The organism is Neisseria sp. P0020.S003, assembly GCF_051957095.1.
GTDB lineage: Bacteria > Pseudomonadota > Gammaproteobacteria > Burkholderiales > Neisseriaceae > Neisseria > Neisseria subflava.
This window is the reverse complement of the sequence record NZ_JBQCWU010000010.1, coordinates 1-56,168: the sequence shown is the minus strand read 5'-3', so window position 1 is coordinate 56,168 and position 56,168 is coordinate 1. Positions and strand designations below refer to the sequence as shown.

Annotated in this window: 61 protein-coding genes (1 of these 61 running past the window's edge); 40 read left to right on the top strand and 21 right to left on the bottom strand. The window is 48.9% G+C overall.

Going from position 1 to position 56,168, the window contains the following annotated elements:
- On the bottom strand, positions 1-255 hold the beginning of the coding sequence (gene ruvB / locus ACTHTQ_RS07110; RefSeq protein ID WP_440363524.1) for a Holliday junction branch migration DNA helicase RuvB. The gene continues 777 nt to the left of window position 1, outside the view; 255 of the gene's 1,032 nt are visible here — the first part of the coding sequence; it begins with the start codon at positions 253-255; its stop codon lies beyond the left edge, outside the window.
- Positions 256-471: 216 nt separating this feature from the next.
- On the opposite strand from ruvB, the gene cmk reads away from it, so the two are divergent.
- The 10 genes from cmk to ACTHTQ_RS07060 all read left to right on the top strand — a co-directional run bounded on the left by cmk (position 472) and on the right by ACTHTQ_RS07060 (position 10,265).
- Entirely contained in the window at positions 472-1,131 is a 660-nt protein-coding gene (gene cmk / locus ACTHTQ_RS07105) for a (d)CMP kinase (RefSeq protein ID WP_440363523.1), read from the top strand.
- Between the two features lie 154 nt (positions 1,132-1,285).
- Positions 1,286-2,971 carry a 30S ribosomal protein S1 gene (rpsA, locus tag ACTHTQ_RS07100; RefSeq protein ID WP_311457990.1) on the top strand — a complete coding sequence of 562 codons (1,686 nt, stop codon included), beginning with the start codon at positions 1,286-1,288 and terminating at the stop codon, positions 2,969-2,971.
- 10 nt (positions 2,972-2,981) lie between these two features.
- A complete protein-coding gene (locus ACTHTQ_RS07095) occupies positions 2,982-3,296 on the top strand; it encodes an integration host factor subunit beta (protein WP_003678992.1) in 315 nt (104 codons plus the stop codon).
- 260 nt (positions 3,297-3,556) lie between these two features.
- Positions 3,557-4,693 carry a cell division protein ZapE gene (zapE, locus tag ACTHTQ_RS07090; protein ID WP_440363522.1) on the top strand — a complete coding sequence of 379 codons (1,137 nt, stop codon included), beginning with the start codon at positions 3,557-3,559 and terminating at the stop codon, positions 4,691-4,693.
- Between the two features lie 94 nt (positions 4,694-4,787).
- Positions 4,788-5,213 carry a nucleoside-diphosphate kinase gene (gene ndk / locus ACTHTQ_RS07085; protein WP_004519785.1) on the top strand — a complete coding sequence of 142 codons (426 nt, stop codon included), beginning with the start codon at positions 4,788-4,790 and terminating at the stop codon, positions 5,211-5,213.
- A 168-nt stretch (positions 5,214-5,381) separates the two neighbouring features.
- The gene (rlmN, locus tag ACTHTQ_RS07080) at positions 5,382-6,470 is read left to right on the top strand and encodes a 23S rRNA (adenine(2503)-C(2))-methyltransferase RlmN (RefSeq protein ID WP_314053534.1); all 1,089 of its coding nucleotides are present in this window, start codon (positions 5,382-5,384) and stop codon (positions 6,468-6,470) included.
- A gap of 8 nt (positions 6,471-6,478) precedes the next feature.
- Positions 6,479-7,234: a type IV pilus biogenesis/stability protein PilW gene (gene pilW / locus ACTHTQ_RS07075; RefSeq protein ID WP_063075505.1), complete on the top strand. Its 756-nt coding sequence runs from the start codon at positions 6,479-6,481 to the stop codon at positions 7,232-7,234.
- Positions 7,235-8,119 carry a helix-turn-helix domain-containing protein gene (locus ACTHTQ_RS07070; RefSeq protein ID WP_440363521.1) on the top strand — a complete coding sequence of 295 codons (885 nt, stop codon included), beginning with the start codon at positions 7,235-7,237 and terminating at the stop codon, positions 8,117-8,119.
- Between the two features lies 1 nt (position 8,120).
- Positions 8,121-9,386, top strand: a complete 1,266-nt coding sequence (gene ispG / locus ACTHTQ_RS07065; protein ID WP_440363520.1) for a flavodoxin-dependent (E)-4-hydroxy-3-methylbut-2-enyl-diphosphate synthase — start codon at positions 8,121-8,123, stop codon at positions 9,384-9,386.
- 33 nt (positions 9,387-9,419) lie between these two features.
- Complete coding sequence (locus tag ACTHTQ_RS07060; RefSeq protein WP_070734801.1) at positions 9,420-10,265, top strand: DUF817 domain-containing protein; 846 nt, start codon at positions 9,420-9,422, stop codon at positions 10,263-10,265.
- 58 nt (positions 10,266-10,323) lie between these two features.
- Here the strand turns inward: ACTHTQ_RS07060 and ACTHTQ_RS07055 are convergent, their stop codons facing one another.
- Positions 10,324-11,865, bottom strand: coding sequence for an L-lactate MFS transporter (locus ACTHTQ_RS07055; RefSeq protein ID WP_440363519.1), 1,542 nt, complete (start codon positions 11,863-11,865; stop codon positions 10,324-10,326).
- Between the two features lie 224 nt (positions 11,866-12,089).
- A complete protein-coding gene (locus ACTHTQ_RS07050) occupies positions 12,090-12,671 on the bottom strand; it encodes a superoxide dismutase (RefSeq protein WP_003683473.1) in 582 nt (193 codons plus the stop codon).
- Positions 12,672-12,825: 154 nt separating this feature from the next.
- Between ACTHTQ_RS07050 and dnaB the strand changes: the two genes are divergently transcribed.
- The 6 genes from dnaB to ACTHTQ_RS07020 all read left to right on the top strand — a co-directional run bounded on the left by dnaB (position 12,826) and on the right by ACTHTQ_RS07020 (position 17,673).
- Positions 12,826-14,232, top strand: a complete 1,407-nt coding sequence (gene dnaB / locus ACTHTQ_RS07045; protein WP_063075500.1) for a replicative DNA helicase — start codon at positions 12,826-12,828, stop codon at positions 14,230-14,232.
- 157 nt (positions 14,233-14,389) lie between these two features.
- Positions 14,390-15,055: a pilus assembly FimT family protein gene (locus tag ACTHTQ_RS07040; RefSeq protein WP_440363518.1), complete on the top strand. Its 666-nt coding sequence runs from the start codon at positions 14,390-14,392 to the stop codon at positions 15,053-15,055.
- A gap of 15 nt (positions 15,056-15,070) precedes the next feature.
- Positions 15,071-15,718: a type IV pilus modification protein PilV gene (gene pilV, locus ACTHTQ_RS07035; RefSeq protein WP_191620672.1), complete on the top strand. Its 648-nt coding sequence runs from the start codon at positions 15,071-15,073 to the stop codon at positions 15,716-15,718.
- Between the two features lie 2 nt (positions 15,719-15,720).
- Positions 15,721-16,656, top strand: coding sequence for a PilW family protein (locus ACTHTQ_RS07030; protein ID WP_154954377.1), 936 nt, complete (start codon positions 15,721-15,723; stop codon positions 16,654-16,656).
- Positions 16,635-17,180 (top strand): pilus assembly PilX family protein, encoded by a 546-nt coding sequence (locus tag ACTHTQ_RS07025; RefSeq protein WP_440363517.1) that lies wholly within the window; start codon positions 16,635-16,637, stop codon positions 17,178-17,180. The genes ACTHTQ_RS07030 and ACTHTQ_RS07025 overlap by 22 nt, the downstream gene beginning before the upstream one ends.
- A 4-nt stretch (positions 17,181-17,184) precedes the next feature.
- Entirely contained in the window at positions 17,185-17,673 is a 489-nt protein-coding gene (locus ACTHTQ_RS07020; protein WP_049329653.1) for a PilX family type IV pilin, read from the top strand.
- Between the two features lie 53 nt (positions 17,674-17,726).
- Here the strand turns inward: ACTHTQ_RS07020 and ACTHTQ_RS07015 are convergent, their stop codons facing one another.
- On the bottom strand, positions 17,727-18,347 hold the full coding sequence (locus tag ACTHTQ_RS07015; RefSeq protein ID WP_308903904.1) for a Smr/MutS family protein: 621 nt from the start codon (positions 18,345-18,347) through the stop codon (positions 17,727-17,729).
- A 136-nt stretch (positions 18,348-18,483) separates the two neighbouring features.
- Between ACTHTQ_RS07015 and ACTHTQ_RS07010 the strand changes: the two genes are divergently transcribed.
- The 10 genes from ACTHTQ_RS07010 (at position 18,484) to mutL (ending at position 27,995) form a co-directional block, all read left to right on the top strand.
- Positions 18,484-18,861: a hypothetical protein gene (locus tag ACTHTQ_RS07010; RefSeq protein ID WP_308903903.1), complete on the top strand. Its 378-nt coding sequence runs from the start codon at positions 18,484-18,486 to the stop codon at positions 18,859-18,861.
- A gap of 135 nt (positions 18,862-18,996) precedes the next feature.
- Positions 18,997-20,472: an anthranilate synthase component I gene (gene trpE / locus ACTHTQ_RS07005; protein WP_308903902.1), complete on the top strand. Its 1,476-nt coding sequence runs from the start codon at positions 18,997-18,999 to the stop codon at positions 20,470-20,472.
- A 65-nt stretch (positions 20,473-20,537) separates the two neighbouring features.
- Positions 20,538-21,161 (top strand): hypothetical protein, encoded by a 624-nt coding sequence (locus ACTHTQ_RS07000; protein ID WP_308903901.1) that lies wholly within the window; start codon positions 20,538-20,540, stop codon positions 21,159-21,161.
- 3 nt (positions 21,162-21,164) lie between these two features.
- Positions 21,165-21,488: a hypothetical protein gene (locus ACTHTQ_RS06995; protein ID WP_295863059.1), complete on the top strand. Its 324-nt coding sequence runs from the start codon at positions 21,165-21,167 to the stop codon at positions 21,486-21,488.
- 9 nt (positions 21,489-21,497) lie between these two features.
- On the top strand, positions 21,498-22,124 hold the full coding sequence (locus ACTHTQ_RS06990) for a hypothetical protein (protein WP_440363516.1): 627 nt from the start codon (positions 21,498-21,500) through the stop codon (positions 22,122-22,124).
- 3 nt (positions 22,125-22,127) lie between these two features.
- A complete protein-coding gene (locus ACTHTQ_RS06985; RefSeq protein WP_308903900.1) occupies positions 22,128-23,540 on the top strand; it encodes a hypothetical protein in 1,413 nt (470 codons plus the stop codon).
- A 98-nt stretch (positions 23,541-23,638) separates the two neighbouring features.
- Entirely contained in the window at positions 23,639-24,208 is a 570-nt protein-coding gene (locus ACTHTQ_RS06980) for an RNA 2'-phosphotransferase (RefSeq protein WP_308903899.1), read from the top strand.
- 83 nt (positions 24,209-24,291) lie between these two features.
- Positions 24,292-25,428 (top strand): 5-(carboxyamino)imidazole ribonucleotide synthase, encoded by a 1,137-nt coding sequence (locus ACTHTQ_RS06975; RefSeq protein ID WP_440363515.1) that lies wholly within the window; start codon positions 24,292-24,294, stop codon positions 25,426-25,428.
- Positions 25,429-25,499: 71 nt separating this feature from the next.
- Complete coding sequence (locus tag ACTHTQ_RS06970) at positions 25,500-25,982, top strand: GNAT family N-acetyltransferase (RefSeq protein ID WP_003683615.1); 483 nt, start codon at positions 25,500-25,502, stop codon at positions 25,980-25,982.
- Between the two features lie 36 nt (positions 25,983-26,018).
- Positions 26,019-27,995, top strand: coding sequence for a DNA mismatch repair endonuclease MutL (gene mutL / locus ACTHTQ_RS06965; protein WP_440363514.1), 1,977 nt, complete (start codon positions 26,019-26,021; stop codon positions 27,993-27,995).
- A gap of 56 nt (positions 27,996-28,051) precedes the next feature.
- Here the strand turns inward: mutL and kdsA are convergent, their stop codons facing one another.
- The 3 genes from kdsA to ACTHTQ_RS06950 all read right to left on the bottom strand — a co-directional run bounded on the left by kdsA (position 28,052) and on the right by ACTHTQ_RS06950 (position 30,972).
- Positions 28,052-28,894, bottom strand: coding sequence for a 3-deoxy-8-phosphooctulonate synthase (kdsA, locus tag ACTHTQ_RS06960; protein WP_003747068.1), 843 nt, complete (start codon positions 28,892-28,894; stop codon positions 28,052-28,054).
- 74 nt (positions 28,895-28,968) lie between these two features.
- The gene (gene panD, locus ACTHTQ_RS06955) at positions 28,969-29,352 is read right to left on the bottom strand and encodes an aspartate 1-decarboxylase (RefSeq protein ID WP_003678944.1); all 384 of its coding nucleotides are present in this window, start codon (positions 29,350-29,352) and stop codon (positions 28,969-28,971) included.
- A gap of 78 nt (positions 29,353-29,430) precedes the next feature.
- Positions 29,431-30,972 carry a YdgA family protein gene (locus ACTHTQ_RS06950; RefSeq protein WP_440363513.1) on the bottom strand — a complete coding sequence of 514 codons (1,542 nt, stop codon included), beginning with the start codon at positions 30,970-30,972 and terminating at the stop codon, positions 29,431-29,433.
- Between the two features lie 175 nt (positions 30,973-31,147).
- Here ACTHTQ_RS06950 and ACTHTQ_RS06945 point away from each other — a divergent pair, with 175 nt between their 5' ends.
- Complete coding sequence (locus tag ACTHTQ_RS06945; protein WP_440363512.1) at positions 31,148-31,738, top strand: aminodeoxychorismate/anthranilate synthase component II; 591 nt, start codon at positions 31,148-31,150, stop codon at positions 31,736-31,738.
- Between the two features lie 88 nt (positions 31,739-31,826).
- A complete protein-coding gene (trpD, locus tag ACTHTQ_RS06940; protein WP_440363511.1) occupies positions 31,827-32,855 on the top strand; it encodes an anthranilate phosphoribosyltransferase in 1,029 nt (342 codons plus the stop codon).
- Between the two features lie 64 nt (positions 32,856-32,919).
- Here trpD and ACTHTQ_RS06935 read toward each other — a convergent pair whose 3' ends face one another.
- The 6 genes from ACTHTQ_RS06935 to ACTHTQ_RS06910 all read right to left on the bottom strand — a co-directional run bounded on the left by ACTHTQ_RS06935 (position 32,920) and on the right by ACTHTQ_RS06910 (position 37,326).
- Positions 32,920-33,168 (bottom strand): CsbD family protein, encoded by a 249-nt coding sequence (locus ACTHTQ_RS06935; protein ID WP_440363510.1) that lies wholly within the window; start codon positions 33,166-33,168, stop codon positions 32,920-32,922.
- A gap of 121 nt (positions 33,169-33,289) precedes the next feature.
- A complete protein-coding gene (locus ACTHTQ_RS06930; RefSeq protein WP_440363509.1) occupies positions 33,290-33,856 on the bottom strand; it encodes an SGNH/GDSL hydrolase family protein in 567 nt (188 codons plus the stop codon).
- Between the two features lie 122 nt (positions 33,857-33,978).
- Positions 33,979-34,236, bottom strand: a complete 258-nt coding sequence (locus tag ACTHTQ_RS06925) for a hypothetical protein (protein WP_440345815.1) — start codon at positions 34,234-34,236, stop codon at positions 33,979-33,981.
- A gap of 94 nt (positions 34,237-34,330) precedes the next feature.
- Entirely contained in the window at positions 34,331-34,840 is a 510-nt protein-coding gene (locus ACTHTQ_RS06920) for an SMI1/KNR4 family protein (protein WP_137040887.1), read from the bottom strand.
- A gap of 14 nt (positions 34,841-34,854) precedes the next feature.
- On the bottom strand, positions 34,855-37,017 hold the full coding sequence (locus tag ACTHTQ_RS06915; RefSeq protein ID WP_440363508.1) for a heavy metal translocating P-type ATPase: 2,163 nt from the start codon (positions 37,015-37,017) through the stop codon (positions 34,855-34,857).
- Positions 37,018-37,116: 99 nt separating this feature from the next.
- The gene (locus ACTHTQ_RS06910; protein ID WP_003674677.1) at positions 37,117-37,326 is read right to left on the bottom strand and encodes a heavy-metal-associated domain-containing protein; all 210 of its coding nucleotides are present in this window, start codon (positions 37,324-37,326) and stop codon (positions 37,117-37,119) included.
- 147 nt (positions 37,327-37,473) lie between these two features.
- On the opposite strand from ACTHTQ_RS06910, the gene cueR reads away from it, so the two are divergent.
- A complete protein-coding gene (gene cueR, locus ACTHTQ_RS06905) occupies positions 37,474-37,866 on the top strand; it encodes a Cu(I)-responsive transcriptional regulator (protein WP_049336562.1) in 393 nt (130 codons plus the stop codon).
- A gap of 250 nt (positions 37,867-38,116) precedes the next feature.
- Here the strand turns inward: cueR and ACTHTQ_RS06900 are convergent, their stop codons facing one another.
- The gene (locus tag ACTHTQ_RS06900; RefSeq protein ID WP_049344680.1) at positions 38,117-38,326 is read right to left on the bottom strand and encodes a heavy-metal-associated domain-containing protein; all 210 of its coding nucleotides are present in this window, start codon (positions 38,324-38,326) and stop codon (positions 38,117-38,119) included.
- Positions 38,327-38,471: 145 nt separating this feature from the next.
- Between ACTHTQ_RS06900 and ACTHTQ_RS06895 the strand changes: the two genes are divergently transcribed.
- The 3 genes from ACTHTQ_RS06895 to ACTHTQ_RS06885 all read left to right on the top strand — a co-directional run bounded on the left by ACTHTQ_RS06895 (position 38,472) and on the right by ACTHTQ_RS06885 (position 41,953).
- Positions 38,472-39,644, top strand: a complete 1,173-nt coding sequence (locus ACTHTQ_RS06895; protein WP_440363507.1) for a sugar transporter — start codon at positions 38,472-38,474, stop codon at positions 39,642-39,644.
- Positions 39,645-39,909: 265 nt separating this feature from the next.
- On the top strand, positions 39,910-41,325 hold the full coding sequence (locus ACTHTQ_RS06890) for an SLC13 family permease (protein WP_440363506.1): 1,416 nt from the start codon (positions 39,910-39,912) through the stop codon (positions 41,323-41,325).
- A 118-nt stretch (positions 41,326-41,443) separates the two neighbouring features.
- Positions 41,444-41,953, top strand: a complete 510-nt coding sequence (locus ACTHTQ_RS06885; protein ID WP_070632836.1) for a peptidylprolyl isomerase — start codon at positions 41,444-41,446, stop codon at positions 41,951-41,953.
- 76 nt (positions 41,954-42,029) lie between these two features.
- Here ACTHTQ_RS06885 and ACTHTQ_RS06880 read toward each other — a convergent pair whose 3' ends face one another.
- Entirely contained in the window at positions 42,030-42,527 is a 498-nt protein-coding gene (locus ACTHTQ_RS06880) for a YbhB/YbcL family Raf kinase inhibitor-like protein (protein WP_070749591.1), read from the bottom strand.
- 186 nt (positions 42,528-42,713) lie between these two features.
- Between ACTHTQ_RS06880 and ypfJ the strand changes: the two genes are divergently transcribed.
- Positions 42,714-43,556, top strand: coding sequence for a KPN_02809 family neutral zinc metallopeptidase (gene ypfJ, locus ACTHTQ_RS06875; protein WP_137040892.1), 843 nt, complete (start codon positions 42,714-42,716; stop codon positions 43,554-43,556).
- 121 nt (positions 43,557-43,677) lie between these two features.
- Positions 43,678-45,060: a phosphomannomutase/phosphoglucomutase gene (locus ACTHTQ_RS06870; protein ID WP_440363505.1), complete on the top strand. Its 1,383-nt coding sequence runs from the start codon at positions 43,678-43,680 to the stop codon at positions 45,058-45,060.
- 104 nt (positions 45,061-45,164) lie between these two features.
- Here ACTHTQ_RS06870 and rpe read toward each other — a convergent pair whose 3' ends face one another.
- Positions 45,165-45,845, bottom strand: coding sequence for a ribulose-phosphate 3-epimerase (rpe, locus tag ACTHTQ_RS06865; protein ID WP_440363504.1), 681 nt, complete (start codon positions 45,843-45,845; stop codon positions 45,165-45,167).
- Positions 45,846-46,122: 277 nt separating this feature from the next.
- Between rpe and ACTHTQ_RS06860 the strand changes: the two genes are divergently transcribed.
- The gene (locus tag ACTHTQ_RS06860; protein ID WP_440363503.1) at positions 46,123-46,551 is read left to right on the top strand and encodes a Spy/CpxP family protein refolding chaperone; all 429 of its coding nucleotides are present in this window, start codon (positions 46,123-46,125) and stop codon (positions 46,549-46,551) included.
- A 65-nt stretch (positions 46,552-46,616) separates the two neighbouring features.
- Here the strand turns inward: ACTHTQ_RS06860 and ACTHTQ_RS06855 are convergent, their stop codons facing one another.
- Positions 46,617-47,483, bottom strand: a complete 867-nt coding sequence (locus tag ACTHTQ_RS06855; RefSeq protein WP_440363502.1) for an ATP-binding protein — start codon at positions 47,481-47,483, stop codon at positions 46,617-46,619.
- Positions 47,484-47,498: 15 nt separating this feature from the next.
- On the bottom strand, positions 47,499-48,113 hold the full coding sequence (locus tag ACTHTQ_RS06850) for a riboflavin synthase (RefSeq protein WP_003683409.1): 615 nt from the start codon (positions 48,111-48,113) through the stop codon (positions 47,499-47,501).
- Positions 48,114-48,238: 125 nt separating this feature from the next.
- Between ACTHTQ_RS06850 and ACTHTQ_RS06845 the strand changes: the two genes are divergently transcribed.
- From ACTHTQ_RS06845 to ACTHTQ_RS06835, 3 genes are all read left to right on the top strand, one after another.
- Entirely contained in the window at positions 48,239-49,084 is an 846-nt protein-coding gene (locus tag ACTHTQ_RS06845) for a 23S rRNA (adenine(2030)-N(6))-methyltransferase RlmJ (protein ID WP_440363501.1), read from the top strand.
- Positions 49,085-49,214: 130 nt separating this feature from the next.
- Positions 49,215-49,568: a hypothetical protein gene (locus ACTHTQ_RS06840; RefSeq protein ID WP_070583373.1), complete on the top strand. Its 354-nt coding sequence runs from the start codon at positions 49,215-49,217 to the stop codon at positions 49,566-49,568.
- A 67-nt stretch (positions 49,569-49,635) separates the two neighbouring features.
- Entirely contained in the window at positions 49,636-50,610 is a 975-nt protein-coding gene (locus ACTHTQ_RS06835; RefSeq protein WP_440363500.1) for a class 1 fructose-bisphosphatase, read from the top strand.
- A 142-nt stretch (positions 50,611-50,752) separates the two neighbouring features.
- Here the strand turns inward: ACTHTQ_RS06835 and waaF are convergent, their stop codons facing one another.
- Positions 50,753-51,772: a lipopolysaccharide heptosyltransferase II gene (gene waaF / locus ACTHTQ_RS06830; protein ID WP_440363499.1), complete on the bottom strand. Its 1,020-nt coding sequence runs from the start codon at positions 51,770-51,772 to the stop codon at positions 50,753-50,755.
- A gap of 273 nt (positions 51,773-52,045) precedes the next feature.
- Complete coding sequence (guaB, locus tag ACTHTQ_RS06825; protein ID WP_003678893.1) at positions 52,046-53,509, bottom strand: IMP dehydrogenase; 1,464 nt, start codon at positions 53,507-53,509, stop codon at positions 52,046-52,048.
- A 189-nt stretch (positions 53,510-53,698) separates the two neighbouring features.
- Between guaB and ACTHTQ_RS06820 the strand changes: the two genes are divergently transcribed.
- Positions 53,699-54,124, top strand: coding sequence for a DUF4124 domain-containing protein (locus ACTHTQ_RS06820; protein ID WP_049322303.1), 426 nt, complete (start codon positions 53,699-53,701; stop codon positions 54,122-54,124).
- Between the two features lie 69 nt (positions 54,125-54,193).
- Here the strand turns inward: ACTHTQ_RS06820 and ACTHTQ_RS06815 are convergent, their stop codons facing one another.
- Complete coding sequence (locus tag ACTHTQ_RS06815) at positions 54,194-55,522, bottom strand: anaerobic C4-dicarboxylate transporter family protein (RefSeq protein WP_440363539.1); 1,329 nt, start codon at positions 55,520-55,522, stop codon at positions 54,194-54,196.
- Between the two features lie 243 nt (positions 55,523-55,765).
- Here ACTHTQ_RS06815 and ACTHTQ_RS06810 point away from each other — a divergent pair, with 243 nt between their 5' ends.
- Positions 55,766-56,116: a helix-turn-helix domain-containing protein gene (locus tag ACTHTQ_RS06810; RefSeq protein ID WP_039406616.1), complete on the top strand. Its 351-nt coding sequence runs from the start codon at positions 55,766-55,768 to the stop codon at positions 56,114-56,116.
- Positions 56,117-56,168: the final 52 nt, after the last annotated feature.

Here is a 56,168-nt window from a genome sequence, read left to right as displayed (position 1 = left end):
GGCGATAATATGCGCCAAAGTAGTTTTGCCCAAACCCGGAGGGCCAAACAACAAAGTGTGGTCAAGCGCTTCGCCACGTTTTTTCGCCGCCTGAATAAAAATGGCCAACTGCTCTTTTGCCTTATCCTGCCCGATATAGTCGTCTAAAGTTTTCGGACGTAAAGCGCGTTCAAGCAATTCTTCCTGAGCTGAAATATTTTGAGCAGTGATAATACGCTGAGGTTGTGCAGAAGTAAGATTATCGGTTTGTAACATAATGTTTCTAAATTCTAAGACCGTTCCCGACCCGTTGTTTCAGACGGCCCGAACAATCAGACAAAGCGGTTAAATTATGATTTTGGCCATTATACCCGATAAGGCCGAGCCACTTTTCCCTCAAATCTAAATCACACAAAAATTTTCGCTTTCAGACGGCCAAAGCAACGTATAATAAACGGTTAATTCAAATACCTATCGCATTCAGGAGAACACATGAGCCTCAAGCAAAAAGTCATCGCCATCGACGGCCCCAGCGCATCCGGCAAAGGGACGGTTGCCTCACGCGTAGCCGAAGCCTTGGGTTTTCTTTACCTAGACTCCGGTGCGCTTTACCGCCTGACCGCACTTTACGCACAAAAACACAATGTTGCCTGGTCAGATGAAGACACCGTCAGCACACTGGCAGAAACTTTGCCCGCACAATTTGAAGGCAGCGTCGTATTATTAAACGGCGAAGATGTGTCCGAGCAAATCCGTACCGAAGCGATCGGCATGGGCGCATCTGCCGTTGCGCAGTTGCCTAAAGTGCGTGCCGCCCTTTTACAACGCCAACGCGACTTCCTAACCGAAAAAGGTTTGGTCGCCGACGGCCGCGATATCGGTTCGGTTATTTTCCCTGATGCCGCATTAAAAATTTTCCTGACCGCAAGTGCCAATGTCCGCGCCCAACGTCGTGCCAAACAACTCGGTATCCCATGCGAAGGCGTTGCATTCGAGCGTATTTTGTCGGACATTGAAGCGCGCGACGAAGCAGACCGCCGCCGCCCTGTTGCTCCGTTGAAACAGCTGCCCGACGCCCTGCTTTTAGATACTGATAACCTTTCTATCGAAGAAGCTGTAAAAAAAGTGCTTGATTGGTATCATAAAGTTTAAAATTTGGAGTATAATCGCAAAGTTTTCATTTCAGACGGCCTGTTAACCCTATAACAAGGCCGTCTGAAAACATTTCCCAACCTGCCGCGCCAAGGACGGCAGGTCATTTCAAACCTAACCCGCACCCCTTGGCGGTGTACCGAAAAGAGTATATATGACTATGGAAAATTTTGCCCAGCTGCTGGAAGAAAGCTTTACCCTGCAAGAGATGAACCCAGGTGAAGTGATTACTGCCGAAGTAGTCGGCATCGATCAAAACTTCGTTACCGTTAACGCAGGTCTGAAATCAGAATCTCTGATTGATGTTGCTGAATTCAAAAACGCTCAGGGCGAGATTGAAGTTAAAGTTGGCGATTTCGTTACCGTTACCATCGAATCTGTTGAAAACGGCTTCGGCGAAACCAAACTGTCCCGCGAAAAAGCCAAACGTGCTGCCGACTGGATCGCTTTGGAAGAAGCTATGGAAAACGGCGACATCCTGTCCGGCGTTATCAATGGCAAAGTCAAAGGCGGTCTGACCGTTATGATCAACAGCATCCGCGCATTCCTGCCGGGTTCTTTGGTTGACGTACGTCCTGTAAAAGACACTTCTCACTTCGAAGGCAAAGAAATTGAATTCAAAGTGATCAAACTGGACAAAAAACGCAACAACGTTGTTGTGTCCCGCCGCGCTGTTCTGGAAGCTACTTTGGGCGAAGAACGCAAAGCCTTGCTGGAAAACCTGCAAGAAGGTTCAGTTATCAAAGGTATCGTTAAAAACATCACCGATTACGGTGCATTCGTTGACTTGGGCGGCATCGACGGTCTGTTGCACATCACCGACTTGGCATGGCGCCGTGTGAAACACCCAAGCGAAGTTTTGGAAGTCGGTCAAGAAGTTGAAGCTAAAGTCCTGAAATTCGACCAAGACAAACAACGCGTTTCTCTAGGTATGAAACAATTGGGCGAAGATCCTTGGAGCGGCCTGACCCGTCGTTACCCACAAGGTACCCGCCTGTTCGGTAAAGTATCCAACCTGACTGATTACGGTGCGTTCGTTGAAATCGAACAAGGCATCGAAGGTTTGGTACACGTTTCCGAAATGGATTGGACCAACAAAAACGTACATCCAAGCAAAGTTGTTCAACTGGGTGACGAAGTTGAAGTAATGATCCTGGAAATCGACGAAGACCGCCGCCGTATCTCTTTGGGTATGAAACAATGCCAAGCCAATCCTTGGGAAGAATTTGCCGCCAACCACAATAAAGGCGACAAAATCTCCGGTGCGGTTAAATCCATCACTGACTTCGGCGTATTCGTAGGTCTGCCTGGCGGCATTGACGGTCTGGTTCACCTGTCTGACCTGTCTTGGACTGAAGCCGGCGAAGAAGCTGTACGCAAATACAAAAAAGGCGAGGAAGTTGAAGCCGTTGTATTGGCAATCGACGTTGACAAAGAGCGCATCTCTTTGGGTATCAAACAACTGGAAGGTGATCCATTCGGCAACTTCATCAGCGTAAATGACAAAGGTTCTTTGGTTAAAGGTTCTGTGAAATCTGTTGACGCCAAAGGTGCTGTAGTTGCTCTGTCTGAAGAAGTTGAAGGCTACCTGCCTGCTTCTGAATTCGCTGCCGACCGCGTTGAAGACCTGACCACCAAACTGAAAGAAGGCGACGAAGTTGAAGCCGTTATCGTTACCGTTGACCGCAAAAACCGCAGCATCCGTCTGTCTGTTAAAGCGAAAGACGCTAAAGAAAACCGCGAAGCGCTGAATTCAGTTAACGCCGCTGCAACTGCCAATGCCGGTACTACCAGCCTGGGCGACTTGCTGAAAGCCAAACTGTCCGGCGACCAAGAATAAGGTTGCAGACATGACGAAGTCTGAATTGATGGTTCGCCTCGCAGAAGTGTTTGCCGAGAAAAATGGCAACCAACTGCTGGCTAAAGATGTCGAATACAGTGTAAAAGTCTTGGTTGATACCATGACCCGCTCACTGGCTCGTGGACAACGTATCGAAATCCGCGGCTTCGGCAGCTTCGATTTGAACCACCGCCCTGCCCGTATCGGGCGCAACCCAAAAACCGGCGAACGCGTGGAAGTGCCAGAAAAGCATGTTCCTCACTTCAAACCGGGTAAAGAGTTGCGTGAGCGTGTAGACTTGGCATTGCAAGAAAGTGCTCATTAATACTTAGTAGCAAAACGCCGCAGAAATGCGGCGTTTTTTTGTTTTCTCAAGAAATACCAAAGCCGGCTCTTTTCACGCATACCTTAATCGCACACTCTTTCAACTATATTTACTACAATGCTTTTGCAAAAAACGCAGGCCGTCTGAAATCATTTATAATAGACCGACTATTCTGTAATGAAAACATCATTCCAACTGCTGTCCAAACTATTGCGGATGATGTTTCAACTATCGCCAGCAAAACATAATAAAGGTTACACATGAGCAATAGAGACCAACTATTCACACCACCTCCATTTGAAAACCACAGCCCATTGACTTGGTATCAAGCTGCAGCCGAACAGCCTAACTTTATTCGCGACGAAGCCCAAGCGCGAGCCATTGAATATTTGGATCGTTTGTGGACCGAGCTGATGATGTTCAAACGCAAACGCAACCGTTTTCTTGGCCGTAGCTTGCGTTCCCCCCAAGTACCTAAAGGACTCTATTTTTATGGTGGCGTAGGGCGCGGTAAAAGTTTTTTGATGGATGCTTTTTTCGGCTGCCTCCCTTATCGCCGCAAGCGTCGCGTGCATTTCCATGCCTTCATGGCCGAAATCCATCAACGCCTTAAAGTTTTGAAAAGCGAAGCCAACCCCTTAAAAGCTGTTGCAACAGAAATTGCCAAAGAAACACGCGTATTATGCTTTGACGAGTTCCACGTCAGTGATATTGCCGATGCCATGATTTTGGGCCGTTTGCTGGAAAACCTGTTGAGTGAAGGTGTCGTCTTGGTAGCTACTTCCAACTATGCTCCATCCGAACTCTATCCTCAAGGCCAAAACCGCAGCAGCTTTCTGCCAACCATCGCCCTTATCGAGTCCAACCTGACCGTTTTAAATGTAGATGGTGGCGAAGATTACCGCTTGCGTACGTTGCGTCCTGCTGAAATTTTCTTTGTTCCCAATAATGAAGAAAACGAGCAAAAACTCGCTGCTTTATTTAAGGAAATGAGCGGAATCTCTGAATTAAACCCAGGTATCAGCATTATTCATGGACGGGAAATTCCTCATAAAGCCCAGTCAGAACGCGCCATCTGGTTTGATTTCCGCGCATTATGTTTTGGCCCGCGCTCTCAAGCTGACTATTTGTATTTAGCCGAACATTACGAGATGGTTTTCCTTTCAGGGTTAGAACGCCTAACCCCGCAAGAAAAAGCAGAAGCACGCCGTCTGACATGGTTAATTGACGTTTTATACGATTTCCGTGTGAAGCTGTGCGCTACCAGCGCAGTTGGCGTAAACGATATTTACGTCGAAGGCGATTTTGCAGAAGAATTTACCCGTACGGCCAGCCGTATGATCGAAATGCAATCTGAAGTCTACTTGAAACAACTGCACCTGACTTTAAGCAAATAATGCCTTTCCCAAAAAGGGGCGAAATTTGGTAGAATACACTTCCCTCGCCTCTTGGCTACGACAACTTACCTTTCAATAAAAACAAGGACATAACATGGCCATAGAACGTACGATTTCCATCATCAAACCCGATGCAGTAGAAAAAAACGTCATCGGCAAGATTTACAGCCGCTTTGAAGAAAACGGCTTGCGCATTATTGCGGCAAAAATGAAACATCTCTCTGAGCGTGAAGCAAAAGAATTTTATGCCGTACACAAAGACCGCCCTTTTTATGAAGACTTGGTTAAATTCATGACTCGCAATCCTGTCATGATTCAAGTATTAGAAGGTGAAAACGCCGTTGCCAAAAATCGTGAACTGATGGGCGCAACCAATCCAGCCGATGCAGCTCCTGGCACAATCCGTGCCGACTTTGCAGAATCTGTCAGTGTTAATGCTGTACATGGTTCTGACAGCGTTGAAAATGCTGCAATTGAAATTGCTTACTTCTTCAGCCAAAGCGAAATCTGCCCACGCTAAGAATAAAAGCCTGTAGCCGCTTTACGGCCGTCCGATTCATATCGGACGGCAAAACTGCTTTGTATGTCCTACAAATTAAAGGCCGTCTGAAAATCCAAAGGCTATTAAAGCAAAGCTGCCCAATAAGCCCCTTTGCTTTAAAAGCTTTACTGAGAAACATAAAAATACATGAAAACCAATCTACTGAATTATGATTTAAACGGACTGACGCAACACTTTGCCGAAATGGGCGAAAAGCCTTTTCGTGCCAAGCAGGTAATGCGTTGGATACATCAAGCCGGTGCACAAAATTTTGAAGAAATGACTGATTTGGCCAAATCATTGCGCGCCAAGCTGAATGAACAAGCCACAATCGAAGTGCCTAAATTAATGATGGCACAAGAATCTACGGATGGTACTCGCAAATGGTTGCTGGATGTCGGCACTGGCAACGGTGTAGAAACCGTTTTCATTCCCGAGGCTGAACGCGGTACTTTGTGCATCTCTTCCCAAGTTGGTTGTGCATTGGAATGCACCTTCTGCTCTACCGGACGACAAGGTTTCAATCGTAACCTGACTACCGCTGAAATCATCGGTCAGCTTTGGTGGGCCAATAAAGCCATGGGTGTTACCCCAAAAAACGAACGCGTTATCTCCAACGTGGTGATGATGGGCATGGGCGAACCCATGGCAAACTTTGACAATGTTGTTACCGCTTTGAGCATTATGCTGGATGATCACGGCTACGGCTTAAGCCGCCGCCGCGTGACTGTTTCCACTTCAGGCATGGTTCCACAAATGGACAGACTGCGTGACGCAATGCCTGTTGCTTTGGCTGTGTCTTTACACGCATCCAACGATGAAGTGCGCGATCAGATTGTTCCCCTCAACAAAAAATACCCGCTTAAAGAATTGATGGCGGCCTGTCAACGTTATTTGGTCAAAGCACCCCGTGACTTTATTACCTTTGAATACGTTATGCTCGACGGCATCAACGATAAAGCGCAACATGCGCGCGAATTGATTGAGTTGGTTAAAGACGTACCATGCAAATTCAATCTGATTCCGTTCAATCCTTTCCCAAATTCCGGCTACGAACGTTCTACCAATGAAAATATCCGTGTCTTCCGCGATATTCTGCAACAAGCCGGCTTTGTCGTTACTGTCCGCAAAACCCGCGGCGACGATATCGATGCAGCTTGCGGACAATTGGCCGGACAAGTACAAGATAAAACACGTCGCCAACAAAAATGGCAACAGATTTTGGTCGAACAATAAGGTTAATTATGAAAATTAAGTTCGGATTCGCTTTACTTACCGCACTGACTCTTTCTGCCTGCGCTTCCTCTTCCGGCCCAAGCCCTAAAGAACGTGCCATTCAAGTTTCTAATATCAAAACCCAACTGGCTGTGGAATATATGCGCGGCCAAAACTACCGCCAAGCTACTGAAAGTATCGAAGAGGCGCTTAAGTCCAATTCAAAAAATGACCTTGCTTGGTTGGTACGCGCCGAGATTTATCAGTATTTGAAGGTCAAAGATAAAGCTCAGGAAAGCTTTCTTAAAGCATTGTCTTTAAAACCTGATAGCGCGGAAGTCAACAACAACTACGGTTGGTTCTTGTGCAATCAAATGAATGCACCGGCCGAATCTTTGGCTTACTTTGACAAAGCACTGGCCGACCCAACCTACCCAAGCCCCTTTATTGCCAATATGAATAAAGGCATTTGCAGTGCAAGGTTAGGCCAATACTCCTTAGCCCAAGCCTATTTGGAAAGGTCTTTAGCAGCGAATCCACAATTCTTCCCTGCTTTCAAAGAACTTGCCCGAACCAAAATGATGGCAGGCAATCTGAACGATGCCGACTATTATTTCCGCCAATACCAAAGCAAAGTTGATGTCCTTCAGGCTGACGATTTGCTTTTAGGCTGGCGTTTGGCTACCGCCTTGGGCAATAAACACGCCGCATACGAATACGAAGCCCAACTTAGGGCAAACTTCCCTTATTCAGACGAACTACAAACCGTCACAACAGGCCACTAAATGGAAAATAACGATAAAATCAACTACGACACACAAGCCGCCAAAACATTGGGGGATGAATTACGCAAACACAGAACTGATGCCAAAATCGATATTCAAGATGTCGCTTCACGTTTGAAACTGTCTGCCGAACAAATTGATGCTTTGGAAAAAGGGGAATATTCAGGCTTTCCCGGTTTAGTCTTTGTTTCAGGCTATCTGCGTTCATATGCACGATTTCTGAAAATCGACGAACAAACCATCGCCAAACATTTGCTCTCCATTACTCCGCAACTTGAAGACCATGTATACGCGGTAACACGCAGTGCCAACGCCGGCTTAAGCTACCAAGACACTGAAAAGCAAGGTTTCCCAAAATGGATATTGGGGATAGCCGCACTGGCTTTGGCTGTAGGCGGCGTTTACTTTTGGCAAAGCAAATCCAGTTTTGAAAATGAGCAGGCAAATATTCAAAACAGCAAAGATGTTGCTGATACGATGAAAACGCCTGCCTTAAAAACGAATAATGTTGCCGTTAGCGAAATGACGGAAGACGGCAAAAAAGAAATTACCAATAAGCCTGAAGTGACTAATGATCAAGTTGCCTCAGCAGCTTCCGCCGTCGTACAAGAAGAGAAGCCTGCCGTCAAGGTTGAGAAAGACGAACTTTGGATTAAAGTTCAATACCGAAGCAATCTGATCATTACGGACAAAGATGGAAAAGTAGTATTCAGCCGTATCGTTCCGGCCGGAAGCGAACAACGTCTGAGAGGCGGTGCGCCTTACAATGTTTGGATCGGTATTGCAGCCGGTTCGGAAGCCAATTACGGCGGCACACCTATCGAACCTTTGAAATACCGTGTTGCCGGTGAAAAATCCTCCTCTTTTGTTGCAGGAAAAAACTAAAATGACCACACCTAAACGCCGTCAGACACATCAAGTCAAAATTGACCACCTCATCATCGGCTCCGATGCGCCCGTTCTTGTGCAATCCATGACCAATACGGATACGGCAGATGCCGCAGCAACTGCCCGACAGGTTAAAGAATTGAGCGATGCCGGCTCGGAAATGGTTCGTATCACAGTCAATACTCCTGAAGCGGCTTCCAAAGTAGCCGAAATCCGCAGCCGCTTAGACGATATGGGCTACACCACCCCCCTGATTGGTGATTTCCATTTTAATGGCGAACGCTTATTGGCTGAATTTCCTGAGTGCGGCAAGGCCTTGGCCAAATATCGGATTAACCCGGGCAATGTCGGCAAAGGTGCAAAAGGCGATGAAAAATTTGCCTTTATGATCCGTACTGCCGCAGAAAACAATAAAGCCGTACGCATCGGTGTGAACTGGGGTTCGCTTGATCAAGGCCTTGCCAAGCGCATGATGGATGCCAACTTAGCTTCTGCCACACCGAAGCCGCCTGAAGAAATCATGAAAGAGGCTTTGATTGTTTCTGCGCTGGAATCGGCAGAAAAAGCCGTGGCTTTAGGTTTACCCGAAGACAAAATCATTTTGTCGTGCAAGGTCAGCGCCGTACAAGACTTGATTCAGGTTTACCGCGAATTGGGCAGCCGTTGCCGTTACCCGCTCCATCTCGGTCTGACTGAGGCAGGTATGGGTAGCAAGGGCATTGTGGCTTCCACCGCAGCTCTGTCCGTATTATTGCAAGAAGGTATCGGCGACACCATTCGAATTTCCCTTACGCCCGAACCCGGCTCCCCCCGCACACAAGAAGTCATTGTCGGTCAGGAAATCCTGCAAACCATGGGCTTGCGCTCCTTTACGCCAATGGTTACAGCCTGCCCGGGTTGCGGCCGTACCACCAGTACCGTATTCCAAGAGTTGGCTCAAGATGTACAAAACTATTTACGCCAGAAAATGGCTGTTTGGCGCACTGAATATCCAGGCGTTGAATCATTAAACGTCGCTGTAATGGGTTGCGTGGTAAATGGTCCGGGCGAAAGCAAGCTTGCCGATATCGGTATCAGCCTGCCAGGTACAGGCGAAACTCCGGTTGCGCCGGTTTATGTAGACGGCGAACGGAAAGTTACCCTCAAAGGAGACAATATCGCTGCTGAGTTTTTACAAATCGTTGAAGATTATGTCAAAACCAACTACTGCGAGGGTGGCGCAAAACGTAAGCAAAACCGCATTATTCCGATTCAATCTGCCTAAAACATTTTCAAGATTAAGAGGCCGTCTGAAAATATGTTGGGCAAACTGGATACTTGGCTGACTGAGCATCCCAAACGCAAGGATTTGCATGGTTGGCGACGCTTTATCGTTGAATTTTGGTTTTTCGGTTTGAAAGAAGCGCGAGCCTGCTTATTTGCAGGCTTGTTTTTCATTGCCATGTTTCTTATTCCGAAAACAGGCTGGTTGGGAATTTCACGCTACGACCTGCTGCTGATTTTTGCCGTCTCCGTACAAGCAGCCATGCTGTATTTCAAGCTGGAAACTTGGGATGAAGTGAAATCGATTACGCTGTTTCACTTGGTGGGCTTTGCTTTAGAGTGGTTCAAGACATCAGGCGATATCCAATCTTGGAGCTATCCGGATGAGGCTTATACCAAAATTGGCGGCGTACCGCTGTTTGCGGGCTTTATGTATGCTGCGGTCGGCAGCTATATCATTCAAGCATGGCGGCTGTTTGACCTTAAAATCAAAAGCCATCCGCCATATTGGCTGGGCACTTTGTGCGCACTGGCGATTTATATCAATTTCTTCACCCATCACTATATCGGCGACTATCGCTGGTATCTCGCTGCTTTTGCTCTTGGCCTATACGCCCGGACAACGGTCTTGTACACGCCCTATGACACCACTCGCAAAATGCCGCTCCTGCTTGCTTTCGTCCTGATCGGATTTTTTATTTGGCTGGCGGAAAATTTGGGAACCCTATTCGGCGTTTGGCGCTATCCCAACCAAATCGGCGCGTGGGCATCGGTACACATCAGCAAATGGAGTTCATGGGCATTACTGGTGATGATGACTTTTACCATCGTTGCGAATTTAAAACACATCAAACATACTATCAGCGTATCAAAAGATTAGTTATTTAACATTTGAAAAGGCCGTCTGAAACTTTCAGACGGCCTTTAATTTTCAGTAATCAATTAAACAAACTTAAGGCTTTAACAAACACCATAATGACGCCATAGCCCAAAGGAATGCAAACCAAAGCCCAGCGCCACCATACGCCGATACCGCCCGCTGATACTTTCTTGCTGATTAGATAGGCATCGGATACAGCGGTTTCATCATCGGGGTTGCCGCTATGTGCCGCGACCTTAATGTCTTTTTCGTGATGCTTTTCATGAACCGAACGGACACTCAAATTACACAACAAACCGACAATCAACAAACCTGCCATAATGTACATGGTAATGCTATAAGCCTCGGCAGCCGGAACGCCGCTTTCAATTTGGCTTTGGCGGATATAGTTGACCAACACCGGGCCAATGACCGCAGCGGTTGACCATGCCAGCAAGATCCTACCGTGAATTGCACCGACTTGATAAGTGCCGAACAAATCCTTCAGATAAGCCGGAATCGCTGCAAAACCGCCGCCATACATGGAAATGATGACGCAAAACCCAATAACAAACAAAGCCTTGTTACCGCTCGCGCCAATCGACGGAATGGCGAAATACAACAGCGAACCGAGCACAAAGAAAATAGTATAAGTATTTTTACGCCCGATTTTGTCGGATACGCTAGACCACAAAAAGCGGCCGCCCATATTAAACAGGCTCAACAGACTCACAAAACCTGCCGCCGCACCCGCGCCAATGGCAGCCTGTTTACCGACAGAAGTTTCAGAAAATAGCTCCTGAATCATGACAGAAGCCTGACCCAAAACACCGATACCCGCCGTCACGTTCAAGCACAACACCCAAAACAAGAGCCAAAATTGCGGCGTTCTCATGGCCTCGGAAACATTGACGTGATTGCTGCTGACCAATTTGCTTTTGATTTTCGGCGCAACATAACCTTTAGGTTTCCAGCCATCGGCAGGTATGCGGATGGTAAACGCACCGAACATCATCAACACCAGATAAAATAGTCCTAAAACGACAAAAGCCTGCGCTACGCCAACTGAAGTTTCACTGGAGAAAAAATTCATCAGCGACACGGATAAAGGCGAAGCCAACATCGCGCCGCCACCAAAGCCCATAATCGCCAAACCTGTCGCCATACCCGGTTTATCGGGAAACCATTTCATCAGTGTCGATACTGGCCCGATATAGCCCAAGCCCAAACCAACCCCGCCAATCACACCGTTGCCCAAATAAAGCAAAAACAGATTGTGCGTATGGACGCCGATCGCCGACACAAAAAAGCCCAAACTAAAGCAGCAGGCAGCAACGAACATCGCCTTACGCGGCCCAACGCGTTCCATCCAAGTACCGAACATAGCGGCAGACGCGCCCAACATCGCCAAGGCAATGCTGAAAATCCAACCAACCGTGGTCAGCTTCCAATCTCCTGCAGCCGACTCAGTAATACCTATAAGCTTGGTCAGCGGCGCATTGAACACGGAATAAGCGTATATCTGCCCGATGGCAAGATGCACGGCCAAAGCGGCAGGCGGTACCAGCCAACGATTAAAGCCGGGTTTGGCAATGGTCGCCTCACGGTCTAGAAATTTCATAAAATCCTCTTGTCTATGTGTGTCAAACGCATGATTCCATATCATGCGGAATCAAAAAATTGTTGACAATATTTTAGCATAATCTCCCCTTTATCCTTTTTTTTGCTCCATGATAATTTTGCGCATCAGACAGAAAAAACATTCATCTAAACCATTTCTTAACGCCCATATCGACAAAAAGGCCGTCTGAAAATTTTTCAGACGGCCTTTTCATCCATATCGTTTTATGCGGCGAAACGTTTGGCAACTTCATCCCAGTTAACGATTTCCCAGAAACCTTTCAGGTAGTTAGGACGGCTGTTACGGTAGTCGATGTAGTAGGCGTGTTCCCATACGTCGCAAGTCAACAGCGGAGTGTTTTCAGTAGTCAGCGGAGTACCTGCATTGGAAGTAGAAACCAGATCCAATTCACCGGCAGGCGTTTTCACCAGCCATGCCCAACCTGAGCCGAAAGTACCGGCCGCGCAAGCATTGAACGCTTCTTGGAATTTCTCGAAGCTGCCCCATTTGGCGTCGATGGCTGCAGCCAATTCGCCGGCAGGTTTGCCTTGGCCTTTAGGGGTAAAGCCCAGCCAGTAGAAAGTGTGGTTCCAAGTTTGGGCAGCGTTGTTGAACATACCGCCGGAAGATTTTTTCACGATTTCTTCCAAAGGCATTTCTTCAAACTCAGTGCCTTTAATTTGATTGTTCAAATTGGTGATGTAGGTTTGATGGTGTTTGCCGTAGTGGAACTCCAAAGTTTCTTTGGTCAGATGAGGGGACAACGCATCCAGTTCATAAGGCAATTGTGGCAGCTTGTGTTCCATTTTTATGCTCCTAATTCTTGATATTTATATTTTGGTAGTGTGTGTTGTCAAATCGACAACATGGCCATTTTACCTGCTTTAGCCTAAACAAACCAATTGAACTTACACTGCGCTATAATAGCGGATTGCAATTTCCCAGCCAGAGATGCCCGTCATGAGCAATTATTCCGATATGCCGTCTGAAGACCGTGAAATCAGCGCATTGTCACTGCCGCCACATTCCACAGAAGCGGAGCAATCCGTATTGGGCGGCCTGATGCTGGAAAATTCTGCTTGGGACCGTATTGCCGATGTCGTTTCCGGCGAGGATTTCTACCGCCACGAACACCGCCTGATTTTTCGTGCGATTGCCAACCTGATTAATGAAAGCCGTCCTGCCGATGTCATTACCGTTCAAGAAAGTTTGGAACGCAATGAAGAATTGGAAGCGGCAGGCGGATTCAACTATCTGATTACGCTGGCGCAAAATACGCCGTCTGCTGCCAATATCCGCCGCTACGCCGAAATCGTGCGCGAACGTTCCATCATGCGCCAGCTTGCCGAAGTCGGCACAGAAATTGCGCGCAGCGCATACAATCCGCAAGGGCGCGATGCAGGCCAGCTTTTGGACGAGGCAGAAAACAAAGTATTCCAAATCGCCGAAAGCACCGCCAAATCCAAACAAGGCTTCCTTGAGATGCCCGACCTTCTGAAAGAAGTGGTCGAGCGCATCGATATGCTTTATTCGCGCGACAATCCTGATGAAGTAACCGGCATATCAACAGGTTTTATCGACCTCGACAAAAAAACATCAGGTCTTCAACCGGGCGATTTGATCATCGTCGCAGGCCGTCCGTCTATGGGTAAAACTGCCTTTTCGATCAACATCGCAGAACACGTTGCCGTAGAAAACAAATTGCCTGTCGCCGTATTCTCCATGGAGATGGGCGGTGCGCAGCTGGTCATGCGTATGCTGGGTTCAGTCGGACGTTTGGACCAAAGCGTCTTAAAAACCGGCAGATTACAAGACGAACATTGGGGCCGTCTGAACGAAGCGGTCGTTAAACTCTCCGATGCACCCATGTATATCGATGAAACTCCGGGTTTGACTGCGCTCGAACTCCGCGCCCGCGCCCGCCGTCTTGCGCGCCAGTTCAACGGCAAATTGGGCTTGATCGTCATCGACTATCTGCAATTGATGTCAGGCTCCGGCCGTTCTGACAACCGTGCTTCCGAGCTTGGCGAAATTTCGCGCTCCCTCAAAGCATTGGCTAAAGAATTGCAAGTTCCCGTCATTGCCCTGTCGCAGTTGAGCCGTACAGTTGAGCAGCGTACCGACAAACGCCCGATGATGTCCGACTTGCGTGAGTCCGGCGCAATCGAACAAGATGCCGACTTGATTATGTTCATGTATCGCGACGAATACTACAACTCAGATTCACCCGCAAAAGGCTTGGCGGAATGTATTATCGGCAAACACCGTAACGGTCCCGTCGGGAAAGTATTCCTCACTTGGATGGGTCAATTTACCAAATTTGATAATGCTGCCTATGTTCCAGAATCCATGTTGATGGAAGATTGAGACAGATTGTCCGAAAAACTAACCGAATTTCATATTTCATTAGTCACGCATTACAAAATCGTTTAGAATAAATCTAATAAAAGCAAAAGCATTGCCACAGGCAAGTGCAAAAGAGAAAACGTCAGTTACCCAACACATTACTACCAAAAAATCACTCATGTATCAGACACAAAAAGGCTTCACCCTAATTGAGTTGCTGATCGTCATTACTATTGCAGCAGTAATGGCAGTCATCGCACTTCCCAATATGAATCAATGGATTGCCTCCAGACGTGCGGCATCGCAAGCAGAGCAAATTGCCAATCTGCTGCGCTTCGCGCGTAATGAGGCCGTCCGTCTCAATCTTCCCGTTTACATCTGCCCGGTCAAAATCAAATCCGATGGCTCGCCCAATAATGGTTGCGATTCCAAATATGCCGGTAATGGTATGTTGACCTACGCCGATAAAAACGAAGATTTACGCTATCAAAACGACACAGTCGATTTATCCATCCGCTCCATTATCCTTAATGGTGATACCGACAAAGTGGAATACAGCTTCAACTATATCCCTATCGGCAATGACCGTTCTGCCCTCTCGGCCTCAGCTTCAAAAGAAGTCTGGTGGAGATTTCTTCCCAATGGTACATTTGGTCATTCAACTGATGGCAAAAATTATCAATTTTCAGACGGCCACATCAAAATCAGCCTAACGGATAAATCTGCTGCCGATGCTGAAACCAAGAAAGCCCGTGCTACCGTACTTTTAATTAATGGCAATGGGCATGTCGAAATCTGTGCTAAAAACGATGAGCGCAAAATGTGCGAATACACTTCTAAATAATAACAACGGTATCTTATGAACATTACTAATCCTACTCATCTCAGATCATTTAAAGGCCGTCTGAAAACAAGCCCAACAAGCTTTACCCCAAAACTTCAATCAGGTATGACCCTGATTGAAGTTTTGATTGCCATGTTTGTCCTTGCCATCGGTGTGCTCGCCCTTCTGGCTGTCCAACTACGTACTGTATCCACCGTGCGTGAGTCTGAAAATCAAACCGCCGTCGCCCAAATTACGCAAAATCTGATTGAAGGCATACTCATTAATCCGACGCTCTCTGAAGAAACCGATACTGCAGGGGAAAAAACCTCCCGTTATAAAAAATCCTACGATGCCTACCTAAAATCCGACTCTAAACAAACTGCAAAATTTGAAGCCAAAATGAGCAAAGCCCAACTTGCACAGGCTCAAATTGCACAGTTTAAAGCCGATTTAGCCAAAGCCCTTCCCGAAGCCCAAGTCTTCTCGACCATCTGCAAAGATTCTTCCGGCGCAGAGCCGACTTACGAAAATGGGTTTAACGCAAAATGCGATGGCAAAGGTGACACGACCATCGTTAAGGTTTTATGGTTGCAAGATATCGAAGAAGAAAATAGCACAAAAGATCTCAACACATCGGGGCACCACGTTGTCTATACCTACCAATCACGCGTAAGAGACTAACAATGAACAATAAACGCTTACTCAACCATATTCCCAATAAAACCGCCATTCGTGGTTTTAGTATCCTTGAATTTCTGGTTGCCAGCCTACTCAGCATGATCGTCTTAATGGCTGTCAGCTCTACCTACTTTACTGCACGCGGATTGAACAAATCTGCCAACGCCCGCATCGGTATCCAACAAGATTTGCGCAACGCCGCCAACATGATTGTCCGCGATGCGCGTATGGCAGGCAATTTCGGTTGCTTCAATATGTCGAATTCTCCTGCCTCTGCAGTGATAGAAGACAAAAGCTCAGATGAATATGCCTTGAAAACAGCCGGGGTTAATAAGCTGTTACCTGTTAAAGAAATCAATAAATTAAGCTATACCGGCTTTGCTCAAACTGGCAAAGCCCTGCTGTTCCAATACGGTATCGACAAAGCAGACTCTCCTGCAAAAACTGCCATTGCCAGCAGTTGCTCCGGTATTGCAAAACCTCACACAGAAATTAAAGATTTGGCTGCGGCAAAATTGGCTTTAAAAATTACCGACTCTGATCAAGACGGCAGTATCGCCATCATGAAACATGAAATGATTGCCTACGCTGTCGGTAAACTTGGAGAAGAGAGCGGTTTGTTCCGTTTCCAATTATCAAATGATGGCTCATGGAGTAATCCGCAGCTGTTGATTAAAGGCATTACGACCATGGATATCCACTATATCTATGCAGAATGTCCTGATTCTGAAAATGCATCTGCCAGCGGATTGAATACAGAATCATTTGATTACAAAAACGCATTGGATATCTCAGCTGAAGCTAAGTCTCCGGCTTCTATCCAAATCGTACTGAATAACGGCAGTATTGACCCATCAAAAGAACAAGACAATAAAGTCGATATCTATAAAATTAATGCCACCATCCGCGGAGGAAACGTATGCGCCGACCGATCACTCTAAACAAACCCGAACGGCAGCAGGGCTATGCTTTGTTTATCGTCTTAATGATGATGGTCGTCATCGCCCTGCTCGTGGTTACAGCCACCCAATCCTACAATACCGAGCAGCGTATCAGCACCAACGATGCCGACCGCAAACTGGCAACCACCCTAGCCGAAGCGGCACTGCGTGAAGGTGAAAATCAAATTTTTGATATTGAAAGTAAAAAGACTACTTTTACCGCAAAATGTGAAAAAGGTTTATGTTCCACACCAAACGTAAAATCCAATGCCGATTTTACTGAAGAAGGCAACCCAACCGTAGATGCTTGGAAGCGAAAATGCGACAAAAGCCTGTGTATTGACGCCAATGGTACGGAATATCCTTTAGATAAAAAAAGCGGCATCGTAAATAATCCACGCTACATCATCGAATATTTAGGCAAAACGACAGAGGGTCGAATTACCTACCGAGTTACCGCCAAGGCATGGGGTAAGAATGCCAATACCCAAGTCGTCCTTCAATCTTACGTTGCCAGCGAATAATATAATGAATACCACCTCTACCAAACAACTAGGCTTTACGCTGGTTGAGATGATGATTGCCGTCGCCATCTTAGCCATCCTGAGCGTCATTGCCATTCCCTCTTACAACCGCTACATTGAACGAGGCTACCAATCACAAGCGCATGCCGAGTTAGTCGCCATCAATTCTGCTTTTAAAAACCAGATGGTTAAAAATCCAAAGTGGAAAACTGATGAGATTAAAACTCAGTTGGATGACTTTATTTCCTCATACAAAGGCCATAAAGATTTGGCAGACAAATATAAATACTCTGCCGAAATGATTGATACCAGTACAAGCCGAGCCTATCGTTTGAAAGCCATTCCCATCAAAACAGGCTATACCCTTTCCGTTTGGATGGATAGTTTAGGCAATGCTTACAAATGCACTGATATTGATTCTGCCAAAGATTCCAAAACTACAATGACCAATGGCAAAGGTTGCGAATCGGTTTCCAAAAAGAAATCTTCTTAGTCTGACAAACATAAAAAAAGCAGTGTCATTTTATCGACACTGCTTTTTTTATTTTACTGTTTCCAATCATCGTCTCGGCGTTGGCGTTTCAACAAGATCCTGACTGCACCATCATTACCTTGTCGAGGCTCGACATAAGCCAACACATCAGGATGCTGCATCAACCAGCGGCGCGTCATATTTTTCAAAACCGGTTTATAGCCTGCAGAACCCAAGCCGCTGCCATGGACAATCTCGCCGCAAACGCCGCGTTTTTTCGTAAACTCAATAAATTCGTTCAATACCTGCTGCGCTTCTTCCTGCGTATAGCCATGCAAATCCACATCAGCCACAACAGGATAATGGCCATTTCGCAAACGCATCAAATCATTTTTACCCTGCCCGTTTTTACTGAACGAAGCCGGCGGTTCTTCCCAGCCGCCGCTGCCCACATAAAAATAATCTTCCTGCTCCAAAGTCGCCATTTCTTTAGGTCGCAGCTTGATAGGTGATTTATCACGGGGCTGTTCATAATAGTTGCCGGCATTTTTCAACGGCGTAACCTTACCAACCGCCTTGCTGAAATCTACATCCTCTACCTGCTTTTTAGCCTTCGCTTCGGCTTCCCGCTCCGCGGCTTCCTTTTTCGCCTGTTTACCCAAAGCCTTCAGCGTTTCTTGAAAGTTTGCCGTCATGGTTTGTCCTTTACAAAAAATTGATTGCGCCCATTATAGCAAACCCGGCCACAAGGCCGTCTGAAAGACTCTTATCATCGCTTCTTGTTTAGGGTATAGTATTAACGCATTGTCAGTCTTACAAAAGAGAGAAATCATGTTTAAACGCCCGGAAGAAATCATTGTCTTGATACTTGCCCTATTATGGGTCGGACTCAGCTACTACTTTGCCGCCATCCTGATTTCAGATGCCTACACCATTCTCCTGATTACCGTACTGACTTTCGTTTGGGTGGTCATCTGTTTCCTTTTATGGCAACGCAACTTAAGCCGTCATATTTGGCCGCTGTTCCTCGGCAGCCTGGTTGCCTGCTGGTGGCCGTACTTCACTTGGCTTGCAAGCGACGTTCCCGAAGGCACATGGTATTCAGGCTGGACATTCAAATCCATTATCGCCCTGATTCCCGTTGTTGCTGCTTATCTCTTCAAGTGGAAACGGAGCCGAAAAAACAAAATCGCCAACACCCTTGCCTGATACCTCGCGCCGTCTTTTTCAGACGGCGTTTTCCATATCTGACATAACGCTCAGACTGTCAACAATCCCAATAAAATGCTATACTCTTCACACGATTTAACACCCTAAAACAGGCCGTCTGAAAGACTTATCAAGATGATCAGCAAACAAGAATACCAAGCCCAAGCCGCACAAGGTTACAACCGCATTCCACTCGTTCAAGAGCTGCTTGCCGACTTGGACACACCGCTCTCAATCTACCTCAAACTCGCCAACAAGCCTTTCACCTACCTGCTCGAATCCGTTGTCGGCGGCGAACGTTTCGGCCGTTATTCCTTTATCGGCCTGCCTTGCAGCCACTATCTCAAAGTCAGTGGCAAACACGTCGATGTTTACCAAAACGGCGAAATCGTTGAACAACACGACGGCAATCCGCTGCCCTTTATCGAGGCCTTCCACAACCGCTTCAAAACGCCCGAAATCCCAAGCCTGCCGCGCTTTACCGGCGGATTAGTCGGCTACTTCGGTTACGAAACTATCTACAATTTCGAACACTTTGCCCACCGCCTGAAAAACAACGCCAAAGCCGACCCGCTCGGCACGCCCGATATTTTGCTGATGTTGTCGCAAGAATTGGCGGTTATCGACAATTTGAGCGGCAAAATCCACCTCATCGTTTACGCCGATCCCTCGCAGCCCGACGGCTACGAACGCGCCCGCGAACGCCTCGAAGACATCCGCACCCAGTTGCGCCAAAGCTGCGCCATCCCGCTTTCCCTCGGCAGCAAACACACCGAAGCCGTCAGCGAGTTCGGTGAAGAGCCGTTCAAAGCCTGCGTCGATAAAATCAAAGACTACATCTTCGCAGGCGACTGTATGCAGGTCGTCCCCAGCCAGCGCATGAGCATGGAATTCACCGACAGCCCGCTCGCTCTCTACCGCGCCTTGCGCACGCTCAACCCTTCGCCTTACCTCTTTTACTACGATTTCGGCGATTTCCACATCGTCGGTTCCTCGCCCGAAATCCTCGTCCGCCGCGAACGCGACGACGTCATCGTCCGCCCCATCGCCGGTACGCGCCTGCGCGGCAAAACCCCCGCCGAAGACCTTGCCAACGAGCAGGATTTATTAAGCGACGCCAAAGAAATCGCCGAACACGTCATGCTTATCGATTTAGGGCGCAACGACGTCGGCCGCATCAGCAAAACGGGCGAAGTCAAAGTAACCGACAAAATGGTGATTGAAAAATACTCCCATGTAATGCACATCGTTTCCAACGTTGAAGGTCGTCTGAAAGAGGGCATTACCAACATGGACATCCTCGCCGCCACATTCCCCGCCGGCACACTCTCTGGCGCACCCAAAGTCCGCGCCATGGAAATCATCGAAGAAGTCGAACCGAGCAAACGCGGCATCTACGGCGGCGCAGTCGGCGTATGGAGTTTCAACAACGACATGGACTTGGCCATTGCCATCCGCACTGCCGTGATTAAAAACAATACCCTCTTCGTCCAAAGCGGCGCAGGCGTAGTTGCCGACTCCGACCCAACATCCGAATGGCAGGAAACGCAGAACAAAGCCCGCGCAGTAATCCGCGCAGCGCAAATGGTGCAAGAAGGGTTGGATAAATAATTTTCAGACGGCCTTTTTGACTGAAGTTCATCCAAAAGAAAAGCTTATCTCTAAAGAAAAAAACCATGAAATACGGAACCGCAACTATATTAATTGTCGGGCTGCTTTCAGCCTGTTCTTCCGTCAACACAATGCCTACAAAAGAGAGTAAAACCATAAATCAGAATATACAAACCACACCTGGAAGACCAAACCTGACTGCCCCCGAAGTACTATCCAAGGTTTTGGATTTCCTGCGCCATGCCCAATCGCCAGAAGATTTTAGAATTGAAACGGCGGAAAAGGTGATGAAAATAAAGTTTATCGAAAACAAAGACAAACAGAATGACATCATAAGTGATTTTTATCTCAGCAATAACTTTGGCAATACAGATTGGAGCTGGGCGTTCAATTTTAAAAAAACGCAATCCGGCAAAATGAATTTATTTTTTGGCAATAATGGCGGGTATCCCCCTGCCACACCGATTTGCCAGATGGATTTGGATCAGTTCCATCCTCTGCTGGTACAGGCAGGGTTTACCTATACAGGGAAGGGACGTTTGGGTAAGCCTTTCAACGGCTATGAAAAAAAATATCCAAACGGCTATAAATCACATCTGAAAGTCTTTTATCAGGGGGAAAGTGCAGAAAAAGTACTGCATAAATGCATCAATGAAATTACTTTCAATATTTTTAAACCAGGGTCATAAAACATGAGTCAGATCAATCCTCAACTGCAAAAGATATTGGACGACTTTGCCCAAAATTCGCTCCCCAACGGCAAAAACTCAAACGAATACCGCAATCTGATTGCCACCGTAACGGCATCACCCGTATTGACCGAACGCCTCAATACTGCGGTAGAAAAAGGCTATTTGGATAAACTGGCGGTCAATAAAAATCCGAATGCTGGCGCCAGCTACAATGCGAGTAAAACCCGGATCTCCATTAATCTGTCGCAGCTGAAAACGAGGCTGCTGTTTCAGACGACGTTTCTTGACAAAAGGCCGTCTGAAAGATCGGCTTCCCTGTCTTGAAAGAAACCTATGAAATACACAATCGCAACCGCATTGACTATCGGGCTGCTGCTTTCAGCCTGTTCAACCGAAAACCCCATACCCGCAAAGGAGGGCAACATGATGAATCAAGATACGCAACAGATTGCCGGAAGACCGGATCTGACCGCTCCCGAAGTATTGGCCAAAGTTTTGGATTTCTTACGCTACGCCAAATCGCCAGAAGATTTTAGAATTGAAACGGCGGAAAAGGTGATGAAGATAAAATTCGCCCCATACAGCAAAGAAGAAAAATCGGCATGGGATTTTTATGCAGGTAATAATTTTGGAAATACCGGCTGGAGCTGGTGGATTAATTTCAATTCAAAAGAGAAAAGCGGGAAAGTGCACTTATTTTTCGGTCGCGGAGGGGGGTATCCTCCCGCAACGTCAATCTGCCAAATGGATTTGGACCGGTTCCATCCGCTGCTGGAGCAGGCAGGGTTTACCTATACAGGCAAAGGGCATTGGGGCAGACCCTTCAACGGTTATGAAAAAAAATATCCTAACGGCTACGAAGCAGATCTCCAAGTCTTTTATCGGGGAGAAAGTGCAGAAAAGGTACTGCACGACTGCATCAATGAAATTACCTTCGATATTTTCAAGCCGGAGTCATAAAACATGAGTCAGATCAATCCTCAACTGCAAAAGATATTGGACGACTTTGCCCAAAATTCGCTCCCCAACGGCAAAAACTCGAACGAATACCGCAACCTGATTGCCACCATAACGGCATCACCCGTGCTGAATGAAAGATTGAATACGGCAGCGGAAAAGGGCTATTTGGACAAACTGGCGGTCAATAAAAATCCGAATGCCGGCGCCAGCTATAATGCGGAGGAAACTCGGATTTCTATTAATTTGTCGCAACTGAAAAAGCTGACAAAGCAAAAGTCCCTTATCTTCCAACTCGGTCATGAAATCCAGCACGGTTTCTTTTACTACGAACAGGGGCATAAAGAAACGGAAAACCGGGTACTTGCCGAAATTAACACAATTGCAGAAAGCGATGCCAAGCGCAAAGACTATACCAAACCAATGAAAATGTTGCAGGATGCTGAACGCAACGATGAGGCGTTGGCAATGATTGCGGGCTGGAATGCCGTCGTCAGCTATGAAAAGAAACAGCAAGGGAAAACCAATCTCAGCCTGCAAGAAGTTATCGGGGACGGATTCGGATACGAGCAGTATTTTTTAGATGAAACTGCACTTGGAAATAAAAAGATTATCCCTACCAAAGGTCTGAAATTCAATCCCGATATGACTGTCTCCGACAGCCAAAAAGAAATCCTTGCCCATACCTATTACGATCAGTCGCCCGAAGAAGCTCGGTTGGGGCCGCACGGCGAATCGGACTACCGCAACAGCTACGCGACGCGCGTCATCGGCTATATCGTGCGCAAGCATTACGCACACGACCCAAAAGCCAATCTGGTCATCGATATGAAGGGACTGGGACTGGATGAGCGCCTGATCGAAAGAAACGGCCTGAACCTAGGGGCAGAAAACCGCCGCGAAGCATATTACGATAAATCCCATCCGAAAACACCGCAATACTTTGACCATACCATCAACGGTGACAATCAATTTGAGCATGTTCCAATTACTAACCCTAAATCTGAAACCGAAGAGCAGAACTATCCTTATTCTCTCAAAAATATGCCAGAGCAGGCGCAAAAACTTCACGCGCAAATTACAGACAAATTTACTGAATTTATAAAAAAACATCATCTGCCTTATTCAGAAGACAGTATTCAGAACGGTATTGCGGCCTTAACTGCTGAAGCCTATGCTAAAAAACTTCCTGAAATTATGGCATTCAACATCACAAAAGATAACTGTCTGGGCGTCATGCATAAGGATAATGCTTTTCTCCGAATCGCTAAAGTCGATGTCAATGAAGCAATGAACATTGATTCTAGAGAAAGCTTTAAAGATATACTGAAAACTGAACAAAACTTTCAGTTAGAAGCTGAACAACGTGAAATGGAAAAACAGATGAATCATTCACAAAGTATGGGAATAGTCCGTTAATACTGTCAATAGTAAAGCCTATAATCTCCAGAAATTTTTAGGCTACTATAAAAATTAAATACTGATCTTCTAAACTCTATCAGTCTAAAATGGGCATAATGATACTAAACGAAAAACAACTAAAATCCATCAGTAAATTCCTCAGCTTCATCTTGCGCCATCATCCCGAACAAATCGGCATTACTTTGGATAAAGACGGCTGGGTGGATATTGATACCCTGCTGATGCAGGTAAATCATCCCGAGCGTGGCTTTACGGGCAATCCGCTGACCTACGAAGTATTGTTGGAAGTGGTCAAGAACAACGATAAAAAACGGTTTACCCTTTCTGAAGACGGCAAACGCATCCGCGCTGCGCAAGGTCATTCGACGGCACAAGTTCAAGTTGAACACAAAGTAGCGACGCCTCCACAGATTTTGTATCACGGTACGGCTGAGCGGTCTGTTCCATCTATATTGGAACAAGGCCTGCATTCTGCCTCGCGCCATTTTGTCCATCTGTCTGCCGACGCCGCAACAGCCGTCAACGTCGGCTCCCGACACGGCAAGCCGCTTGTATTGACCATTGACACTGTCGCCATGCTTGCTGCAGGACATCAATTTTATCTGGCGGACAACGGCGTATGGTTAACTGAAAACGTTCCGCCGCAATTTATCGGCAAACTTTAAAACATCAGGCCGTCTGAAACCCATAAACCATTTTCAGACGACCTCCAAACACCCTACCTAATTTCTTCATAAAGCGATTATCCATGAACACATCCCCCATCCTCCCTCCTGCTATGCTCGGCATTCTTGGCGGCGGACAATTAGGCAGAATGTTTACTGTTGCTGCCAAAACCATGGGCTACAAAGTAACCGTACTCGATCCTGATCCGAATGCGCCGGCGGCGGAATTTGCCGACCGCCATTTGTGCGCGCCGTTTGATGATGAAGCAGCTTTGGAAGAATTGGCAAAATGCGCGGCGGTTACGACCGAGTTTGAAAACGTCAATGCCGACGCGATGCGCTTTATCGCCAAACATACCAATGTTTCCCCCAGCGGCAACTGCGTTGCTATCGCGCAAAACCGTATTCAGGAAAAGGCATGGATACGCAAAGCAGGCCTGCAAACCGCGCCGTATCAAGCGGTTTGCAAAGCCAAAGACATCACTGAAGAAAGCGTACAATTCCTGCCCGGCATCCTGAAAACTGCCACTTTGGGCTATGATGGTAAAGGCCAAATCCGTGTAAAAACATTGGATGAACTCAAAGCCGCGTTTGCCGAACACGGCGGCGTGGATTGTGTTTTGGAAAAAATGGTGGATTTGCGCGGCGAAATTTCCGTGATCGTATGCCGTCTGAACGATGAAAACGTACAAACCTTCGACCCTGCCGAAAACATTCACGAAAACGGTATCCTCGCCTACTCCATCGTCCCGGCCCGACTGAGTGCCGACATTCAGCAACAGGCGCGACAAATGGCGCAGCGATTGGCCGATGAGTTGAACTACATTGGCGTATTGGCGGTAGAAATGTTTGTTGTCGGCGACACGCATGAATTGGTCGTTAACGAAATCGCGCCGCGTCCGCACAATTCTGGCCACCATACCATCGATGCCTGCGCGGCAGACCAATTCCAGCAACAGGTCCGCCTGATGTGCAACCTGCCTCCGGCTGACACTAAATTGCTGACTTCTTGCTGTATGGCGAATATTTTGGGCGACGTTTGGAAGGAAGACGGCAACGAACCCGAATGGTTGCCGCTGCAAAGCAACCCGAATGCGCATCTGCATCTTTACGGCAAAAAAGCCGCGCGCAAAGGCCGAAAAATGGGCCACTTTACCGTCTTGGCCAACGATGCGGACAACGCGTTCCAAACCGCACAAACCTTACATCAAAGCCTGTAACCTTACCCACTTTTTCAGACGGCCTTTGATTGCTAAAGGCCGTCTGAAATCAATTTTTCCGACCATCCGCCATGAGCCTTCTGACCATCCTCCGTCCGGCAACCGAAAAAGACTGCCAAGCTATACACAACGCCCATCTGCATGCCGTTCAATACGCCTGCATTCGCTGTTATGATGAAACTATTATGCACACATGGGAAAGTCTGCTCGACATCAACAGCTATTTGGAAACCATCTCCGATAAAAACAAAGCCTTGTGGGTGGTCGAATACAAAGGGCTGATTCAAGGCTTTTTCCAAGTCGATTTCAAAGAAGCGCAACTGGACGCCTTATACGTCCATCCGCTCTTCCACAATCTCGGCTTGGGCACGGCTCTGCTCAGCCGCGCCGAAGAAATGGCACGAAATGCAGGCCTCAGCTTTCTCAAACTGTATGCCTCGCTCAATTCCGTGCCTTTCTATCGCCTCAATCGTTATGAATCGCTCGGTACTGCCGTGTTGCAGCTGAACAAAACCGTCCGCGTCGAATGCGAATTGATGCGCAAATACCTGTAATTTTCCCTTCCGCCGTTGCTTTTTTGAAAGAAACCGATGTCCCGAATTGCCGCACTGCCCGACCATCTTGTCAACCAAATCGCCGCCGGCGAAGTGGTTGAACGCCCTGCCAACGCTCTGAAAGAAATCGTTGAAAACAGTATCGACGCAGGCGCGACAGCGATTGATGTCGAGCTGGCCGGCGGCGGTATCCGCCTGATTCGCGTCAGCGACAACGGCAGCGGCATCCACTCAGACGACATCGAGCTTGCGCTCCACCGCCACGCCACCAGCAAAATCAAAACCTTAAACGATTTGGAACACGTTGCCAGCATGGGCTTTCGTGGCGAAGGTTTGGCCAGTATCGCCTCAGTCAGCCGCCTGACCCTGACCAGCCGTCAAGAAGACAGTTCACACGCGACCCAAGTCAAAGCAGAAGACGGCAAACTCAGCAGCCCCACCGCCGCCGCCCACCCCGTCGGCACCACCATCGAAGCCGCCGAACTCTTCTTCAATACACCGGCGCGACGCAAGTTCCTCAAATCCGAAAACACTGAATACGCCCACTGCGCCACCATGCTCGAACGCCTCGCGCTGGCGCATCCGCACATTGCCTTCTCACTCAAACGCGACGGCAAACAAGTGTTCAAACTTCCTGCACAAAGCCTGCATGAACGTATTGCCGCCATTGTCGGCGATGATTTTCAGACGGCCTCATTGGAAATTGACAGCGGCAATGGCGCATTGCGGCTCTATGGCGCGATTGCTAAGCCGACCTTTGCCAAAGGTAAAACCGACAAACAATACTGCTTCGTCAACCATCGCTTCGTGCGCGACAAAGTCATGCTTCATGCCGTCAAGCAGGCATACCGAGACGTATTGCACAACGCGCTGACGCCTGCTTTCGTCCTCTTCCTCGACCTGCCGCCCGAAGCCGTGGATGTCAACGTCCACCCGACCAAAACCGAAATCCGCTTCCGCGACAGCCAGCAGGTGCACCAACTCGTGTTCCACACGCTCAACAAAGCCCTTGCCGACACACGCGCCGACCTGACCGAAAGCGTCAGCAACGCAGGCGAAGTGTTGCATGACATTACTGGCGTTACTACTACACCAATGCCGTCTGAAAACGACGGTGAAAATCTGTTTGATAGCGCATCCAACTACCCGACGGGCAACAAACCCGATACACGCAATGCCTTTGGTTCATCAGGCAAAACCGCGCCTATGCCTTACCAAGCCGCGCGTGCGCCGCAACAACGCAGCCTGTCTCTGCGCGAAAGCCGCGCAGCCATGAATACTTATGCCGAGCTCTACAAAAAAACCGACGACATCGACCTTGAGTTGAGCCAATTCGAGCAGGCATGTTTCGGTAATATGCCGTCTGAAACGCCTACTCCCAAAACAGATAAGCAATGTTCAGACGGCCTTCCCTCCCAATCCGAACTGCCGCCGCTCGGCTTTGCCATCGCCCAACTATTAGGCATCTACATCCTCGCCCAAGCCGAAGACAGCCTGCTGCTCATCGACATGCACGCCGCCGCCGAACGCGTCAACTACGAAAAAATGAAACGCCAACGTCAGGAAAACGGCAATCTACAAAGCCAGCGCCTGCTTATTCCCGTAACCTTTGCCGCGTCCCACGAAGAATGCGCCGCCCTTGCCGATCATGCCGAAATGCTGACAGGCTTTGGCTTGGAATTGTCCGACATGGGCGGCAATACCCTTGCCGTCCGCGCAGTTCCTGCCATGCTCGGTAAAGCCGACGTCGTTTCGCTGGCCAAAGATGTATTGGGCGAACTCGCCCAAGTCGGCAGCAGCCAAACCATCGAAGAACACGAAAACCACATCCTCGCCACCATGTCCTGCCACGGCTCCGTCCGCGCCGGCCGCCAGCTTACCCTGCCGGAAATGAACGCCCTCCTGCGCGATATGGAAAATACGCCGCGCAGCAACCAGTGTAACCACGGCCGTCCGACATGGGTCAAACTGACTTTAAAAGAATTGGATGCGTTGTTTTTACGCGGACAGTAACGCCGATAAAAAGGCCGTCTGAAAATGCTTTCAGACGGCCTTTCAACTATTCGCCCTTAACGAATATCCATAGGTGCAAACGATTTCACGGTTTCATCAATCGCTTTAACACGGGTCAGGAAGTCTTCCAATTGGGCAAGCGGCAATGCGCTTGGTCCATCGCATTTGGCTTGGTCGGGATTGGCATGAGATTCAAGGAACAAACCGGCCAATCGGGTTGCCATACCGGCAAGTGCCAAGTCCAATACTTGGGCGCGACGGCCGCCTGATGCCGCGGCACCGGATTCGCGCGTTTGCAGGGAATGGGTTACGTCAAAAATAACGGGCAAGTTGTGACACGTTTTTTTCATCACGCCAAAGCCGAGCATATCGACCACCAAGTTGTCGTAGCCGAAGTTTGCGCCGCGTTCGCACAAAATGATTTGCTCGTTGCCTGCTTCTTGGAATTTCTCGACAATGTTTTTCATTTGAGACGGGCTGAGGAATTGCGGCTTTTTGATGTTGATGACATTGCCGGTTTTCGCCATTGCCACCACCAAATCGGTTTGGCGTGCCAAGAAGGCTGGCAGCTGGATGACATCGCAGACTTCGGCGACCGGCTGGCATTGGTAAGGCTCATGAACGTCGGTAATCACGGGAACGTTAAACTCGCGTTTCACCGCTTGAAAAATCTTCATGCCTTCGTCCAAACCCACACCGCGGAAAGAGTGAATAGAAGAGCGGTTTGCCTTGTCGAAAGAGGCTTTGAACACATAAGGAATGCCGAGTTTATCGGTGACTTTAACGTATTGCTCACAGGCTTTCAGCGTAGAGTCGAGGTCTTCAAGGACATTGATGCCGCCGAAAAGGGTAAAGGGCGCATCGTTGCTGACGGTGATATTGTTGATTTGGATATTCACGGCAAAGCCTTTCAGATAAGTTGAATTTGGGAAACAGGCCGTCTGAAACATTTCAGACGGCCTTTGTTTGAATATTACAACACGGTGTGCGGCGGCTCATAAGAAATCACGTCGCGGATTTTATTGTTCTCATCGACGAGGACGACTTTCGGCTCATGCGCTGCAATTTCAGGTTCGGACAACATAACGTAAGACATGATGATTACGATGTCGCCTTTTTGAACCAAACGCGCGGCTGCGCCATTGAGGCAAACGACACCGCTGCCGCGTTCGCCGGGGATGGTGTAGGTTTCAAGACGTTCGCCGTTGTTATTGTTGACGATGGCGACTTTTTCGTTCACGCAAATACCTGCCGCATCCAGCAGGTCTTGGTCAACGGTAATGCTGCCGACGTAGTTGAGGTCGGCTTCGGTAACGGTGGCACGGTGGATTTTGCCGCCGAGCATGGTACGGAACATGGGTTTCCTTTTTGATTGTGGGTTGATTTGCGGTTTTAACTTCAGTGAAGCTAAAACCGCTGTTTGTGTGATTGAGGATTAGTTATTGGGGAAGTCTGATTCGTCAAACTCGGGTTCCGGGTCGCTTTGAAGGACTTTTCCGTTTAATTTCAACTCGCTGTTTTGCAGAGTCAGATGGGTTTTGACATTATCGTCTTCTAAGGTCAAATATTTTTCTCTTGCCATACTTTTGATGGTACTGTCCACCATCAGGCGCAAGGTTTCGTTGATATCGTCGATGCTGGCGCGGCCTGCGGCTTCATCTTCGGCATTGACACTAAACAGGCTGCTGGCTTGGTTGACGGCGAGCTGCTCCAACAATTTTTGCGGTACGCTCATGTTGAAGTCGGCTTCGGTTTTTTTCAGCATATCGCCCAGACTGTTGAGGTCTTTGGCTGTCAAACCTTTAAAGGCAAGCTTGCCGCTGACATCGACATCACCATTAGGCATGGTAAATTTGAAAGTTTTGACGTTTAAAACCGGATTGTTGGTAAACAGGCCCGAAGCCTCGTTTTTGGCCGTCTGAAGCAAAGAAGCCTGAATTTCTTCTTCGCTCATTTTCTTCACGGACACTTCGGCAATTTTGTTTTTCAATGCCAAAAGCGACGCGGCGTCTAAATGCTCGGCAGCGACATTGATGTCCAGAGGGCCGTATTTGTCTTCGCCATAGGTCAGGCTTTCAAATTGGAAGCGGCCTTCGCTGTTGATGAATTTATCGACTTCGCCGGTCTGGGTATCGAAACGCAGTTTGTTGACTTCGATTTTAGACGGAGCAATCGTGCCGGTCGGATTGATGAATGCACCGATTTGCAGGTTGGTCACAAGGTTGACCAATTCGTTCAACTTCACGTTGTAATCGATGTTTTCTTTCCATTGCAGCAGGAATTTATCCAGCGTAATGCTGCTCTTGCCCAAAGAAAGCTTGGTCAGGCCGTCTTCTGTTTCGGATTGGAAGCGCAGGTTTTCCAAAGATACATCGCCTTTGTCGGCCAATTTGACTTGTAAAGACGGCGCAAGGTAATCGTGGCGATAGCTTTTGAAGCCTTGGCTGTAATCGGTATTGCCGCTAAAGCCTTTCCAGTTGAGCTTGATGCCGGAAAGCTCTTCGTAGTCGAAGGCGGGGATATTGAGGCTGAGTTTGCCGTCGCCGGAAAGGTAAACCGTATTGGTCATGGTCAACGGCGTTTGCTGGCCGAAGAAGCGGTCCAAAACTTTTTTGGTTTCCGGATGGTATTGGAACTCGGTTTCTACGTGGGCACGCGTACCGAAGCCGCCGGCAAACGGGCCGTGTGTCACGTGGTTGATGACCGTAATCGGCTCTTGCAGGACGGTTTTCAAATTGTCCGGCAGGTATTTTTGCGTATTTTGAAACAGGGTCGGCTTGAGGCGGATGACGGTCGTCTCGGTTGAACTGAACCAGCCGCGATCGTATTGGTGGGATTCAACGGTCAGGAAACCGGATTCCTGCAACAGCTTTTGTTGCTCGGTCAGGCTTTCTTCCGCTTTGACACCGAGATAGTAAGGCGTGCCGAGCGCAGCGGCGATAACGACGGCGGCAGTCGGGATAAGATACTTTTTCATCACTTCAAACAGATTAGGTTCAAAGCGTAAAGCATAGCATTTTTTAGCTGTTTTGTCTTATCCGCCGTTTCAGACGGCCTTTAGGTAAAGATTGTGATATTATGCAAATATAAACGATTTTTACACTTTTGGCAGGCCTTACTCTGTCTGCTAAAATGTCATTAAAGGTTTGCAAATGCTTTTATTCATTGATAATTACGACAGCTTCACCTACAACATCGTCCAATACTTTGCCGAATTGGGGCAGGAAGTTTTGGTTCGCTGCAACGATGAAATCACCATCGAAGAAATCGAAGCCCTGAAACCGCAATATCTGGTCATCGGCCCCGGCCCTTGTTCCCCTAAAGAAGCAGGCATTTCTGTTGCAGCCATGCAGCACTTTGCCGGCAGGCTGCCCGTCATGGGCGTGTGCCTCGGCCATCAAACCATGGGCGAAGCGTTCGGTGGCAATGTCGTGCGCGCGCAAACAATGATGCACGGCAAAGTCTCCCCCGTTTTCCATCACGGCACAGGCATGTTTAAAGACCTGCCCAATCCGGTCAACTGCACGCGCTACCACAGCCTGGCCATCGACCGCGCCACCCTGCCCGACTGCCTCGAAATTACCGCGCGGACGGAAGACGACGAAATCATGGGCGTACGCCACAAAGAATATGCCGTCGAAGGCGTACAGTTCCACCCCGAAGCCCTGCTGACCGAACACGGCCACGATATGCTGAAAAACTTCTTGGAAGAATTCAAAGACTATCGTCCGCAAAAATCTTAATGAAAGGCCGTCTGAAAGGTGTTTGACAGTGTTCAAACCGCATTTTTAGACGGCCTGAATCACATCGGACACGAACAAAGGAAAAATCATGATTACCCCTCAACAAGCGATTGAACGCCTCATCAGCAACAACGAACTTTTCTACGATGAAATGACCGACCTCATGCGCCAAATCATGAGCGGCCAAGTTCCGCCCGAGCAAATCGCCGCCATCCTGACCGGCCTGCGGATTAAAGTTGAAACCGTTTCCGAGATTACCGCCGCAGCCAGCGTGATGCGTGAATTTGCCACTAAAGTGCCGCTGGAAAACGCCGATGACTTGGTCGATATTGTCGGCACAGGCGGCGACGGTGCCAAAACTTTCAATATTTCCACGACTTCCATGTTTGTCGCGGCTGCGGCAGGCGCGAAAGTCGCCAAACACGGCGGCCGCTCCGTTTCTTCATCCAGCGGCGCTGCCGATGTCATGGAACAAATGGGCACCAACCTCAACCTCAACCCCGAACAGGTCGCCCAAAGCATTCAGCAAACCGGCATCGGCTTTATGTTCGCACCCAACCATCACAGCGCCATGCGCTATGTTGCCCCCGTCCGCCGTTCGCTCGGCTTCCGCAGCATCTTCAATATCTTGGGCCCGCTGACCAATCCTGCCGGCGCAGCAAACCAACTCTTGGGCGTGTTCCACATCGACTTGTGCGGCATTCTTTCCCGCGTATTGCAACAGCTTGGCTCCAAACATGTTTTGGTTGTGTGCGGCGAAGGCGGTTTGGATGAAATCACGCTGACCGGCAAAACCCGCGTTGCCGAACTGAAAGACGGCAAAATCACCGAATACGACATCAGCCCAGCCGATTTCGGCATGAAAATCCGCCGCAATTTGGACGAAATCAAAGTCGAAAACGCGCAAGAATCCCTGCAAAAAATGAACGAAGTGTTGGACGGCAAAGCCGGTGCCGCACGCGATATCGTCGTCCTTAATGCCGCTGCCGCGCTCTATGCAGGAAATGTGGTTGCTTCGCTGGCAGATGGTGTCAAAGCCGCTCAAGAAGCCATCGACTCCGGCAAAGCCAAAGCCAAAAAAGACGAATTTATCGAATTTGGCAAACAGTTTGCCTAAGCTTTAAAACCATAAACAAAGGCCGTCTGAAAAATCTTTCAGACGGCCTTTTATTCTTTAAATATTAAAATTTGCTTTTAATATCATTAATTAAGCTTTCAGCTTTTTCTTTGGCTTCATCAACCAAATGCTCGGCTTCTTCTTTGCCTTTTTGCAAAACATCGCTGCCTTTTTCTTCAATGTTGCCGACCACTTCTTTTACTTTGCCAACGCCTTGTTGAATCAAGCCCTCAGCTTCAAGTTTAGCATTGCCGGATACATCTCCAACCACTTCTTTTACTTTACCGCTGATTTTATCTAATTCGCCGCTCATGGCCATACTCCTAGATTAAATGTTGATAAGAATTAGTGCTGCATTACCTTATATTGGGAACTTTGCTTTAGCTTTAAAGGCCGTCTGAAAGCCAAAACATGACAAAACGAGTTAAGTAGGGTTAGTCCATCTGTTTCAATATCGCTTCGGCTACTGCCTTGCCTATCATCTGACTGCCGAACTCATTGAAATGAAGCCCGTCGCACAGCATCACATCAGTCAAGTCCTGCCCAAACATCAGACTGTATAAATCATTGACGGCAAAACCATATTGCCTTGCCAAATCCTCCGCCACACGGTTATAGGCCTTCAAGTCGGCCAGATAACGGCGCGAGGGTTTGACGATATTGTGTACGCTTTCCAAAAACGGCGTACTGCTCGCCCAAATAATTTTTGCCCCAGTCTGTTTCAGATAATCGAAAATTCGGGTCAGGTTGTTGCGGTAGGTTTCTATATCGGCCACCGGCTCATTACAGCCTTGATTGTGACGGATGTCGTGCAAACCGCAGTTGATGTGGATAATGTCTCCCACAGTCGCGCCCTCTGTCCATTGCCCGATATGCTCTAGCACATCATACGACGAGCGGCAGTTTTCCGATGGAGAAACAATATCCGCCTCAGGCAAAGCGGCGCGTGTGTAAGGCTCCGATGCAAGCCGAACGGAATCGCCGATTAAGTAAACGGTCATTTTTGTTCTCCTCCCTTTATTTGAACCAACAGCAAGGCCGTCTGAAATATTACTTATATTATTATAAGAGTGCTATTTCAGACGGCCTTAACTTCAGTCAAATTCTATCGTTAAATCATAAATTAATGCTGACTGTTTTTATAAAAATCAATTAATTGCTTGGCCTGCAACATGGGTAGGCCAAAATGGTCGCTCACGACTTTCAAATCCTTCCACTCCTGACCAGTCAGATTTTGCCCAACCCATTTGAGGTTTTCCGGATTGCTTTTGATTTTCTCAAAATACGCCTGCTTGCGTTTCCAGTTGCGCGACCACACCAGCAACATGGTAAAAATACATAAAACAATCAATACAATATTGGTAAACAACATCATGTCCATACGACATACTCCCGCTTGGATCTCAAAATCAGAAAATATGGATTAAAGGCCGTCTGAAAAAACGATATTTCAGACGGCCTCAATATTATTACGCTCAATCCAACATTATCTCTTTAGCCAATACTTCAGCCAGCGTATTGCCAACTGGGATAAGCTCATCACTACTTTCGCCGAGATTACCTGATGAGCTCATCACAACCTGCGGAGGAAGGTCGGGTTGTCTGAAATCATAGCAGTAAAACACACCTCCTCCATCGAACGCGATTGGCATCAAATTAGGAGCGTAATGCCAAAACTGATAGATAAAATAGAATGATACGACTTCAGCAGGTGAAAAATAACCAAAATCCTGCTGATTCCCCAAGATACCGCCGTTTACAGAATACTGCCAAAGCTGCATCAGCTCATCTGGGATAAAAAAATGCTTTGGCAAACAAAATCCTGTGGCATTCAGTTGATCAGCATGGATTTCAAGAAGCCGTAATGAGTCTGCCCGTTCGCTCTCAGGCAGAGGGGCATGGAATGCGGCGATATCACTTGCAGTAGCTGGATTTTCTTTACTATAAAACTCAAAAGGCTGATACCACAATGCTTTATTTTCCATTTGATTTTTCCATATCACTCAATATTCACCCGTTTCAGGCGCAAGGCATTGCCCAACACCGAAACCGAGCTTGCCGCCATGGCCGCGCCTGCGATGACGGGGTTTAAGAAGCCGAGTGCGGCGAGCGGGATGCCCAAGATATTGTAGAAGAAGGCGAAAAACAGGTTTTGCTTGATGTTTTTCAAAGTCGCCTGCGACACCAGCAGGGCATCGGCGAGCTGGTTGACCGAATGTTGCATCAGCGTGGCGGACGCAGTGTGTTCGGCAACATCCGCACCGCCTTTCATGGCGAAGCTGACGTTGGCGGCGGCAAGCGCGGGGGCGTCGTTGATGCCGTCGCCGACCATCGCTACGGTTTTGCCGGCGGCTTTAAGTTTCTGCACTTCGGCGGCTTTGTCGCGCGGACTCATGTTACCGAAGGCGTGTGTGATGCCCAACTGTTTGGCGACGTATTCGACCGTGCCTTGGTTGTCGCCGCTCATAATATAGACATCGATATTGTGTTTCTTCAGACGGCCTATGGCTTCGGCGGTATCGGCTTTCAACGCGTCGGCAAGTGCGAATGCGCCGATCGGTTTGTTGTCAACTGAGACTGCAACAATGCTTGCAATGTCCCAAACGCCGTCTGAAAGCTTCGGCAAGGTCAGTTCGGCAAATTCGGCTTTGCCTGCTTTCACCAAACCCACGCCTTCTACTTCGGCGGTAATGCCTGCGCCGACAACGGTTTGCGCGTTTTGTGCGGAGGGGATTTCCAAGCCGCGCGCTTGGGCGGCGGAGACGATGGCGCGGGCGAGCGGATGAGCGGCGTTTTGCTCGACGGCGGCAGCTATGCGGTACAAAGCGTCTTCGTCAAAGCCGCTGTCGGGAACGCAATAAACGGCGGCAACCTGCGGCCTGCCTTCGGTCAGCGTGCCGGTTTTGTCCAGTACGACGGCATCGACGTGGGCGGCTTCTTCCATTGCCGCCGCGTCTTTAAACCAAATACCGTGTTTCACCGCCTTACCCATGCCGACCATAATCGCGGCAGGCGTTGCCAGACCGAGTGCGCACGGGCAGGCAATCACCAAAACGGCGACGGCGTGCATCAGCGCCACCGTCCAATCGCCTTTCACCAGCCAAGTAACGATAAAAGTCAAAAGCGCAATGCCCACAACAGTTGGCACGAATACCGCCGCCGCTTTATCGGCTACGCGCGCAATCGGTGCTTTACTGCCTTGTGCTTCAGAGAGCGCATTCATCATGTCGCCGAGCAGGGTTTGGCTGCCGAGCTGCGTAGCGCGGTATACCACGCTGCCTTCGGTCATCAGCGCACCTGCCAACACTTTGCCGCCCGCCTTTTTCTCTTCGGGATTGGATTCGCCGGTGAGGTGGCTCTCGTCCGCCCAACCGCTGCCGCTCTCGATGATGCCGTCGGCGGCAATGCGTTCGCCGTGGTTGGCGCGGATAAGGTCACCGATTTGCACTTGGTCGATGGGCAGTTGTTTCCATTCGCCATCGCGTTGCACGTTGACTTGGGTCGGCGTGAGTTTGAGCAGCAAGCCCAAGCTGTTCAGGCTGGATTTTTTGGTGCGGTGTTCCAAAAATTTGCCCAGCGACACAAAACCGATCACCATCACGCCTACTTCAAAATACACGTGTGCCATGCCGTGCGCCGCGTGCGGGCTGAAAAACAGCATATAAACGGAATACAGGTAAATCGATACCGTGCCGATGGTAACCAACACGTCCATGTTCGCCAACCCGCCCTTAATGCTTGCCCACGCGCTTTTGTAAAACGGCACCGCCAGCCAAAGCTGTACCACACTTGCCAGCACAAACTGCCACAACGGCGGAATCATCCAATCGTGCCGCCCGATCATCATGCCTGCCATGCCAATTAAAAACGGAATATTGATGGCCAACAAAAGCCACAGCCTCCAGCCGATATGATGTTCTGCTTCAGGTTGCGGCAATGTATCTTCCGTCTTTTCCTTCGCGCCGTAACCGGTTTTCTCAATGATTTTGGCAATGTCGGCTGCGGAGGTTTTGCTGTCGTCAAATGTAACCTGCGCTTCCTCGCTGGCAAAGTTCACCCCTGCCGATTCGACAAAATCTTTTTTGTTCAACACTTTTTCAATACGCGAAGCACAGGCCTGACAAGTCATGCCTTCGATTTGGAAACGGACTTTTTGTTGCATGGTTTCTTCCTTCTGAATGTGGTTGGGCTACCTGAAAAAAGCGGAGCAGGGTTTTCAGGTAGCCTTTGGGGTGTTGCAGTCGATTTGTTGCGATTCGATTTACAAAGCCGCATCAAAGCCGCCGTCTTCCACCGCTTCTATCAGCGCGGCGGGGTTGGTTTGGGCGGGGTCGAATTCCACGACGGCATTCTTGTTTTCCAGGCTCACTTCGGCCTTGTCCACGCCGTTTACGCCTTCGAGGATGCTGGTAACGCTTTTCACGCAGCCGCCGCAGGTCATGCCTTCGATGTTTAATGTGATGGTTTGCATAGGGTTTCCTTTCTGTTGGAATGAGGCTGAGGTTTTAAAGCCCGTTGCAGCCAAAGCTTTCAGGTAACCTGAAATGATGGGTCTGCTCTTGCTTTCCCGCTAAGTGCCGCCACTATAAAGCTTTACCCGAAGTAAAGGTCAAGCATCATGATGAACATCAGCCAGGCCGCGGCCGAGAGCGGCCTTTCCGCCAAACAAATCCGCGACTACGAAAAGCACGGCCTAATCGCCCCGGCCGCGCGCAGCGAAGCGGGCTACCGCCGCTACGGACAGGCCGACCTTGTCCGGCTGCGCTTTATCCGCCATGCGCGGGAAGTGGGCTTTTCGCTGCCGCAGATCGGGCAGCTTTTGAGCCTGCAACACAACCCGCAGCGCACCAGCCGCGAAGTGAAAACGCTCACCGCGCGGCACATCGCCGAGCTGGAAGCCAAAATCGAACGCTTGCAGGGCATGGTGGCCGAGCTGCAACGTTGGCACGATGCCTGCGCGGGAGACGACTGCCCGGATTGTGCGATTTTGGCCGGGCTGGAGGAGCGTTAGGCGGCTTGGGCAGAATAGAAACAGGTTACCTGAAAAGTTTCAGGTAGCCTTAGTCGGCCGCTAACGGTTTGGTACAGGCCTCGTCGTAATACGGCAGCCACTTGCCGCCGCTTTGCTTCAGATATGCGCGAAAACTTTTGTTTACCCGTGTGGCGGTGTAATCCAAATAATGGCAAAAAGTAAGTGATCAAGAGACAAAGGCCGTCTGAAACGTTTCAGACGGCCTTATATTCAAAAATACGCTTATCGGTTACAAAGCCACGTCGTAGCCGCCGTCTTCTACGGCATCAATCAGCGCGTCGGCATCTGTCTTGCTTTCATCGAAAGTAATCACTGCATTTTTGTTTTCCAAGCTGACTTCTGCTTTTTCCACGCCTTCTACACCTTCCAAAAGACGGGTTACGCTTTTCACGCAGCCGCCGCAGGTCATGCCGTCGATGTTGAGGGTAACAGTTTGCATTTGTATTTCCTTTCATTCAAACAAATATGGTTGCCAAACACTTTACTCCTTACACAAACAACTTGCAAATTCTTCATTAAAGGCCGTCTGAAAAATGCAGATAGGCGTACAATAACGCCCTTTGCTTCATCAAACGGACATAATAATGACTTCAACATTTAAACAATGGGTTAGCGTATGCGCTCTGGCGGTGGGGGCGTTTATTTTCAATACCACCGAATACATTCCGATTGCACTTTTGAGCGACATTGGTCAGAGCTTTGACAAACCGGCAACGGAAGTGGGCATGATGATTACGGTGTATGCGTGGATTGTTGCGCTCCTATCGCTGCCGCTGATGCTGATGACGAAAAACATCGAACGGCGCAAATTATTGCTAATGCTGTTTGCACTGTTTGCGCTGTTTCACGCGCTGTCGTTTTTTTCTTGGAACTTCAACATCCTTTTAGTCAGTCGTATCGGGATTGCGCTGACACATGCGGTCTTTTGGTCGATTACGGCTTCTTTGGCGGTACGGCTTGCCCCCGCCGGCAAAACCAATCAGGCTTTGGGCTTGCTCAGTACGGGTACGGTTTTGGCGATGGTTTTGGGTATTCCGCTGGGGCGCGTGGTCGGGCAATACTTCGGCTGGCAGCTCAGCTTCCTGCTGATCGGGGTCTGCGCTGCCGGCGTAATGCTGGTGTTGGCCAAAAATCTGCCTGCTTTACCCAGCCAAAATACCGGCTCTTTAAGCAGCCTGCCGAGTTTGTTTAAACGCCGCAACCTGATGCTGCTCTATGCAATGACGGTGTTGATTATTACGGCACATTTCACGGCATACAGCTATATCGAGCCTTTTGTGTTGCAAGTTGGCGGATTTAAGGCTGAACAAGTGACCATCGTTTTGAGCCTGTACGGTTTGGCAGGATTTGCCGCGTCTTATCTGTTTGGCAAATGGTTTGCCAAATCGCAACGCCTGTTTATGCTTGGCGCGGTGGCGGTCATCCTGCTCTCCGCCCTGCTGCTTCTGCCGTTTGCCTCTTTCCCTTATGCGGTGTACGCGCTGGTGTTTATTTGGGGCGTGGCCATCGTCATCGTCAGCTTGGGCATGGTGTCGAAAGTCTTGGCATTTGCCTCGGATGCAACAGATGTGGCCAACTCGATTTATTCAGGTTTGTACAATGTCGGCATCGGCGGCGGTGCGCTTTTGGGGCATTATGTAACCGTTTGGTTCGGCCTTTCCAATATCGGCATTGCCGGAGCCTTGCTGGCGGCGGCAGGTCTGGCCGTTTGCGGCTTGTTGTTTAAGGAACAAGACAATCTGACGCAAAACGTTTAAATCCATATAAATCAGGATAGTATTACTGACTCTGCCGTAATTTTGGCAGTTTTACCGATTTATCCTGATTCTTATTAACCCACAATGGGTCTTTATTCCGCCGGATAAGCAGTTTTCTTGCTGCTTATCCGGTTTTCATTTCATTTTTAAAAAACAATTTACAATTTGTTTACACTACATTAAATTACAAATATACTGTTACCTATTAGGCCGTCTGAACGTACGGCTGAAAAGAAAAACCAATCATGTTTCAGAGGAATACATCATGGACTTAAACGCCAAGGATAAGACTCAGCATCCTGAGAACGTCGAGCTTCTCAGTGCGCAGAAGCCGATTACCGACTTTAAAGGACTGCTGACGACCATTATCTCTGCTGTTGTCTGCTTCGGCATTTATTACATCCTTCCTTACAGCACCGATGCCAACAAAGGTATTGCGTTGTTGCTTTTCGTTGCGGCACTTTGGTTTACCGAAGCCGTACACATTACCGTTACCGCGCTGATGATCCCTATCCTTGCCGTTGTACTCGGCTTCCCGGATATGGACATCAAAAAAGCAATGTCCGGTTTCTCCGACCCGACGATTTACATCTTCTTCGGTGGTTTCGCGCTTGCAACCGCCCTGCACATGCAGCGTCTCGACCGTAAAATCGCCGTCAGCCTGTTGCGCCTGTCACGCGGCAATATGAAAGTCGCCGTGTTGATGCTGTTTGCCGTTACTGCCTTCCTGTCTATGTGGATCAGTAACACTGCGACTGCCGCGATGATGCTGCCTTTGGCAATGGGTATGATGAGCCACCTCGACCAAGAAAAAGAACGCAAAACCTACGTTTTCGTCCTGCTCGGTATCGCCTACTGCGCCAGTATCGGCGGCTTGGGTACCGTGGTCGGCTCTCCGCCGAACATGATTGCCGCCAAAGCGCTGAACTTGGACTTCGTCGGCTGGATGAAGCTCGGCTTACCGATGATGCTGTTGATTCTGCCGCTGATGCTGTTCTCCATGTACGTCATCCTCAAGCCTAATTTGAACGAGCGCGTGGAAGTTAAAGCCGAATCTATCCCTTGGACTTTGCACCGCGTTATCGCGCTGTTGATTTTCTTGGCCGCTGCCATCGCTTGGGTATTCAGCTCCAAAATCAAAGCCGCATTCGGTATTTCCAACCCTGATACCGTTATCGCCCTGATTGCCGCCGTTGCCGTCGTCGTATTCGGCGTGGCGCAATGGAAAGAAGTTGCCCGCAATACCGACTGGGGTGTATTGATGCTCTTCGGTGGCGGTATCAGCTTGAGCGCATTGCTGCAATCTTCCGGCGCATCTGAAGCATTGGGTCAGCAAGTTGCTTCCACGTTCTCCCATTCTCCTGCATTGCTGGTGATTTTCGTGGTTGCCACCTTCATCATCTTCCTGACCGAGTTCACCAGTAACACGGCTTCCGCCGCCCTGCTTGTGCCTATTTTCGCCAGCATCGCCGCGCAAATGGGCCTGCCGGAACAAGTCTTGGTATTCGTCATCGGTGTAGGCGCATCTTGTGCCTTCATGCTGCCGGTTGCCACACCACCTAACGCGATTGTGTTTGGTACAGGCTTAATCAAACAACGCGAAATGATGAATGTCGGCTTATTGCTGAACATCCTCTGCGTGGTACTGGTTGCTCTGTGGGCTTATGTTGTACTGATGTAAACCATCGACCCAAACAACAAGGCCGTCTGAAAGAATATTTTTCAGACGGCCTTGAAGTTTCTCGTTCAGACACAATTTAACGAATGATTCAAAACCGGATTCTAACGAAAGGAAACCCATGATTATCCTGCACACCAACAAAGGCGACATCACAATCGAACTCGATTTCGACAAAGCCCCCGTTACTGCTAAAAACTTCGAGCAATACGTTAAAGACGGCTTCTACGACGGCGTAATCTTCCACCGCGTCATCAAAGGCTTCATGATTCAAGGCGGCGGCATGGATGAAAACATGAACGAAAAAGAAACCCGCGATCCGATTCAAAACGAAGCGTCCAACGGTTTGCCTAACGAAAAATACACCATCGCCATGGCGCGTACTTCCGATCCTCATTCTGCCAGCGCGCAATTCTTCATCAACACCGCCGACAACGCTTTCCTGAACTTCCGTTCTAAAGAGCTGTACGGCAAAACCGTAGTCCAAGACTGGGGCTATGCCGTATTCGGTAAAGTCGTTGACGGTTTTGACGTTGTCGATGCCATCGAAGGCGTTTCTACCAAACGTCACGGCTACCACGACGACGTACCGAGCGAGCCTGTCATCATCACTAAAGCCGAAGTGGTTTAACTGATTTGATTTCCCATAAAAACAGCCTGTCCGAATTAAAACCAGACAGGCTGTTTTTCAATAATGACGCATACCGTCACACATCATAAGTACCGACCACGCATGCCGAATCCAACACATGGCCCTGTATGGCAAAATGCAACTCATTAAAGCGGAAACCGCGCGGTAAATCCAAAACGGTATCCAGCGCGTACACAATCAGTTCATAACGATGTCGGTTGTTCGGTGGCGCCATACCGCCGTAAAAAGAAGCCTCTTCGATTTCAAATTTACCCAACGCACTCGCCCAAGTGTTCGCGCCCTGTGTGAAATCTGTTGCAGAAATACTCTCATTTTCTGCCACTGAAGTGCGTTTCAAATCCGAAATCAACCAATGCGTCCATACGAAGCCGGATGCTGAAATGGCATCTTTGTCTTCCAACACCACGGCAAACGATTTTGTTCCTTCTGGCGCATCTTCGATTTCAAAAGGAATCGAATAAGAAGGCATACCGCTCGGGCTGAACTGACTGCCGCGCTTGCCGTATTTGTCTTCAAATTCACCGTTGACAATAGCTTTACTGCTGACTTTCATCTTATATCTCCCAATAGTAGGTTGGTTCATTCTAACAAACACCAAGGCCGTCTGAAAGATACTGCCGTTTTCACTTTCCCGATGCCGCATTTTCAGACGGCCTCCAGCAATATTCGCAATTCGATCAAACACATTTGACATTCCATAGTATAATCCGCCGCATGAAAACTATACAGGATACGCATTATGGATTGGAAAGGTCGTGAACAAAGCCAAAACGTCGAAGATCGCCGTGGAAGCCGTGGCGGCGGCGGTGGCGGCAAAACGCCGGGCATACTCGGCATTATCGTGGTTTTGGTCGGTGCATATTACGGCGTGGATTTGAGCGGTTTGGTTGGCGGCTCATCTTCGATGGGCATTCCTACCCAGCAAGCTTCCCGACTCGACAGCCAACAAGAAGCCGAATTGAACGAGCTGTCCCGTGTCGTCCTTGCCGATACGGAAAAAGCATGGGGCAAATACTTTCAACAACACGGTCAAAGCTATAGACCGACGACCATGGTGTTGTATGAAGGCGGTACATCCACCGCCTGCGGTACGGGCCAATCTGCCATGGGTCCATTTTACTGCCCGGGCGACCAAAAAGTTTATTTGGATTTGAGTTTCTACGAAGACATGCGCACCAAGCTCGAATCCGCTAGCGATGCCGCGTTTGCATACGTTATTGCCCATGAAGTCGGCCATCACGTTCAAAACCTGCTCGGCATTCTGCCTAAAGTCCACAAAATGCAACAACAAGTCGGCAAGAAAGAGGCCAATGCCCTTTCCGTCAAACTCGAATTGCAGGCCGACTGTTTCGCCGGTATTTGGGGACACTACGCCGTCAACAACAATATCTTCAAAGCCGAAGACATTAAAAAAGCGATGCTTGCCGCCGAATCCGTCGGCGACGACCGCTTGCAGAAACAAGCTCAGGGCTATGTCGTTCCCGACAGCTTTACCCATGGCTCGTCTGAAGAACGCATGACTTGGCTCAAGCGTGGTTTGGAAAGCGGCGACATCAACCAGTGCAACACTTTCAACAATTGATTCGACCAAGCAACACTGTTCTTTGATGTAACGACAAAAGGCCGTCTGAATGCTTCAGGCGGCCTTTTAGCCGTGTTAAAATAAGCCCCATTATTTCCCCTTAAATTTAAAGGAAATCCACATGGCAAATATCGCCCGCGACATTTTTAAAGCCTACGACATCCGGGGCATCGTCGGTAAAACCCTGACTGCCGAAGCTGCCTACTTAATCGGTAAAGCCATTGCCACCAAAGCCTTAGAAAAAGGCATTACCCGCATCGCACTCGGCCGCGACGGCCGTTTGAGCGGTCCCGGCCTGATGGCACAAATTCAACGCGGTTTTACCGACAGCGGCATCGACGTCCTCAACGTCGGTATGGTTGCCACTCCTATGCTCTACTTCGCAGCCATCAACGAATGCGGCGGCAGCGGCGTAATGATTACCGGCAGCCACAATCCGCCCGATTACAACGGTTTCAAAATGATGCTCGGCGAAGACACGCTCGCAGGCGAAGCCATTCAAGAACTTTTAGCTATTGTTGAGAAAGACGGTTTTGTTGCCGCCGACAAACAAGGCAGCGTAACCGAAAAAGACATCTCCGGCGAATACCACAACAACATCGTCGGCCACATCAAGCTCAAACGTCCGATGAAAATCGTGATTGACGCGGGCAACGGTGTCGGCGGCGCATTTGCAGGCAAACTCTACAAAGGTTTGGGCAATGAAGTGACCGAACTTTTCTGCGAAGTGGACGGCAATTTCCCTAATCACCACCCCGACCCTTCCAAACCGAAAAACCTGCAAGACCTCATAGTTGAGCTTAAAAACAGCGATGCCGAAATCGGCTTGGCATTTGATGGCGATGCCGACCGCTTGGGCGTCGTCACCAAAGACGGCAACATCATCTATCCAGACCGCCAACTGATGCTTTTCGCGCAAGACGTGTTGAGCCGCAATCCTAAAGCCAAAGTGATTTTCGACGTCAAATCCACTCGCCTGCTCGCGCCTTGGATTAAAGAACACGGCGGCGAACCTGTGATGGAAAAAACCGGCCACAGCTTCATCAAATCCACCATGAAAAAAACCGGCGCACTGGTTGCCGGCGAAATGAGCGGCCACGTTTTCTTTAAAGAACGCTGGTACGGCTTCGACGACGGTATGTATGCCGGCGCACGCCTCTTGGAAATCCTGTCTGCCTTCGACAATCCGTCCGAAGTGTTGAACAGCCTGCCGCAAAGCATTTCCACTCCGGAACTCAACATCGACCTGCCTGAAGGCAGCAACGGCCACAAAGTGATTGAAGAGCTGGCTGCCAATGCCAAGTTTGAAGGTGCGACCGAAATCATCACCATCGACGGCTTGCGCGTTGAATTCCCTGACGGCTTCGGACTGATGCGTGCTTCCAATACCACGCCGATTTTGGTATTGCGTTTTGAAGCGGATACGCAAGAAGCGATTAAGCGTATTCAAAACCAATTCAAAGCAGTCATTGAAAGCAATCCAGCATTGAAATGGCCGCTGTAAGGGTTTAGGCTAAAATAAAAGGCCGTCTGAAAATCATTTCAGACGGCCTTTAATATTAAACATTGATTATTTAAAGTTTTAAAACCAAGAATATCCCGGCTTTGTTATCCGACTTGCGCCAACTGCTGACGCATTTCATCGATAACGGCTTTGTAATCCGGTTTGCCAAAAATCGCCGAACCGGCCACAAACGTATCCGCACCTGCCGCTGCAATTTCAGCAATATTGTCTGTCTTCACGCCGCCATCGACTTCCAATGCGATATGGCGGCCGCTTTGCCGTTCATACTCGTCCAACATCTCGCGCACTTTGCGGATTTTCACCAGCGTATTCGGAATAAAGCTTTGTCCGCCGAAGCCCGGGTTGACCGACATCAGCAACACCATATCCAGTTTGTCCAAAACGTTTTCCAGAATATTGACCGGTGTAGCAGGATTCAATACCAAGCCTGCCTGACAGCCGTATTCTTTAATCAAACCCAAGCTGCGGTCGACATGGCGGCTGGCTTCAGGATGAAAGGTAATGATATTGGCACCGGCTTTGGCAAACGCATGAATCAAATCGTCCACCGGCTCAACCATCAAATGCACATCGACCGGCACGGTTGCATACGGTTTCAAAGCCGCGCAAACCATAGGGCCGAAAGTCAGATTCGGCACATAATGATTGTCCATCACGTCAAAATGAATCAAATCCGCACCGGCGCGAATCACTTCGGCAACCTCTTCGCCCAGACGGGCAAAATTGGCAGACAAAATACTGGGGGCAATACGGTAGTCTGTCATGTTTATTCTCCTAAAGTGTGTTCCTTTGTCATTATCGCATTTTTAACCCTATGTTGTATGCTGCCGACAACATCTCTGCCGTCATTTTTATGAATTTACATTTCATATACATTAATGAAACTTATAATCACATAGTAAGGCTTTGAAAATAAATTATTAGATTACATACATCTGCAAAAAAATCTAACATCATTAACAAAAGTTAACTGCATTGATACTGCCTTTCACACGCTTATCGGTTATATTTCCAAACCTGATGAAACATTAGGAAAACACCGTGTCTGTTGCACTTTCCCGCTATCCGACTTTTATTTTCTTAGCACTCGCCCTACTCTGTTCCAGTCTGCCTGCACACGCCGGTCCGTTTCTGGCCACCTTGGACGATTTCCACCCGAATTGCGACATTCGACAGCTCAATTTATCCGCCGACCAACACGCCGCCCTGCGCCGCCTGCGTACCGACTTCAAACAAATCAACGATAAAGCCTACCGTAAAACCGTACGCTCCGACCGCAACCGCCGTCAAACCATCATCAAAATCTTCTCCGGCGACTCATTCGACTCAAACGCCGCTCGCGATTATGTTGAAAACCGCTACCTCTCCAGCATGGACTATGCGGTGGATGAAATGGAAATCCAATACCGCTTCTATCATCTGCTCAATCCACGCCAACGCCAGCAATGGTTGTCTTCATGCTTGCGCTAATAAATCAATAAAAATACAGAAAGGCCGTCTGAAACCATATTCAGACGGCCTTTGTTTTTTCAACCTTAATCCAGCACTCTTTCTTCCGGCAATCGGCCTGCCCAGTCGCAGGAAAACTGCCATGCCGAACGGCCTGAACGGCTGCCACGCATTTGCGCCCATTGCAACGCGGCTTGGCGCGCTGTATCGTCAAAAGGCACATTGAAATCGTCCAACCAGTTGGCTACGGCGGTCAAATAATCGTTTTGATCGAAAGGATAAAAACTCAGCCATAAGCCGAAGCGGTCAGAAAGGGAAATTTTCTCCTCGACGGCCTCTTTCTGATGGATTTCTCCGCGAATGCCCATAGTACCGCCGTTTTCATCCATGTATTCAGGAATTAAATGACGGCGGTTGGAAGTGGCATAAACCAAAACATTGGTGCAACGTTGCGACAGTCCGCCGTCTAAAGCCGTTTTCAAGGCTTTATAGGTTTCATCACTGGTTTCAAACGACAAATCATCGCAGAAAACGATAAATTTCTCGGGGCGCTCAGACAACAGCGTCAACAAAGCCGGCAAGCTGATCAAATCGCTTTTGTCCACTTCAATCAGTCGCAAGCCGCGCTCGGCGTATTCGTGCAACAACGCTTTAACCAAGGAGGATTTGCCCGTACCGCGCGCACCGGTCATCAAGACATTATTTGCCGGACGGCCTGCCAAAAATTGCTCGGTATTGCGTTTCAGCCTATCGGTTTGCGAACCGACAGCCGCCAATCTGCTCAAAGGAAACGTATGCGGACGCGGCAGGCTTTCCAAAATACCTTTTTTGCCCACGCTGTGCCAACGGTAGGCCAAAGCGCGCCAGTCGGTTTTACCGGCTTCATCAGGCAGGATTAAATCCAGACGGTTTAAAACGGAATTGACTTTTTTCAAAAAATTGGATAATTTCATTTCGGCTTTCTTTTTTCAGACGGCCTTTTGTGCCAATACACGCATCACGGTATCGACAACGGCTTGGGTTTGCGGATCGATTTCGATATTGATGAGGTCGCCTTCTTTGCGGCTGCCAAACAGGGTACGCTCCAAAGTCTCCGGAATCAGGTGTACGCAAAATTCGCTGTCGCTAACCTCGCCTATGGTCAGGCTGCAACCGTCCAAACCGACAAAGCCTTTGGTGAGAATATAGGGCTTTAGGTTTTCCGGCAGCTCAAACCAAACGGTACGGTTGAACTCACTGGATTCGATACGGGAAATTCGGGTAACCGCCATCACATGGCCACTCATCACATGGCCGCCGATTTCGTCGCCAAACCGTGCCGCGCGTTCCAAATTGACACTGTCGCCGACTTTCAAGCTGCCGAGATTGGTTTTGCGTAAAGTCTCGTCCATCAAATCAAAGCTGACTTTATTGCCGTCGATTCGGGTAATGGTCAGGCAGCAGCCATTGTTGGCGACAGAGGCGCCTGTTTGCAGATTGTCGGCGATTTCGGGGGGCAGCTCGACTGTGTGGGTACGAAAGTCGGGCGAAGGTTGGGCGATGTCTGTAATTTTGCCCATGCCTTGTACGATGCCTGTAAACATGATGTCTTCTTTCCGATGGTACGATAAGGCGGATATTGTAGCATTTTCCAGGCACAAAGGCCGTCTGAAAGCAGTGATGGCGATGGTTTGGGGTATAATCGGATTTTTATTTCCGCAGCCCGATCATGCTCAGCTACCGCCACGCCTTCCATGTCGGCAACCATGCCGATATGCTCAAGCACTTCACCCTCTTCCTCGTCCTTGAATATTTCAACCGCAAAGACAAGCCCTATTGGTATATCGATACGCACAGCGGTGCCGGTTTGTATGATTTGAGCGGCGATGAAGCGCAAAAAGTCGGCGAATACAAACAAGGCATTGCGCTCTTGGAACAAGCTGACAAGCTGCCTGTCGAATTGGCCGAATTTGTAGGCCGTCTGAAACAAATACTGCCGCAAGACAACCTTTACTGCGGCTCGCCTTGGCTGGCACAGGCACTCACGCGCGACAGCGATAAAATGCGCCTCTTTGAGCTGCATCCTGCCGATTTTGTCCATTTGCAAAACAATATGCGTGAAGTCCGTCCTGCGCGTAAAGCACAGGTCAGCCAAGCGGACGGTTATCAAGGCTTGATTTCATTACTGCCTCCTCCACCGCGCCGCGCCGCAATCTTGATTGATCCGCCCTACGAAGAAAAACAAGACTACCGCCGTGTCGTCCAAGTTTTGAAAGATGCCTTGAAACGCTTTGAAACCGGCTGCTACATGGTTTGGTATCCCTGCCTGAGCCGTGAAGAAAGCCGCAAACTGCCGGACGAACTCAAAAAAATCGCTCCCGACAATTATCTGCACGCCGAACTTCATGTCCATACGCCGCGCAGTGACGGCTTCGGTATGCACGGCAGCGGTATGTTCATCATCAACCCGCCCTATATGCTTGCCGAACAGCTGCAAAACAATCTGCCCGAACTTGCCAAAATTTTAGCGCAAGATGCCGGCGCGCATTATATATTGGAAAGCAAAACGAAATAAACGCGGCCGTCTGAACGCATACCCAAGCGCTTCGATTTTGCCGCTATACCTGTTCAGACGGCCTTAACCCTTTATACTTAAGCCTTTTTCCACTACAATTCATAACATAACAATTAACGACCGTCCACTCATGAATATACGCACACCCCTAGCCTGCACGCTCCTGCTTTGCGCGTGCAGCGAATCAGTAAAAAACGAATTTAAAGAAGAATTTACCCAAAGTTTCCGCACCGAATTTGTCCGCTCGGCAACCGAAGCCTGCGTAGAAAAAGCTTCCGGAAAAAGCCCGTTTGATTCCGCGACCACTGAAAAAATCTGCCGCTGCATCGGCGAAAAAACAGTCGACCAAATCAATCCTGAAGAAGCGACCTCGCTTTTGGGCGGCAGCGACTCCATGAGCGACGAGCTGAAAAAACGCATCAAAGACACCAGCATCGCCTGCACTAAAGAAGTTTTAGGCATGGCCGACAGCAAAACCAAATGAACACGCCGTTTTCAGACGGCCTGAAATTGAAAAATATTCGATTCAAACTTAGGAAAAGAGTGAAACCATGAAGACACTGAACCAATTCTTAGCCCAACACCTACCCGAACACAAACTGCCGCAAGAGCTGGCGAGCGTACTGGAATCCGTAGCCGCCGCCTGTTTGGATATCAACGCCAAAGTCCGCCTCGGTGCGCTTTCCGGCGTTTTGGGCATGGCAGGTACCGGCAACATCCAAGGCGAAGACCAAAAGAAACTTGACGTCATCGCCAACAACATCATGATTGATGTTTTAAAAGCCAATGCCAACATCGCAGGCCTTGCCAGCGAAGAAGAAGATACCTATGTCGCCACACACGAAAATGGCGGCTATTTGGTATTGTTTGATCCGCTGGACGGCTCTTCCAATATCGACGTCAACATCTCCGTCGGCACCATCTTCTCCATCTTGGCGAAACCTGAAGGCAAATTAACTACCGAATCCTTCCTGCAAAAAGGCCGCAACCAAGTGGCCGCAGGTTATGTTTTATACGGTCCGCAAACCCAACTGGTACTGACTGTCGGTCACGGCGTATTCGTCTTCACTCTGGACGATGCCAACCAATTCCTGCTGACCAAAGAAAATCCGCGCGTTCCCGAATCCACTAAAGAATTCGCCATCAATATGTCCAACCAAAGACATTGGTTCCCCCCTGTTCAACAATACATTGACGAATTGCTGGCAGGCGAAACCGGCGTACGCGGCAAAAACTACAATATGCGCTGGGTAGCCAGCATGGTTGCCGAAATTCACCGCATCCTGATGCGCGGCGGCGTATTCATGTATCCACAAGACAAACGCGACCCATCCAAACCGGGAAAACTGCGCCTGATGTACGAAGCCAACCCGATGAGCCTGCTTATGGAACAAGCCGGCGGCGCATCAAACAACGCCATCGAAGCCATGCTCGACATCCAACCTACCGGCCTGCACCAACGTGTTGCCGTATTCATGGGCAGCCGCGAAGAAGTGGAATACGTTTATAATCTGCATCAGAAATAATCAGATGTATTGATTTCAAACCCTAAAAGGCCGTCTGAAAATCATATTTCAGACGGCCTTTTGTTAAAAAATAAAAGAAACACAAATCAAAAGGGCAGATTCAAATCTGCCCTTTGCTGTGTTCCATCTAATCTTTATGGGATTACGCCGAACGAGCCAGCTCTTCCGCCGCTTTTTGTACCCTATCCGGCGTCAGCTTGTTCAAACAATCCGTATGCCCCAACGGACATTCGCGTTTGAAACAAGGCGAGCAATCCAAATTCAAGCTGACGATTTTTGCCTTTTGGCTTAGAGGCGGCGTATGGTCAGGGCTGGATGAGCCGTAAACCGCAACCAATTTCCGATCAAGCGCGGCCGCAAGGTGCATCAGACCGCTGTCGTTGCACACGACCGTATCGGCGCAAGACAACAGATCAATCGCCTCCGGAAGATTGGTTTTACCGCAAAGATTGGTGCATAGGCCGTCTGAAAGCCGGTTGATTTCATCTGCAATCTCAAAATCTTTTTGCGAACCAAACAGCCAAACCTGCCAACCTTCAGCCAAATATCGGCGGCCGAGTTCGGCAAAATGACGCGCAGGCCAACGCTTGGCCGGGCCATATTCAGCGCCGGGACAAAATGCCAAAATCGGTTTATCCGTCGCCAAACCATGCTTTGCCAAAGCGGCTTGACGGCTTTCAGGATCAATCGTGAAACAGGGATTATCAGAATGCCCGTTAAAATCTGCTTGGGTCGGATGCGCCAGCGCAGTATAGCGGTCAACCATCAACGGCAATGCGGCCTTATCCAACTTACGAATATCGTTAAGCAAAAAATAGCGCGACTCGCCGACGTAGCCCGTACGCTGTTTAATGTCCGTAGCCAAGGCAATAATGGCGGATTTGAGCGAACCGGGCAAAATAATCACTTGATCATAGCCTTCTTTTCCCAATTCACGCCCGATACGCCAGCGTTTTTTCAATTCCAATGCACCATGTCCAAACGGGTTTTCCATCACACGGTTGATTTCAGGCATACGCTCAAATACAGCCATCGACCATTTGGGGGCAAAAGCATCAATGGTGCAGCCGGGATGCAGCTCATGCAAACGGCGATAAAGCGGTTGGGTCATGACGCAGTCGCCAATCCAGCTTGGGGTAATAATCAGGATTTTTTTGGACATAATGGAATGTGTTTTTAATTTTCGCTTATTGTAATACGATTTTTAAAAGACCGTCTGAAACTCGGTTTAATCGCTCAGTTCAAAACGTACTAGTTAATACATGTCATTTCAGCGCGTGAAGCGTTTGTCTTTCCAATTATTCGGCAAATTCTGCAAATACCCAACCAGAAACACCAGGCCAAACGGCGGCAAGCAATATTTGCTTCATTTTTAAAACCTTATAAAAACAGAAAGGCCGTCTGAAATATTTTCAGACGACCTTTTTATACTGGTTTAACGATGGTAGTTAGGCGCTTCTTTAGTGATTTGTACGTCGTGAACGTGGGATTCGCTCATACCGGCAGAAGTGATTTCCACAAATTCTGCTTTCTCGTGCATTTCAGCAATATTGGCGCAACCCAAATAACCCATGCTGGAGCGCAGACCGCCGGTCAGTTGGTGGATGATGTTCACAATCGGGCCTTTGTAAGGAACGCGGCCTTCAATGCCTTCAGGAACATATTTGTCTGTACTGTCGGTTTTGTCTTGGAAGTAGCGGTCGGCAGAACCTTGGCTCATTGCACCCAACGAACCCATGCCGCGGTAAGACTTGTAAGAGCGGCCTTGGTAGAGTTCGATTTCGCCCGGTGCTTCTTCCGTACCGGCAAACATACCGCCCAGCATGACGCTATATGCACCTGCTGCCAGAGCTTTGGCAATATCGCCGGAGAAGCGGATACCGCCGTCGGCAATCAGGGGAACACCGGTGCCTTTCAGGGCTTCGGAAACATTGTGAATCGCAGTCAGCTGAGGCACGCCCACGCCTGCCACGATACGGGTCGTACAAATCGAGCCCGGGCCGATACCGACTTTAACGGCATCCGCACCTGCGGCCACCAAATCCAAAGCAGCTTTGGCAGTAGCGATGTTGCCGCCGATGACTTGGATGTGCGGATAGGTTTCTTTTACCCAGCGCACGCGATCGATAACACCTTGGCTATGACCGTGGGCAGTATCGACCACAATCACGTCCACGCCTGCTTCTACCAATGCTTTGACGCGCTCTTCGGTATCGCCGCCGGTACCCACCGCGGCACCGACGCGCAGACGGCCTTCGGCATCTTTGTTGGCATTAGGGAATTCGGTTGTTTTCAGAATATCTTTAACTGTAATCAGACCTTTGAGTTCGTCTTGGTCGTTCAACACCAAAACGCGCTCAACTTTGTGCGCATGCATGATTTCGCGGGCCTCATCAATGCTGGTACCTTCAGGTACGGTAACCAAACGGTCGCGGGGGGTCATGATGGCAGAAACCGGCAGATCGACACGGTTTTCAAAACGCAGGTCGCGGTTGGTCACGATACCAACCACTTTGCCGTTTTCAACAACAGGCAGACCGGACATTTTGCGTTTGCGTTGTGCGCGCATTTCCAAGACTTCGCGGATCAATGCGGTCGGCGCAACGGTAACGGGATCCTTCACCACGCCGCTCTCATGGCGCTTCACTTTGGAAACGGCACGCGCTTGCAACTCCGGCGTCATGTTTTTATGGATAATGCCGATGCCGCCTTCTTGAGCCATAGAAATGGCCAGACGCGCTTCGGTAACGGTATCCATTGCAGCAGAAAGTAGAGGGAGGTTGAGCGTGATATCGCGGGTGAGTTTGGTTTGGAGTTTGACATCTCGAGGCAGCACGTTTGAGTGCGCTGGAACCAACAAAACGTCGTCGAAAGTATAGGCTTTTTCTACAATACGCATGATGCTCGGTCTTTCAGTTTGTGCAAGATGCACGGCATTATATCACACCGGCTTGATGCTAACATTGGCAATACACGTTTTAACGTTATTTTTTTACATGATTTGATTTGGCGTACAAAAATATGCCAATGCCTTGCAGTTTCAAGTAAAATAAGTCGCATGAGAACATCATTTACATAAGGGAAACCCATGAAATCTTCCGTACTCAAAACCTGTCTGATAGCAGCCCTTCTCTCTTCCGCCGCCCTGACCGGCGCGGCCGAGGTTTACACTTGGAAAGGCGCATCGGGCAACAGCTATTCCGATACGCCAAACCGTCTGCAACCGAAGCGTTCCGGCGTGGTCAACATCCGCACGCACAACGTCAAACCTGCCGTTGCACCTGCTGTTGCGGCATCTGAGCCGGTTGCCGAACAGCCCAACGAACAGGTCGCGGAACAAAACAAACAAATCGAAGAGCGCAATAAAAAAATCGAAGAGCAAAACCGCCAAAACAAGCTGGAAAACTGCAAAATCGCCAAAATCAACCGCCAAGTCGCCGAAAGCGCACGCTTGGCCAATCGCGACAGCCTAATTAAACAATACCAAAACGACGTTAATAAATACTGCAATTAAGCTCTCGGATAACAATATCAAAAAGGCCGTCTGAAATTTAATTTCAGACGGCCTTCATTTTTCAGCCTATCAATAATACAGTTGAACCAACAACAAACCGAACGCCAAACTAAATGCCATGCTCAATAAGCCCGGAATCATGAAGCTGTGGTTGAAGATGAATTTGCCGATTCTGGTTGAGCCGGTTGTATCAAAGTCGATAGCGGCAATAATCGGACCGTAGTTCGGAATGAAGAAATAGCCGTTTACCGCAACAAATGTGCCGATGATGATGGGCGCTGGAATACCCAGTTTAATGGCGATTGGGAACAGCGTCGCCACTGTCGCGCCTTGGCTGTTGACCAATACCGACAAGATAAACAGGGCAAAGGCAAAGGTCCATGGTGCAGATTCAACCAAATGACTGACGGTCGATTCCACTTCTGTTAAGTGGCCGTTCATCAAGGTATCGCCCAACCAAGCCACGCCAAATACTGCAATCACGGCACGCATACCGGCATGGAATACCGAACCTCGGGTAATCGCATCGCCATTGGGTTTACACGCCAAAATAATCAGCGCAGCAGCTGACAACATCACGATTTCAATCGTATGCGCCATGCCCATAGGCTTGATCGCGCCATCGTGTTCAAAAGCCGGACGCAGCTCAGGCAGCGCACCCATCACGACCACCAGCAATGCCGCAGTCAAGAAAATACCGACCGACAATTTGGCTTTCGGCGAAATAGCGACATCGGTTTGTTGTTCCTCCACATCGATGTATTCTTTCACATAATTCGGGTCTTTCAGCAAAGCCTGATAATGCGGATCGTCTTTCAATTCTTTGCCCAGTTTGTTTACAAACACGCAAGCCAAACCGATACCCAAAATCGTGGAGGGAACGGTAACTTTCAACACATCCGCCATCGTGATGTGTTGTGGCTCAAGCATGGTGACGCAGGCAACAACCGCGGCGGCAATCGGGCTGGCGACAATAGCAAATTGGGAAGCGATAACCGCCATCGTCAGCGGACGGGAAGGACGGATTCCATTGCGACGGCTGACTTCGGCAATCACGGGCAAGACCGAGTAAGCCACATGGCCCGTACCTGCCAATACGGTAAAGGTGTAAGTTACCGCCGGTGCGATAAAGGTGATGTATTTCGGATTGCGGTGCAACACGCGCGTGGCAATCTTAATCATATAGTCCAAACCGCCGCTGGCCTGCATGGCCGCCGCGGCAGACACTACCGCCATAATCATCAGCATCACATCAATCGGAGGGCTGGTCGGCTGAAGATGGAAACCAAAAGACAATACAGCCAAGCCGATACCGCCGAGCACGCCCAAACCAATACCGCCAACCTGCGCACCAATCAGGATACACAGTAGCACAACGGCAAACTGGATAAAAAACATAGTTGACATAACAACTCCCAAAATCCGGCCTTAGCCGAAATAAAATTACAAACGGTTGGATTATAGAGTAAACCCTCTTCCCTAACCATACTTTACCTAATTATACATACCGACCTACATTAAATAAATAATATTCTCATTTAACTAATAGACTCATTAAAAGCACAAAAAAGGCCGTCTGAAGATTTGAACTGCACCCCAAAAGTTGGACATCCCCTCCAACTCACAAGGTGCAGTTTTTTTATGAGCAAATATACATTACACTTCAAATACCAAGCCGTACTCCACTACCTGCATATACGCAGCCAACAGCGTACCGCAGACCACTACGGCATTTCCCGAACCCACCTGAGACGATGGATACGCGCCTATCAAGAAGGCGGTATCGGCGCACTCGAACATCCCCAATCCAAAACCATGCCCCAACACCGCAAAAACCCCTTCATCGCAGATAAACCCGACCAAGAAAAAACACAGGCAGAGCTTATTGAAGAGTTGTGCTATATGCGCGCAGAGGTCGCCTACCTAAAGGAGTTAAAAGCCCTCAGCCAAAAGCGGACCGAAAAGGACAAAGCCAAACCGTCCAAACACTGAGGGCGCAACACCCGCTCAAATACCTGCCGCACATCGCAAACCTGCCCAAAAG

Coding starts and splice junctions, on each gene's coding strand:
- ACTHTQ_RS06845 (WP_440363501.1), top strand. CDS start 48,239: ATGCTCAGCTACCGCCACGCCTTCCATGTCGGCAACCATGCCGATATG.
- ACTHTQ_RS06890 (WP_440363506.1), top strand. CDS start 39,910: ATGGACTTAAACGCCAAGGATAAGACTCAGCATCCTGAGAACGTCGAG.
- ACTHTQ_RS07020 (WP_049329653.1), top strand. CDS start 17,185: ATGAATACCACCTCTACCAAACAACTAGGCTTTACGCTGGTTGAGATG.
- ACTHTQ_RS06925 (WP_440345815.1), bottom strand. CDS start 34,236: ATGGACATGATGTTGTTTACCAATATTGTATTGATTGTTTTATGTATT.
- ACTHTQ_RS07040 (WP_440363518.1), top strand. CDS start 14,390: ATGTATCAGACACAAAAAGGCTTCACCCTAATTGAGTTGCTGATCGTC.
- ACTHTQ_RS06975 (WP_440363515.1), top strand. CDS start 24,292: ATGAACACATCCCCCATCCTCCCTCCTGCTATGCTCGGCATTCTTGGC.
- ACTHTQ_RS06935 (WP_440363510.1), bottom strand. CDS start 33,168: ATGAGCGGCGAATTAGATAAAATCAGCGGTAAAGTAAAAGAAGTGGTT.
- ACTHTQ_RS06985 (WP_308903900.1), top strand. CDS start 22,128: ATGAGTCAGATCAATCCTCAACTGCAAAAGATATTGGACGACTTTGCC.
- dnaB (WP_063075500.1), top strand. CDS start 12,826: ATGAGCAATTATTCCGATATGCCGTCTGAAGACCGTGAAATCAGCGCA.
- cueR (WP_049336562.1), top strand. CDS start 37,474: ATGATGAACATCAGCCAGGCCGCGGCCGAGAGCGGCCTTTCCGCCAAA.
- ACTHTQ_RS06930 (WP_440363509.1), bottom strand. CDS start 33,856: ATGACCGTTTACTTAATCGGCGATTCCGTTCGGCTTGCATCGGAGCCT.
- panD (WP_003678944.1), bottom strand. CDS start 29,352: ATGTTCCGTACCATGCTCGGCGGCAAAATCCACCGTGCCACCGTTACC.
- ACTHTQ_RS07010 (WP_308903903.1), top strand. CDS start 18,484: ATGTTTAAACGCCCGGAAGAAATCATTGTCTTGATACTTGCCCTATTA.
- cmk (WP_440363523.1), top strand. CDS start 472: ATGAGCCTCAAGCAAAAAGTCATCGCCATCGACGGCCCCAGCGCATCC.
- ACTHTQ_RS06870 (WP_440363505.1), top strand. CDS start 43,678: ATGGCAAATATCGCCCGCGACATTTTTAAAGCCTACGACATCCGGGGC.
- waaF (WP_440363499.1), bottom strand. CDS start 51,772: ATGTCCAAAAAAATCCTGATTATTACCCCAAGCTGGATTGGCGACTGC.
- ACTHTQ_RS06950 (WP_440363513.1), bottom strand. CDS start 30,972: ATGAAAAAGTATCTTATCCCGACTGCCGCCGTCGTTATCGCCGCTGCG.
- ACTHTQ_RS06980 (WP_308903899.1), top strand. CDS start 23,639: ATGATACTAAACGAAAAACAACTAAAATCCATCAGTAAATTCCTCAGC.
- ACTHTQ_RS07015 (WP_308903904.1), bottom strand. CDS start 18,347: ATGACGGCAAACTTTCAAGAAACGCTGAAGGCTTTGGGTAAACAGGCG.
- ACTHTQ_RS07050 (WP_003683473.1), bottom strand. CDS start 12,671: ATGGAACACAAGCTGCCACAATTGCCTTATGAACTGGATGCGTTGTCC.
- trpE (WP_308903902.1), top strand. CDS start 18,997: ATGATCAGCAAACAAGAATACCAAGCCCAAGCCGCACAAGGTTACAAC.
- ACTHTQ_RS06815 (WP_440363539.1), bottom strand. CDS start 55,522: ATGTTTTTTATCCAGTTTGCCGTTGTGCTACTGTGTATCCTGATTGGT.
- rpe (WP_440363504.1), bottom strand. CDS start 45,845: ATGACAGACTACCGTATTGCCCCCAGTATTTTGTCTGCCAATTTTGCC.
- ypfJ (WP_137040892.1), top strand. CDS start 42,714: ATGGATTGGAAAGGTCGTGAACAAAGCCAAAACGTCGAAGATCGCCGT.
- ACTHTQ_RS06970 (WP_003683615.1), top strand. CDS start 25,500: ATGAGCCTTCTGACCATCCTCCGTCCGGCAACCGAAAAAGACTGCCAA.
- trpD (WP_440363511.1), top strand. CDS start 31,827: ATGATTACCCCTCAACAAGCGATTGAACGCCTCATCAGCAACAACGAA.
- rlmN (WP_314053534.1), top strand. CDS start 5,382: ATGAAAACCAATCTACTGAATTATGATTTAAACGGACTGACGCAACAC.
- ACTHTQ_RS06895 (WP_440363507.1), top strand. CDS start 38,472: ATGACTTCAACATTTAAACAATGGGTTAGCGTATGCGCTCTGGCGGTG.
- zapE (WP_440363522.1), top strand. CDS start 3,557: ATGAGCAATAGAGACCAACTATTCACACCACCTCCATTTGAAAACCAC.
- ACTHTQ_RS06885 (WP_070632836.1), top strand. CDS start 41,444: ATGATTATCCTGCACACCAACAAAGGCGACATCACAATCGAACTCGAT.
- ACTHTQ_RS06900 (WP_049344680.1), bottom strand. CDS start 38,326: ATGCAAACTGTTACCCTCAACATCGACGGCATGACCTGCGGCGGCTGC.
- ispG (WP_440363520.1), top strand. CDS start 8,121: ATGACCACACCTAAACGCCGTCAGACACATCAAGTCAAAATTGACCAC.
- ACTHTQ_RS07025 (WP_440363517.1), top strand. CDS start 16,635: ATGCGCCGACCGATCACTCTAAACAAACCCGAACGGCAGCAGGGCTAT.
- ACTHTQ_RS06920 (WP_137040887.1), bottom strand. CDS start 34,840: ATGGAAAATAAAGCATTGTGGTATCAGCCTTTTGAGTTTTATAGTAAA.
- ACTHTQ_RS06945 (WP_440363512.1), top strand. CDS start 31,148: ATGCTTTTATTCATTGATAATTACGACAGCTTCACCTACAACATCGTC.
- mutL (WP_440363514.1), top strand. CDS start 26,019: ATGTCCCGAATTGCCGCACTGCCCGACCATCTTGTCAACCAAATCGCC.
- ACTHTQ_RS06995 (WP_295863059.1), top strand. CDS start 21,165: ATGAGTCAGATCAATCCTCAACTGCAAAAGATATTGGACGACTTTGCC.
- ndk (WP_004519785.1), top strand. CDS start 4,788: ATGGCCATAGAACGTACGATTTCCATCATCAAACCCGATGCAGTAGAA.
- ACTHTQ_RS06820 (WP_049322303.1), top strand. CDS start 53,699: ATGAAATCTTCCGTACTCAAAACCTGTCTGATAGCAGCCCTTCTCTCT.
- ACTHTQ_RS07000 (WP_308903901.1), top strand. CDS start 20,538: ATGAAATACGGAACCGCAACTATATTAATTGTCGGGCTGCTTTCAGCC.
- ACTHTQ_RS06835 (WP_440363500.1), top strand. CDS start 49,636: ATGAAGACACTGAACCAATTCTTAGCCCAACACCTACCCGAACACAAA.
- ACTHTQ_RS06855 (WP_440363502.1), bottom strand. CDS start 47,483: ATGAAATTATCCAATTTTTTGAAAAAAGTCAATTCCGTTTTAAACCGT.
- guaB (WP_003678893.1), bottom strand. CDS start 53,509: ATGCGTATTGTAGAAAAAGCCTATACTTTCGACGACGTTTTGTTGGTT.
- ACTHTQ_RS06915 (WP_440363508.1), bottom strand. CDS start 37,017: ATGCAACAAAAAGTCCGTTTCCAAATCGAAGGCATGACTTGTCAGGCC.
- ACTHTQ_RS06810 (WP_039406616.1), top strand. CDS start 55,766: ATGAGCAAATATACATTACACTTCAAATACCAAGCCGTACTCCACTAC.
- ACTHTQ_RS06850 (WP_003683409.1), bottom strand. CDS start 48,113: ATGTTTACAGGCATCGTACAAGGCATGGGCAAAATTACAGACATCGCC.
- ACTHTQ_RS07055 (WP_440363519.1), bottom strand. CDS start 11,865: ATGAAATTTCTAGACCGTGAGGCGACCATTGCCAAACCCGGCTTTAAT.
- ACTHTQ_RS06840 (WP_070583373.1), top strand. CDS start 49,215: ATGAATATACGCACACCCCTAGCCTGCACGCTCCTGCTTTGCGCGTGC.
- ACTHTQ_RS07060 (WP_070734801.1), top strand. CDS start 9,420: ATGTTGGGCAAACTGGATACTTGGCTGACTGAGCATCCCAAACGCAAG.
- pilW (WP_063075505.1), top strand. CDS start 6,479: ATGAAAATTAAGTTCGGATTCGCTTTACTTACCGCACTGACTCTTTCT.
- ACTHTQ_RS06910 (WP_003674677.1), bottom strand. CDS start 37,326: ATGCAAACCATCACATTAAACATCGAAGGCATGACCTGCGGCGGCTGC.
- ACTHTQ_RS06990 (WP_440363516.1), top strand. CDS start 21,498: ATGAAATACACAATCGCAACCGCATTGACTATCGGGCTGCTGCTTTCA.
- rpsA (WP_311457990.1), top strand. CDS start 1,286: ATGACTATGGAAAATTTTGCCCAGCTGCTGGAAGAAAGCTTTACCCTG.
- ACTHTQ_RS07030 (WP_154954377.1), top strand. CDS start 15,721: ATGAACAATAAACGCTTACTCAACCATATTCCCAATAAAACCGCCATT.
- ACTHTQ_RS07070 (WP_440363521.1), top strand. CDS start 7,235: ATGGAAAATAACGATAAAATCAACTACGACACACAAGCCGCCAAAACA.
- ACTHTQ_RS06880 (WP_070749591.1), bottom strand. CDS start 42,527: ATGAAAGTCAGCAGTAAAGCTATTGTCAACGGTGAATTTGAAGACAAA.
- pilV (WP_191620672.1), top strand. CDS start 15,071: ATGAACATTACTAATCCTACTCATCTCAGATCATTTAAAGGCCGTCTG.
- ACTHTQ_RS07095 (WP_003678992.1), top strand. CDS start 2,982: ATGACGAAGTCTGAATTGATGGTTCGCCTCGCAGAAGTGTTTGCCGAG.